The sequence below is a fragment of the Bacillus sp. AFS059628 genome (assembly GCF_002571225.1).
Taxonomy (GTDB): Bacteria; Bacillota; Bacilli; order Bacillales; family Bacillaceae_G; genus Bacillus_A.
The window spans coordinates 1-57,100 of record NZ_NVEC01000096.1 but is presented as its reverse complement, the minus strand read 5'-3'; the positions used below and the strand labels follow the sequence as shown (position 1 = coordinate 57,100).

General features: G+C 35.1%; 67 protein-coding genes, 2 pseudogenes and 1 other annotated feature (1 of these 70 cut by a window edge). Of the genes and pseudogenes, 49 read left to right on the top strand and 20 right to left on the bottom strand.

Annotated elements, in window-relative coordinates; translation table 11 throughout:
* Positions 1-328: the 5' portion of an acetoin utilization protein acetyltransferase AcuA gene (acuA, locus tag COL05_RS27015; RefSeq protein ID WP_000581384.1), read on the bottom strand. 305 nt of this gene lie to the left of the window's left edge; 328 of the gene's 633 nt are visible here — the first part of the coding sequence; it begins with the start codon at positions 326-328; the stop codon falls past the left edge of the window.
* Positions 329-504: 176 nt separating this feature from the next.
* Between acuA and acsA the strand changes: the two genes are divergently transcribed.
* The 6 genes from acsA to tyrS all read left to right on the top strand — a co-directional run bounded on the left by acsA (position 505) and on the right by tyrS (position 5,777).
* Positions 505-2,223 (top strand): acetate--CoA ligase, encoded by a 1,719-nt coding sequence (gene acsA, locus COL05_RS27010; protein WP_098670827.1) that lies wholly within the window; start codon positions 505-507, stop codon positions 2,221-2,223.
* Between the two features lie 89 nt (positions 2,224-2,312).
* Entirely contained in the window at positions 2,313-2,870 is a 558-nt protein-coding gene (locus tag COL05_RS27005) for a maltose acetyltransferase domain-containing protein (protein WP_098670826.1), read from the top strand.
* A gap of 66 nt (positions 2,871-2,936) precedes the next feature.
* Positions 2,937-3,392: a hypothetical protein gene (locus COL05_RS27000; protein ID WP_098670825.1), complete on the top strand. Its 456-nt coding sequence runs from the start codon at positions 2,937-2,939 to the stop codon at positions 3,390-3,392.
* Positions 3,373-3,918 carry an RNA polymerase sigma factor gene (locus tag COL05_RS26995; protein WP_000057187.1) on the top strand — a complete coding sequence of 182 codons (546 nt, stop codon included), beginning with the start codon at positions 3,373-3,375 and terminating at the stop codon, positions 3,916-3,918. The genes COL05_RS27000 and COL05_RS26995 overlap by 20 nt, the downstream gene beginning before the upstream one ends.
* Positions 3,899-4,144 (top strand): hypothetical protein, encoded by a 246-nt coding sequence (locus COL05_RS26990; protein WP_098670824.1) that lies wholly within the window; start codon positions 3,899-3,901, stop codon positions 4,142-4,144. The genes COL05_RS26995 and COL05_RS26990 overlap by 20 nt, the downstream gene beginning before the upstream one ends.
* Before the next feature lie 77 nt (positions 4,145-4,221).
* Positions 4,222-4,450: a binding site (T-box leader), on the top strand.
* Positions 4,451-4,520: 70 nt separating this feature from the next.
* Positions 4,521-5,777 carry a tyrosine--tRNA ligase gene (gene tyrS / locus COL05_RS26985; RefSeq protein ID WP_098670823.1) on the top strand — a complete coding sequence of 419 codons (1,257 nt, stop codon included), beginning with the start codon at positions 4,521-4,523 and terminating at the stop codon, positions 5,775-5,777.
* A gap of 77 nt (positions 5,778-5,854) precedes the next feature.
* Here the strand turns inward: tyrS and COL05_RS26980 are convergent, their stop codons facing one another.
* Positions 5,855-6,157 carry a YjdJ family protein gene (locus tag COL05_RS26980; protein WP_098670822.1) on the bottom strand — a complete coding sequence of 101 codons (303 nt, stop codon included), beginning with the start codon at positions 6,155-6,157 and terminating at the stop codon, positions 5,855-5,857.
* 150 nt (positions 6,158-6,307) lie between these two features.
* On the opposite strand from COL05_RS26980, the gene COL05_RS26975 reads away from it, so the two are divergent.
* On the top strand, positions 6,308-6,436 hold the full coding sequence (locus tag COL05_RS26975; RefSeq protein ID WP_000050944.1) for a hypothetical protein: 129 nt from the start codon (positions 6,308-6,310) through the stop codon (positions 6,434-6,436).
* Between the two features lie 117 nt (positions 6,437-6,553).
* Here the strand turns inward: COL05_RS26975 and COL05_RS26970 are convergent, their stop codons facing one another.
* Complete coding sequence (locus COL05_RS26970) at positions 6,554-7,729, bottom strand: site-specific integrase (protein ID WP_098670821.1); 1,176 nt, start codon at positions 7,727-7,729, stop codon at positions 6,554-6,556.
* Positions 7,730-7,788: 59 nt separating this feature from the next.
* Entirely contained in the window at positions 7,789-8,337 is a 549-nt protein-coding gene (locus COL05_RS26965) for a helix-turn-helix domain-containing protein (protein ID WP_098670820.1), read from the bottom strand.
* A 132-nt stretch (positions 8,338-8,469) separates the two neighbouring features.
* On the opposite strand from COL05_RS26965, the gene COL05_RS26960 reads away from it, so the two are divergent.
* From COL05_RS26960 to COL05_RS26920, 10 genes are all read left to right on the top strand, one after another.
* A complete protein-coding gene (locus tag COL05_RS26960) occupies positions 8,470-8,739 on the top strand; it encodes a helix-turn-helix domain-containing protein (RefSeq protein ID WP_098670819.1) in 270 nt (89 codons plus the stop codon).
* Entirely contained in the window at positions 8,702-8,992 is a 291-nt protein-coding gene (locus COL05_RS26955; RefSeq protein ID WP_257152602.1) for a hypothetical protein, read from the top strand. Before COL05_RS26960 ends, COL05_RS26955 begins: the two co-directional genes overlap by 38 nt.
* Before the next feature lie 107 nt (positions 8,993-9,099).
* Positions 9,100-9,246: a hypothetical protein gene (locus COL05_RS31560; protein ID WP_179098830.1), complete on the top strand. Its 147-nt coding sequence runs from the start codon at positions 9,100-9,102 to the stop codon at positions 9,244-9,246.
* 46 nt (positions 9,247-9,292) lie between these two features.
* Positions 9,293-11,731 (top strand): DUF927 domain-containing protein, encoded by a 2,439-nt coding sequence (locus COL05_RS26950; protein ID WP_098670818.1) that lies wholly within the window; start codon positions 9,293-9,295, stop codon positions 11,729-11,731.
* Positions 11,732-12,114: 383 nt separating this feature from the next.
* Entirely contained in the window at positions 12,115-12,342 is a 228-nt protein-coding gene (locus COL05_RS26945; protein WP_048375994.1) for a hypothetical protein, read from the top strand.
* An 11-nt stretch (positions 12,343-12,353) separates the two neighbouring features.
* Positions 12,354-12,743, top strand: a complete 390-nt coding sequence (locus COL05_RS26940; RefSeq protein WP_098670817.1) for a transcriptional regulator — start codon at positions 12,354-12,356, stop codon at positions 12,741-12,743.
* A gap of 419 nt (positions 12,744-13,162) precedes the next feature.
* Complete coding sequence (locus tag COL05_RS26935) at positions 13,163-13,612, top strand: terminase gpP N-terminus-related DNA-binding protein (protein ID WP_098670816.1); 450 nt, start codon at positions 13,163-13,165, stop codon at positions 13,610-13,612.
* 29 nt (positions 13,613-13,641) lie between these two features.
* Positions 13,642-14,124: a DNA repair protein Rad50 gene (locus COL05_RS26930; RefSeq protein ID WP_098670815.1), complete on the top strand. Its 483-nt coding sequence runs from the start codon at positions 13,642-13,644 to the stop codon at positions 14,122-14,124.
* On the top strand, positions 14,124-14,615 hold the full coding sequence (locus COL05_RS26925; RefSeq protein ID WP_098670814.1) for a hypothetical protein: 492 nt from the start codon (positions 14,124-14,126) through the stop codon (positions 14,613-14,615). Before COL05_RS26930 ends, COL05_RS26925 begins: the two co-directional genes overlap by 1 nt.
* A 382-nt stretch (positions 14,616-14,997) precedes the next feature.
* Positions 14,998-16,038, top strand: a complete 1,041-nt coding sequence (locus tag COL05_RS26920; protein ID WP_180233483.1) for a beta family protein — start codon at positions 14,998-15,000, stop codon at positions 16,036-16,038.
* Here the strand turns inward: COL05_RS26920 and COL05_RS26915 are convergent.
* Positions 16,014-16,886: a sce7726 family protein gene (locus COL05_RS26915; protein WP_098670812.1), complete on the bottom strand. Its 873-nt coding sequence runs from the start codon at positions 16,884-16,886 to the stop codon at positions 16,014-16,016. The genes COL05_RS26920 and COL05_RS26915 overlap by 25 nt on opposite strands.
* 549 nt (positions 16,887-17,435) lie before the next feature.
* Here COL05_RS26915 and COL05_RS26910 point away from each other — a divergent pair.
* From COL05_RS26910 to COL05_RS26895, 3 genes are all read left to right on the top strand, one after another.
* A complete protein-coding gene (locus COL05_RS26910; protein WP_098670811.1) occupies positions 17,436-17,924 on the top strand; it encodes a hypothetical protein in 489 nt (162 codons plus the stop codon).
* Positions 17,921-19,006 carry a serine/threonine-protein kinase gene (locus tag COL05_RS26905; protein ID WP_098670810.1) on the top strand — a complete coding sequence of 362 codons (1,086 nt, stop codon included), beginning with the start codon at positions 17,921-17,923 and terminating at the stop codon, positions 19,004-19,006. The genes COL05_RS26910 and COL05_RS26905 overlap by 4 nt, the downstream gene beginning before the upstream one ends.
* Positions 19,007-19,338: 332 nt before the next feature.
* A complete protein-coding gene (locus COL05_RS26895) occupies positions 19,339-19,881 on the top strand; it encodes a hypothetical protein (RefSeq protein WP_098670809.1) in 543 nt (180 codons plus the stop codon).
* A gap of 258 nt (positions 19,882-20,139) precedes the next feature.
* On the opposite strand, the gene COL05_RS26890 is transcribed toward COL05_RS26895, so the two are convergent.
* Positions 20,140-21,051: a hypothetical protein gene (locus COL05_RS26890; protein WP_098670808.1), complete on the bottom strand. Its 912-nt coding sequence runs from the start codon at positions 21,049-21,051 to the stop codon at positions 20,140-20,142.
* Between the two features lie 320 nt (positions 21,052-21,371).
* Here COL05_RS26890 and COL05_RS26885 point away from each other — a divergent pair, with 320 nt between their 5' ends.
* Positions 21,372-21,551 (top strand): hypothetical protein, encoded by a 180-nt coding sequence (locus tag COL05_RS26885; protein ID WP_098670807.1) that lies wholly within the window; start codon positions 21,372-21,374, stop codon positions 21,549-21,551.
* 142 nt (positions 21,552-21,693) lie between these two features.
* Here the strand turns inward: COL05_RS26885 and COL05_RS26880 are convergent, their stop codons facing one another.
* Together COL05_RS26880 and rpsD are read right to left on the bottom strand one after the other, a co-directional pair.
* Positions 21,694-22,125 carry a GNAT family N-acetyltransferase gene (locus tag COL05_RS26880; RefSeq protein WP_098670806.1) on the bottom strand — a complete coding sequence of 144 codons (432 nt, stop codon included), beginning with the start codon at positions 22,123-22,125 and terminating at the stop codon, positions 21,694-21,696.
* A 244-nt stretch (positions 22,126-22,369) separates the two neighbouring features.
* Positions 22,370-22,972, bottom strand: a complete 603-nt coding sequence (rpsD, locus tag COL05_RS26875; RefSeq protein ID WP_000135312.1) for a 30S ribosomal protein S4 — start codon at positions 22,970-22,972, stop codon at positions 22,370-22,372.
* A 399-nt stretch (positions 22,973-23,371) separates the two neighbouring features.
* Between rpsD and megL the strand changes: the two genes are divergently transcribed.
* The gene (megL, locus tag COL05_RS26865) at positions 23,372-24,550 is read left to right on the top strand and encodes a methionine gamma-lyase (protein ID WP_098670805.1); all 1,179 of its coding nucleotides are present in this window, start codon (positions 23,372-23,374) and stop codon (positions 24,548-24,550) included.
* Positions 24,551-24,612: 62 nt separating this feature from the next.
* Here megL and COL05_RS26860 read toward each other — a convergent pair whose 3' ends face one another.
* Complete coding sequence (locus COL05_RS26860) at positions 24,613-25,092, bottom strand: GAF domain-containing protein (protein ID WP_098670804.1); 480 nt, start codon at positions 25,090-25,092, stop codon at positions 24,613-24,615.
* A gap of 147 nt (positions 25,093-25,239) precedes the next feature.
* On the opposite strand from COL05_RS26860, the gene refZ reads away from it, so the two are divergent.
* Positions 25,240-25,878 (top strand): forespore capture DNA-binding protein RefZ, encoded by a 639-nt coding sequence (gene refZ / locus COL05_RS26855; protein ID WP_098670803.1) that lies wholly within the window; start codon positions 25,240-25,242, stop codon positions 25,876-25,878.
* Positions 25,879-25,889: 11 nt separating this feature from the next.
* Here refZ and COL05_RS26850 read toward each other — a convergent pair whose 3' ends face one another.
* Complete coding sequence (locus COL05_RS26850; RefSeq protein WP_098670802.1) at positions 25,890-26,834, bottom strand: DMT family transporter; 945 nt, start codon at positions 26,832-26,834, stop codon at positions 25,890-25,892.
* A 124-nt stretch (positions 26,835-26,958) separates the two neighbouring features.
* On the opposite strand from COL05_RS26850, the gene COL05_RS26845 reads away from it, so the two are divergent.
* From COL05_RS26845 to COL05_RS26810, 8 genes are all read left to right on the top strand, one after another.
* A complete protein-coding gene (locus tag COL05_RS26845; protein WP_098670801.1) occupies positions 26,959-27,801 on the top strand; it encodes a LysR family transcriptional regulator in 843 nt (280 codons plus the stop codon).
* Positions 27,802-28,008: 207 nt separating this feature from the next.
* Entirely contained in the window at positions 28,009-29,721 is a 1,713-nt protein-coding gene (gene ezrA / locus COL05_RS26840; protein WP_098670800.1) for a septation ring formation regulator EzrA, read from the top strand.
* Positions 29,722-29,889: 168 nt separating this feature from the next.
* Positions 29,890-31,032, top strand: a complete 1,143-nt coding sequence (locus tag COL05_RS26835; protein WP_000638965.1) for a cysteine desulfurase family protein — start codon at positions 29,890-29,892, stop codon at positions 31,030-31,032.
* A 6-nt stretch (positions 31,033-31,038) separates the two neighbouring features.
* Positions 31,039-32,253, top strand: coding sequence for a tRNA uracil 4-sulfurtransferase ThiI (thiI, locus tag COL05_RS26830; protein WP_098670799.1), 1,215 nt, complete (start codon positions 31,039-31,041; stop codon positions 32,251-32,253).
* Between the two features lie 80 nt (positions 32,254-32,333).
* Positions 32,334-32,531 (top strand): alpha/beta-type small acid-soluble spore protein, encoded by a 198-nt coding sequence (locus COL05_RS26825; protein WP_000091640.1) that lies wholly within the window; start codon positions 32,334-32,336, stop codon positions 32,529-32,531.
* Positions 32,532-32,706: 175 nt separating this feature from the next.
* Positions 32,707-34,293: an acyl-CoA synthetase MbcS gene (mbcS, locus tag COL05_RS26820; RefSeq protein WP_098670798.1), complete on the top strand. Its 1,587-nt coding sequence runs from the start codon at positions 32,707-32,709 to the stop codon at positions 34,291-34,293.
* A 91-nt stretch (positions 34,294-34,384) separates the two neighbouring features.
* Positions 34,385-34,816, top strand: a complete 432-nt coding sequence (locus COL05_RS26815; protein ID WP_098670797.1) for a VOC family protein — start codon at positions 34,385-34,387, stop codon at positions 34,814-34,816.
* Between the two features lie 69 nt (positions 34,817-34,885).
* The gene (locus COL05_RS26810; RefSeq protein WP_098670796.1) at positions 34,886-36,454 is read left to right on the top strand and encodes an amidohydrolase; all 1,569 of its coding nucleotides are present in this window, start codon (positions 34,886-34,888) and stop codon (positions 36,452-36,454) included.
* A 117-nt stretch (positions 36,455-36,571) separates the two neighbouring features.
* Here COL05_RS26810 and COL05_RS26805 read toward each other — a convergent pair whose 3' ends face one another.
* A complete protein-coding gene (locus COL05_RS26805; RefSeq protein ID WP_098670795.1) occupies positions 36,572-37,375 on the bottom strand; it encodes an NAD kinase in 804 nt (267 codons plus the stop codon).
* 205 nt (positions 37,376-37,580) lie between these two features.
* On the opposite strand from COL05_RS26805, the gene COL05_RS26800 reads away from it, so the two are divergent.
* The 5 genes from COL05_RS26800 (at position 37,581) to ackA (ending at position 41,939) form a co-directional block, all read left to right on the top strand.
* The gene (locus tag COL05_RS26800; protein ID WP_098670794.1) at positions 37,581-38,219 is read left to right on the top strand and encodes a DUF2953 domain-containing protein; all 639 of its coding nucleotides are present in this window, start codon (positions 37,581-37,583) and stop codon (positions 38,217-38,219) included.
* A gap of 13 nt (positions 38,220-38,232) precedes the next feature.
* Positions 38,233-38,628 (top strand): GerW family sporulation protein, encoded by a 396-nt coding sequence (ytfJ, locus tag COL05_RS26795; RefSeq protein ID WP_000350002.1) that lies wholly within the window; start codon positions 38,233-38,235, stop codon positions 38,626-38,628.
* A gap of 134 nt (positions 38,629-38,762) precedes the next feature.
* Entirely contained in the window at positions 38,763-39,263 is a 501-nt protein-coding gene (tpx, locus tag COL05_RS26790) for a thiol peroxidase (RefSeq protein WP_000024525.1), read from the top strand.
* A gap of 196 nt (positions 39,264-39,459) precedes the next feature.
* A complete protein-coding gene (locus COL05_RS26785) occupies positions 39,460-40,446 on the top strand; it encodes a class I SAM-dependent methyltransferase (RefSeq protein ID WP_142337680.1) in 987 nt (328 codons plus the stop codon).
* Between the two features lie 299 nt (positions 40,447-40,745).
* A complete protein-coding gene (ackA, locus tag COL05_RS26780) occupies positions 40,746-41,939 on the top strand; it encodes an acetate kinase (protein WP_098670792.1) in 1,194 nt (397 codons plus the stop codon).
* A gap of 23 nt (positions 41,940-41,962) precedes the next feature.
* On the opposite strand, the gene COL05_RS26775 is transcribed toward ackA, so the two are convergent.
* A complete protein-coding gene (locus COL05_RS26775; protein WP_098670791.1) occupies positions 41,963-42,397 on the bottom strand; it encodes an NUDIX hydrolase in 435 nt (144 codons plus the stop codon).
* A gap of 71 nt (positions 42,398-42,468) precedes the next feature.
* Positions 42,469-43,104, bottom strand: coding sequence for a DUF1796 family putative cysteine peptidase (locus COL05_RS26770; RefSeq protein WP_098670790.1), 636 nt, complete (start codon positions 43,102-43,104; stop codon positions 42,469-42,471).
* A gap of 137 nt (positions 43,105-43,241) precedes the next feature.
* Here COL05_RS26770 and COL05_RS26765 point away from each other — a divergent pair, with 137 nt between their 5' ends.
* On the top strand, positions 43,242-44,075 hold the full coding sequence (locus tag COL05_RS26765; protein ID WP_098670789.1) for an EcsC family protein: 834 nt from the start codon (positions 43,242-43,244) through the stop codon (positions 44,073-44,075).
* A gap of 30 nt (positions 44,076-44,105) precedes the next feature.
* Here COL05_RS26765 and COL05_RS26760 read toward each other — a convergent pair whose 3' ends face one another.
* Positions 44,106-44,768, bottom strand: a complete 663-nt coding sequence (locus COL05_RS26760) for a YitT family protein (protein WP_001244531.1) — start codon at positions 44,766-44,768, stop codon at positions 44,106-44,108.
* Between the two features lie 850 nt (positions 44,769-45,618).
* Between COL05_RS26760 and COL05_RS26750 the strand changes: the two genes are divergently transcribed.
* Positions 45,619-45,813: a hypothetical protein gene (locus COL05_RS26750; protein WP_000910292.1), complete on the top strand. Its 195-nt coding sequence runs from the start codon at positions 45,619-45,621 to the stop codon at positions 45,811-45,813.
* A 28-nt stretch (positions 45,814-45,841) separates the two neighbouring features.
* Here COL05_RS26750 and COL05_RS26745 read toward each other — a convergent pair whose 3' ends face one another.
* On the bottom strand, positions 45,842-46,159 hold the full coding sequence (locus tag COL05_RS26745) for a radical SAM protein (RefSeq protein ID WP_098670851.1): 318 nt from the start codon (positions 46,157-46,159) through the stop codon (positions 45,842-45,844).
* 166 nt (positions 46,160-46,325) lie between these two features.
* Here COL05_RS26745 and COL05_RS26740 point away from each other — a divergent pair, with 166 nt between their 5' ends.
* Together COL05_RS26740 and argH are read left to right on the top strand one after the other, a co-directional pair.
* Positions 46,326-47,531, top strand: a complete 1,206-nt coding sequence (locus tag COL05_RS26740; protein ID WP_000412329.1) for an argininosuccinate synthase — start codon at positions 46,326-46,328, stop codon at positions 47,529-47,531.
* A complete protein-coding gene (gene argH, locus COL05_RS26735) occupies positions 47,528-48,916 on the top strand; it encodes an argininosuccinate lyase (RefSeq protein ID WP_098670788.1) in 1,389 nt (462 codons plus the stop codon). Before COL05_RS26740 ends, argH begins: the two co-directional genes overlap by 4 nt.
* Positions 48,917-48,982: 66 nt before the next feature.
* Here the strand turns inward: argH and COL05_RS26730 are convergent, their stop codons facing one another.
* Positions 48,983-49,168, bottom strand: a complete 186-nt coding sequence (locus tag COL05_RS26730) for a ProA domain protein (protein WP_139365286.1) — start codon at positions 49,166-49,168, stop codon at positions 48,983-48,985.
* Positions 49,169-49,263: 95 nt separating this feature from the next.
* Here COL05_RS26730 and COL05_RS26725 point away from each other — a divergent pair, with 95 nt between their 5' ends.
* Positions 49,264-49,959 carry a hypothetical protein gene (locus tag COL05_RS26725; protein WP_098670787.1) on the top strand — a complete coding sequence of 232 codons (696 nt, stop codon included), beginning with the start codon at positions 49,264-49,266 and terminating at the stop codon, positions 49,957-49,959.
* A gap of 41 nt (positions 49,960-50,000) precedes the next feature.
* Here the strand turns inward: COL05_RS26725 and COL05_RS26720 are convergent, their stop codons facing one another.
* A complete protein-coding gene (locus COL05_RS26720) occupies positions 50,001-50,459 on the bottom strand; it encodes a universal stress protein (protein ID WP_098670786.1) in 459 nt (152 codons plus the stop codon).
* 148 nt (positions 50,460-50,607) lie between these two features.
* On the opposite strand from COL05_RS26720, the gene COL05_RS26715 reads away from it, so the two are divergent.
* Together COL05_RS26715 and ald are read left to right on the top strand one after the other, a co-directional pair.
* Positions 50,608-51,399, top strand: a complete 792-nt coding sequence (locus tag COL05_RS26715) for an SDR family oxidoreductase (protein ID WP_098670850.1) — start codon at positions 50,608-50,610, stop codon at positions 51,397-51,399.
* Between the two features lie 213 nt (positions 51,400-51,612).
* Positions 51,613-52,746, top strand: coding sequence for an alanine dehydrogenase (gene ald, locus COL05_RS26710; protein ID WP_016718657.1), 1,134 nt, complete (start codon positions 51,613-51,615; stop codon positions 52,744-52,746).
* A 51-nt stretch (positions 52,747-52,797) separates the two neighbouring features.
* Here ald and COL05_RS26705 read toward each other — a convergent pair whose 3' ends face one another.
* Together COL05_RS26705 and COL05_RS26700 are read right to left on the bottom strand one after the other, a co-directional pair.
* Positions 52,798-53,223: a hypothetical protein gene (locus COL05_RS26705; RefSeq protein WP_098670785.1), complete on the bottom strand. Its 426-nt coding sequence runs from the start codon at positions 53,221-53,223 to the stop codon at positions 52,798-52,800.
* The gene (locus COL05_RS26700) at positions 53,220-53,483 is read right to left on the bottom strand and encodes a helix-turn-helix transcriptional regulator (protein ID WP_098670784.1); all 264 of its coding nucleotides are present in this window, start codon (positions 53,481-53,483) and stop codon (positions 53,220-53,222) included. The genes COL05_RS26705 and COL05_RS26700 overlap by 4 nt, the downstream gene beginning before the upstream one ends.
* 130 nt (positions 53,484-53,613) lie before the next feature.
* On the opposite strand from COL05_RS26700, the gene COL05_RS26695 reads away from it, so the two are divergent.
* From COL05_RS26695 to COL05_RS26670, 6 genes and pseudogenes are all read left to right on the top strand, one after another.
* Positions 53,614-54,042 carry a hypothetical protein gene (locus COL05_RS26695; protein WP_098670783.1) on the top strand — a complete coding sequence of 143 codons (429 nt, stop codon included), beginning with the start codon at positions 53,614-53,616 and terminating at the stop codon, positions 54,040-54,042.
* A 44-nt stretch (positions 54,043-54,086) separates the two neighbouring features.
* Positions 54,087-54,419 carry a cupin domain-containing protein gene (locus tag COL05_RS26690; protein WP_098670782.1) on the top strand — a complete coding sequence of 111 codons (333 nt, stop codon included), beginning with the start codon at positions 54,087-54,089 and terminating at the stop codon, positions 54,417-54,419.
* A pseudogene (locus COL05_RS26685) lies at positions 54,416-55,203 on the top strand (GNAT family N-acetyltransferase). Before COL05_RS26690 ends, COL05_RS26685 begins: the two are co-directional and overlap by 4 nt.
* A gap of 2 nt (positions 55,204-55,205) precedes the next feature.
* Complete coding sequence (locus tag COL05_RS26680) at positions 55,206-55,550, top strand: DUF6176 family protein (RefSeq protein ID WP_098670781.1); 345 nt, start codon at positions 55,206-55,208, stop codon at positions 55,548-55,550.
* An 86-nt stretch (positions 55,551-55,636) separates the two neighbouring features.
* Positions 55,637-55,827, top strand: a pseudogene (locus COL05_RS26675) (anti sigma factor C-terminal domain-containing protein); the annotation flags it as partial.
* Positions 55,828-55,890: 63 nt separating this feature from the next.
* Entirely contained in the window at positions 55,891-56,097 is a 207-nt protein-coding gene (locus COL05_RS26670; RefSeq protein WP_001248905.1) for a hypothetical protein, read from the top strand.
* 14 nt (positions 56,098-56,111) lie between these two features.
* Here COL05_RS26670 and COL05_RS26665 read toward each other — a convergent pair whose 3' ends face one another.
* Entirely contained in the window at positions 56,112-56,939 is an 828-nt protein-coding gene (locus COL05_RS26665) for a DUF2785 domain-containing protein (protein WP_098670780.1), read from the bottom strand.
* Positions 56,940-57,100: the final 161 nt, after the last annotated feature.

The window sequence follows — 57,100 nt, the reverse complement described above, 5'->3', positions numbered from 1 at the left end:
AACCGCGGAAGGCAGGGACAACTTCAATCGCCCCGAGTTCAATTAAGTTTTCCATCTTTCCTTCTGACCATCGTTCAAGTGGATCAGGATACAAGTATGTAACATATCCAACAATTGTTTGGTCATGTCTAGCAATAATGAGACGAGCTTCTGGCAATTTAGAAATTTCGACAATTGCTTTATATTGCTGCTCGGCAGGACGAAACGCAATTAAGTCTGGATGAAATTCATACATTTCTAAGTTATGTGTAGAGACAGGCCCTTCAATAATTAAAGTGCCTTTCGCTGTTTTTAAGTTTCTAGCATTATATATTTTTTTATGAATCAATGTATTGCTCACCACCTTGAGGGTTTGTGAATCTATTAATATCGTACTTTATAATATATGCGATGTGAATCGAAATTTGTCATTAAAAATTTGTCTAAAAATCAACAAATATACTGAAAATTTTAAATAATGTTATTATAATAGATAATAGAATACATAGGAGGGGGATGTAAAGTATGAAAGTAGAAACGCTTCCTGTCATTAAAGGAAAAAATAATTTGCCGAATTATGATGAGGCATACGCGAATTTTAACTGGGAAGAGGTTAATAAAAACTTTACTTGGAATGAAACAGGCCGAGTAAATATGGCGTATGAGGCAATTGATAAGCATGCGAAATCCGATCGAAAGAATAAAGTAGCCCTTTATTATCAAGATGGATCGCGAAAAGAGAAGTATACATTTAAGGAAATGAAGGATTTTTCTAATAAAGCAGGAAACGTCCTGAAAAATTATGGTGATGTAGAAAAAGGCGATCGCGTTTTTATTTTTATGCCGCGTTCCCCAGAGTTATATTTCGCACTTTTAGGTGCAGTGAAATTAGGGGCAATCGTTGGTCCGCTATTTGAAGCATTTATGGAAGGCGCAGTTCGCGACCGTTTAGAAGATAGCGAAGCGAAGGTGTTAATTACAACGCCTGAATTGTTAGAGCGCGTACCATTAAATGATTTACCAGCTTTGAAGACAGTCTTCCTTGTTGGAGATCATGTAGAAGAAGGCGGTAAAACAGTAGCGTTCAATCCTTTATTTGAACAAGCTTCAAAAGAATTACATATTGAATGGTTAGGCCGTGAAGACGGTTTGATTCTACATTATACGTCTGGTTCTACTGGTAAGCCAAAAGGTGTTCTTCATGCGCAGAACGCAATGGTTCAACACTATCAAACGGCGAAGTGGGTATTAGATTTAAAAGAAGACGATGTATATTGGTGCACAGCTGACCCGGGTTGGGTAACTGGAACAGCTTACGGTATTTTCGCACCGTGGTTAGTCGGTGCATCAAATGTTATTTTAGGTGGTCGTTTTAGTCCAGAAGCGTGGTATGAAGCGCTGCAAGATTACGGTGTAACAGTTTGGTACAGTGCACCAACGGCGTTCCGTATGTTAATGGGGGCTGGACAAGACGCAATTAAAAAATATGATTTATCACAAGTGCGCCACGTATTAAGCGTTGGTGAACCGTTAAATCCAGAAGTAATTCGCTGGGGTATGAACGCATTTGGACTTCGCATTCATGATACGTGGTGGATGACAGAAACAGGTGGACAAGTTATTTGTAACTACCCTTGTATGGAAATCCGTCCAGGTTCAATGGGGAAACCAATTCCAGGCGTGAAAGCAGCGATTGTTGATAATGAAGGAAATGAAGTGCCTCCTTACACAATGGGTAACTTAGCAATTGGTAAAGGTTGGCCAGCGATGATGCGTGGAATCTGGAATAACAAGCAAAAGTATGAATCTTACTTTATGCCAGGAGATTGGTACGTATCAGGTGACTCTGCTTATATGGATGAAGATGGATACTTCTGGTTCCAAGGACGTATTGATGATGTAATTATGACATCAGGCGAGCGCGTTGGTCCGTTTGAAGTAGAAAGTAAATTAATCGAGCATGCTGCTGTTGCGGAAGCTGGTGTAATTGGTATCCCGGATCCAGTGCGCGGAGAAATCATTAAAGCATTTATCGCGCTTCGAGCAGGATACGAACCATCTGAAGAATTAAAAGAAGAAATTCGTCAATTTGTAAAGAAAGGCCTCGCAGCTCATGCAGCGCCAAGACAAATTGAATTTAGAGATAAATTACCGAAAACGAGAAGTGGTAAAATTATGCGCCGCGTATTAAAAGCGTGGGAGTTAAACTTACCAACAGGTGACTTATCAACGATGGAAGATTAAGAGAGAAAGGTCTGAACAAGTAATATGTTCAGACCTTTCTTTTTTGTGATATCATGAACTTATATATATAAGTTAAAGGGGATAATAAAATGAAAACAGAAAAAGAAAAGATGATACTAGGCGAAATGTACATACCAGCTGATCCAGTTTTAGTACAAGAGAGGGAGCAAGCTCGTATATTAACGAGAAAATTAAATGAAACGTCAGAAGTACAATTAAAAGAGCGTAGCGAAATCGTAAAAGAATTATTTGGAACGACTGGAGATAACATTCATCTTGAATCTTCTTTTAGATGTGATTATGGCTATAACATTCACGTTGGCGAAAATTTTTACGCGAACTTTGACTGTACCATTTTAGATGTATGTCCAGTAACAATCGGAGTGAACTGTATGTTAGCTCCAGGTGTTCACATTTATACAGCAACACACCCGCTTAATCCGGTAGAGCGCATAAGCGGATCAGAATACGGAAAACCAGTTACAATTGGTGATAACGTATGGATTGGCGGAAGAGCTATTATTAATCCAGGTGTAACGATTGGAGACAATGCGGTGATCGCATCTGGCGCCGTTGTAACGAAAGATGTGCCTGATAATGTAGTAGTTGGCGGAAATCCCGCGAAGATTATTAAAAAAATAAAATAATATTTGAACGAAGTGCCTTCCTCGTCTGTATACACTTATGAAAGAATAGATGAGGGAGGCTTTTTTATGTCTAATAAATTACTTCTTATTTTTGCTTTACTTGGAATTATAGTCGTATTTTCTTGTGGTCTTTTCTTACCGATACCAATTGGATATAGAGTATCAATGCTTACAGCTGGAGTTATAATGAGTGTTGTGTTTTCAATTATTATTCCGTTTGATAGAAAACACATAGTACGAAAAAAAGGGAATAAAATCGATTTTACAAAAACAAAAGTTTATTTTCGCTGGAATGTATTTGATACGATTTCTGTTTGTCTGGCATTGTATGCATGCATATGTGTGCAGGTTTTAATTTTTTTAGTTCCAATGGGATTTACAATTCAAAATCCATATGTTCAATTTTTTACAAATCAATCGCAGTTGTGGGTTTTTATTGCAATTGCATATTTGATTTCCCGTATTTCATTAACGTTAAAAGGAATAAAGGAGATCAAAAATCATGGCGCAGATTGGGATTGAGGAGGAGCTCATGCTTGCGTATCAAAGTGGAGATAAGCAGGCTGGGGAAAAACTATATGTTTTAATCAAACCAGCGCTATACACATTTTTATATCGATTTAATCGAGATGAACAATTAAGCATCGATCTTGTGCAAGATACGTTTTTGACGTTAGAGCGTAAGAAACATATGTATGAACTTGAAAAAGGAAAAATAAAAACGTATTTATTTCAAATTGGTTATCGTCTAATGATTAATAAATTAAATAGAAGAAAAAAGTGGCGTACGCTTTTGCCATTTTTAGTGCCAATTCAGGAAAAAGAATTTTCTCACGAAGATCGGCTCACAGTAAGAGAGGCAATTTTGAAAGTTCCGGAAGAGCAGCGAGCTGTCCTTATTCTTTCTTATTATCATGATATGCAGCAAAAAGAAATTGCAGAGATATTAAACATTCCAATTGGAACAGTGAAGTCGAGACTTCATAACGGGATAAAGAAATTGAAACAATTGCTGGAGGTGGATGAAATTGAGCGAAAATCCCTTTAAGAGTGAATATAAATTAAGACAGCATTTAGATAGTGACTATGTAGAAGTACCGGACTTTCCAAAAACGGTAAGTCGCTTCGATCGATTAATCGGATTTCTTGGTTCTCCAGCGAAAGATCCTGTGGAGGCTACGATTGGGAATGATTTATCGGTTGTATTTCACGTATCGTTATTAGTTGGGGTTCCGGTGATTTCTCTTATTACGATACTCTTTGCGACGTTGTAAAGGATTGGGAAGAAGAGAAACTCGACCTCTATTTGACACGCCTATATAAATGATGGTATAAAGAAAAGTATATGAATAATTGAGCGTGGAAAGGGAGAAGTAGTGATCATTTCCCTGTTTTAGAGAGCTGATGGCCGGTGAAAATCAGCACATAGATGATCGCGAATTACGCCCCTAGAGCATCTTTTTTCGATTGAATGGTATTCAAAAGGGAAAAGACGGTGCTAAGCCGTTATGTAAATAAGGTGGTAGGCTTTTTTGGCCTGCAACTAGGGTGGTAACGCGATAATCAAAATCGTCCCTTATTTGAAGGGGCGATTTTTTTATGTTTTCAACCTTCACGCCAGTAATGAACTTAAAGGAGAGTATGTAGGATATGGGTATTTTACAAGATCTTGAATTTCGCGGTCTAATTAATCAGCAAACAGATGCTGAGGGACTTGAGCAATTATTAGAAAAAGAAAGCGTTAAATTATACTGTGGTTTCGACCCGACAGCGGATAGCTTACACATCGGTCATATGTTACCAGTGTTAATGTTACGTCGTTTCCAATTAGCTGGTCACCAACCGATTGCACTTGTTGGCGGTGGTACTGGTATGATCGGTGACCCAAGTGGTAAAAAAGCGGAGCGTACATTGAATACGAAAGATACAGTTGCTTACTACACAGAAAGCATTAAAAACCAACTTTCAAACTTCTTAGAGTTTGAAAACGTGGACAACCCAGCAACAATGGCTAACAACTATGACTGGCTTGGTAACTTAGATGTTATTTCATTCTTACGCGATATCGGTAAAAACTTCGGTTTAAATTATATGTTAGCAAAAGATACAGTAGCATCTCGTTTGGAAACTGGTATTTCATTCACTGAGTTTAGTTACATGATTTTACAATCATACGACTTCTTAAACTTATACCAACAACATAATTGCCGTCTGCAAATCGGTGGTAGTGACCAATGGGGTAACATTACAGCTGGTCTTGAATTAATCCGTAAATCAGAAGAAGATGCGAAAGCATTCGGTTTAACAATTCCACTAGTTACGAAATCTGACGGTACGAAGTTTGGTAAAACAGAAGGCGGCGCAATTTGGTTAGACCCAGAGAAAACAACTCCTTACGAATTCTACCAATTCTGGATTAACACAGATGACCGCGACGTTGTTAAATACTTAAAATACTTCACATTCTTATCTCATGAAGAAATTCTTGAACTTGAGAAGCAAGTAGCTGAAGCACCAGAAAAACGTGCAGCACAAAAAGCATTAGGTGCAGAAATGACAAAACTTGTTCACGGCGAAGAAGCATTAGAGCAAGCGATTAAAATTTCAGCTGCATTATTCAGCGGTTCTGTAGCAGAACTGACTGCAAGCGAAATCGAGCAAGGTTTCAAAGACGTACCATCTGTAGAACGTACTGCAGATGATACAGTATTAATCGACTTACTAGTAGAAAGCAAAATCTCTCCATCAAAACGTCAAGCACGTGAAGATGTAACGAATGGCGCAATTTACGTAAACGGTGAGCGTACACAAGCATTAGACTATGTTGTAACAGAAAACGACCGCATCGAAGGTAAATTCACAATCATTCGTCGCGGTAAAAAGAAATATTTCTTAATTCGTTACTAATTAGAAACGAATATAAACAAATAGTACCCTGAATTATAGGCTGAAAAGTTTATGATTCGGGGTTTTTATGTATGAATTTAGTTTACCTTACGAGTTCTTGTAAATAGAATATGAAGAATTAATACGAGCATATAAAGTAAGCTAATGAGCATAACAATAAATGCTGTTGGATAAAATTTTGCTGCATATATAAAGAAATCGATTTGATAAATATCTTCGTAATTTGAAACGGTGCCTTTAAAGTAATTCGTAAACTTAGCGCTATATTTCCATTCATCAGGATTATCTATTAAATTATTCCCCTGATACCAATTAATAAGTGCGGAAGTAATAAACAACATACATGCACTACCTAATTGAACCATTTGGTTTATTGTCAAAATGAATCAACCTCCTATTTACTGGTTATTATAGCGTTCATTCGTATTCCTGTAACCTTTTTGTTGTAATCTCCTTTTCGAGTTCATACGGAAATCACATGTAAGCGGTATGATAAAGGTATAACAACTAGAAAGGAGTGGTAAAACGAAATGTCACTAGAAGCGCTCATTATTTTTTCTTTGCTAAACGCGGGTCAGCTTGCAGAGAATTCGAAGGTGGATGTACATAAAGAGCAGAAAGATGCTTATGTATATGTTCAGAAAGAGGAAAATAAATAATTTTATTTTATATATAACGAAAAAAGCCAATCCACAGGATTGGCTTTTTGTCATTAACGAGAGTAGAACTCCTTAGTATTAAAACCCCTTATATTATCAAGGTTTCGAGGTATGATTTTAAAAATCCCCCCCAAAAGTTCCCCCAGCTGTAAGTAAACTTGTACTAAATGCAGCGACTGACTCTTCTTCTAATTCCTTAAATGAATGACCATATATATCAAAAATCATCTGCGGTGTATTACCTAAACGATCAGCAATAACTTTTACTGGTATCCGCTGGCTAATTAATAATGTCGCATGTGTGTGTCTTAAACCATGTGGAGTGATTTTTTTCAAAGTTGTATGTTTTAATATGCGTTGAAAACTATACATTAAAGGGTTATCTGTTATAGGTGTTCCAGATTGATAAGATATGAAAATAAAATCATCGTCGTTTAAGTGCAGGCCGAAAGAGAGCTTTGTTTTTTTACACCATGTTCTATAGGCCTTCAATTGATTAATGAGAGTATCATCAATTAAAATCGTACGGAAGCTATTTTTAGTTTTGGGTGTGCGTGTTCCCTTGTTATCACGAGTGCGTTCTACAGTTAGAGTTTTTTCTTCGAAATTAATGTTTTTCCACTGTAACCCGAGTGCCTCACCTTTTCTTAATCCAGTGAAAGCAAGTAACAAAATTATGCTATAGTTTGTGATGTTTTCGTGCTTTTTAGCAGCTGCTATGAATTCATTTAACTCTTCAGCTGTGAAGAAGTTTTCTACTGTCTTTTCTTCATTTGGTATTGTAATTTTATTAAATCTATTACGAGGAATAAGTTCATCATCCACAGCTGCATTGATTGCAATTTTAAAAAGTCTGTGAAAAAGTTGAACGGTACTAGGTTTATATCTCTTTAATAGTTCATTGATATAAACACGCTTGTAAGTTGATTTATCTAACTCAGATAATTTATATTTACCGAGCAGTGGTTTCATTTGATATTTAATAGCATTTTCTCGTTGTGAACATGAAGAGATCTTCCATTCATTTTTGTGAGTTTCATACCATATATCTAACCATTCTGAAATAGTTAAATTGGAGTTTTTAACCTGTTTAACTTCACCATTTAAGATACTTGTCTTAACTTCAAGTAACCCTCGGTAAGCTTCATTTTCAGATTTATAACCCTGTTTGTATTTTTCTCGCCTTTTTCCTAATGAATCATAGTATCTATGTCTAAAACACCATAGTTTTACACCTTTGGTATTGAAATAATAGTATAATTCAGGATCTTTCTTTGTTTTATATAGTTTCATTATTTATCTACCCTTTCGTGCGTGAGCAAACGCTATTAAAAGGGAAAGGATACTTATAATTATTTAATTATGAAGTTTTCAATAAACTTTAAGATATCTTTTTTATTCTCATTAGTTAAGGTTTTTTTGTCATAGCAAATGTCTACATCCATCTGAAGTAGATAATGTAAATCAAATAGATGTTCTTTTGTAGTAGGAATCTGACTTTCTACTCCGTCTTCTTCATCTATAATATTTATGAATTTGGGTACAAATGAAGTTATAGGTATTGTCTTTGAAGAATTAAAAGGATCATTAAAAATATTACCAGGTATTTTATGAATAGCTTCTTTTATCTGCTCTTCTTTTTCTTCATTTGTTAAAGTTTCATCATTTTCGATAAGTGGATAGTTAATATAACCAGCTAGATAGGAGAGATAATTAAAATGAATATCTAACCCTTCAGCTATTTTCTCTAATATTTCTGCTGATGGTTTTTTATGACTACCTGTCTCTAATTGAGATAAATAAGGATGCGATATACCAGTCAATTCTGCTGCTTTTCTTAATGAAAGTTTTTTGTCCGTGCGAACTTTTCGTATATATTCACCTAATTCTATTTTAATCACCTTCTTTTATTTATTTGTCTAAATTTTACTTTAGGGTGGTAGTTATGTCAAACAAATTTAAAATAATGGTTGACGATACCAAACGGTAGATTGTATACTATGACCAAGCAAAGAAAAAGTTGGTGAGCAAAAATGATTGAAATAAAATTGAAAGATGAAATAACAACTAGGCTTTTAATCGCCAAAACAGGTAAAAGCTTAAGAAGTTTTTCTAAAGAAAATGGTTTCTCTCATGCTTATTTAAGCCAAATTTTAAAAGGGGATTGTAATCCATCACCAGTAATAGCGACAAAAATTTCTAAAGGTTTGAATCTCAAAATAGAAGATATTTTTTTTGTTAAAGTGGTTGGTGACAGCAAACAAAGTGAAAGGGAGATTCAATATGGAATTAGCAACAATTAATGTCGATGTTGACCAAAAGCAGTTGCGTGATTACATCCAAAAGAAAATTGATGAGAGTATCCATCAAACCTTTTTTACAATTGATATTAATAAAATGGCTGAATTAACATGCATTTCTAAATCAAGTCTTGAACTTGATATACTCCAAGATCCGAGAGTCAAACAATTCGAACGTCGTAAACCCGGTGGAAAAAGATACTGGTTTTATGAGCCGACGATGGAAGCAATTAAACAGATTATGGATTCTTGGTAGAAGTAGAAAATTAAATCAAAAGCGTGAGCAAACGTGAAAATTAGAAGTTTTATCAAATTTAAAAATAAGTAATTTTTTTGATATTCAAAGGGTTGAGGTGAATACATGTGGGCGAAGTATCAGTTAATAAATTAATGTCAGCTGCTGAAATACGTGAAGACAAGTTACATATCATCTTAGAAAAAGCGGAGAACGGTGATTCAAAAGCAATCAAAGTTTTAGAAGAAATTAATCGAATATTAAAGCAAGTATGATATTTACTTTTAAAAACATTATTAAGAGAAAAGGAGGTGCTCATTTTTGAAAGTTACCATGCCGCACTATATAACAATAATTGATGAAATGTTACCTGGAGCAAAAATTATCAAGTTAACTGGATATGCAAATGGAAATCAGGGGTATCAAAAAGCGAAAACGCCAGTATGTAAGTGGAAAGATAGCCAGGGATTAGATGATTTAGAAATAAATAAATGGATAAACCAAGGCGGATGGATTGGAGCAGTTATTCCCCAGGAGCGGATTATCATAGATGTGGATGACCAGGTTCAAGGAGAACTTGTGAAAGATTTGCTTGAAGGAGAAAACAGGCATCACCATTCGATTAAAACACCAAACGGATGGCAGTTCGTTTTTGCAGCTAAAGAGAAAAGGACACAAGACATTAAACAGATTACGAAATATTTCTCTCAAATAGGTGTAGTTATTGATACCCGTACAGCTGGAGCAGGATATATTGTTTTTCCTACAAACAACACAGAAGGACGCTATATAGCAAATAATAGCATAGATCAGCTGGACGAATTACCACACTATTTAATACCTGTTAGAAATACAGATAAATCTAAAGATTATATGTTTCCAGTACCTATAGAAAGCTCAGGTAGCAGAAATGACACAATGTATAAGTTTGCTACGCATTTAAAAGCGTGGAATGTTTCTAACGAGGAAATAATGCAGGCAATGGAGCTTATATATGAGTATTTTCTTTTAGATAAAACTGATTTTCCTTATAACGAATTAAAGAGCCTTACGCAGTCAGCTATTCAATGGAAACCAGACCAGACAAAAAGACAGCATACATCTGACAGTAATTTTGAAACACATGCCGAAGGTAAAGACGAAAATAAAATCATTCCTAAGCCTTTTAAAGTGGGAAATAAAGGTACACTTTTTGAGACGAGAGAGGATAAGGATGGAAATGAGATAACAAAACTCGTATCTCGCAAAACACCATATATTACAAAGGAATTCCACAACATAGAGCGTCCACAAGTACTTTATGAAATTGAATGGAAGGAAAGTAATAGAACTGTAAGTGAAGTTGTGCCAGCTTCTACTATTGCTGTTAGAAAAGAATTATTAGAGCTAAGTGATAAAGGCTTTTCCGTTAATGATAATAACGTTAAAAAAATCATTACTTATTTTGACCAATATCTATTGATTAATAATATAGAACAAAATTATGCGGTAGAGCGTTTAGGGCATATAAAGGATACTTTTATCCATCCTTTAGTTACTAAAGATGTTGAAATTATGGCGATAGATCATGGTGAGAAACAATTACTTGAAGCCTTTGAGGTGAAAGGAACAAGTGATACTTGGAAAAAAGAAGTGTTTGAACGAATTAAACAGAATCCCAAGGCAGTATTTTTTGTTCTTTCTAGTTTTGCGAGTGTCATTATAAAGGATTTACGCTTGCAACCTTTCATTGTTGATTTAAGCGGAACCACCTCACAGGGGAAAACTACTACATTAAAAGTAGCCGCAAGTGTTTGGGGTAATGAAAGCTTAATGAGTGAATGGAATGCTACAAAAGTATCTATTGAGAGAAAATCAGCATATTTAAACAGTTTTCCTTTATTAATGGATGATACACGAAAAGCCGATGAACGTATTTTAAAAGATGTTATTTATTCTTTCAGTGGAGGACGTTCAAAAGGAAGAGGAAGTTTAAAAGGAAGTCAGCGGGAGTATACTTGGCATAATATTTTACTAAGTACAGGTGAAGTTTCTCTAAATGAGTACGCTAAAAATCAAGGTGGAGCGGCTGCAAGGATTATCCCATTAATTGACGAGCCATTAAAGAAAGATCATAGCAATATCATGGGACTTTATGAAGCAATGGAAAACAATTATGGAGCGATAGGAATAGAGTTCTTAAAAGTTTGGTTGAAACATAAGAAGGAGCTTACTCCAGAGTATCACAAGTTTAGAAAACACTATGTAGATAAAGCGAAAGGTAATGAAGTATTAAGCCGATTAGCTGGATATTATGCAGCAGTTCATTTTACAGGCAGTATATTGAAAAACAAAATGGACTTTGATATTGATCTAAAAGCCATTTCCTCATTATTTGATGATATAGCAGAAGAAAATAAATCCATTGATAAGCCACTTCAATTTTTAGAAGAGATACTTACGGATTTGGATAGTAGTAGACAAAATATATTTTATGATTATATGCCTAAAATTATTAAAGCAATCTATAAAGATAAACAAAGACAGTTGTTTTTGACCCCAGCTTATACTACCGATTTCTTAGGTGTTGAAGAAAAGCAAGTAAGGCGTGAATGGTTAAAGAGAGGCATGACAATTCCAGTTGAAAAAGGAAGTAAAGTAGTTGATTACAAACTTGTAAGCCATAAGGGAAAGAAATTTAATGGTATACCGTTAAATATGGAACTTGTAGGAGAACTAGGATTTGACTTTTATGAAGCTAATATAGATTTTTCAGATTAGTAGTAATAAGAGTAATAGGGAATTACTTTATTTAAAATTTCTTATTACTGTTTAAAACCCTTATAAATCAAGGGGTGAATCAGTAAAAGTAATAAAAGTAATAAGAGTAATAAGGATTTTGATATATACATGTATTTAAAAAAAGAAAATAAAACCAGTTTATATATGTAAGTGTTTTGATTTTAAAAATGTATTACTTTTATTACTGATAAGTCAAATCCCTTGTGGGAGTAAGGGGAAATAAGGTAATACGTCCAAAACCTTATTATTACTCGTACTACTGATATTTTATAGAAAAGGCAATAAAGCTTAGAGCCGTAAGCATTTCAAGGTTTTAGCAAAAAGTAATAAACATGTATTACTAAAAAAATGGAGGTAAGTAAATGGCAACTAAAAAAGCTCCAATTGTATTAGCGATTGAACGTGATGAAAAAGGAAATCTTAGTACATGGTGTCAATACTGTAGAAAGTTTCATCATCACGGAACAGGTGAAGGACACAGGGATGCACATTGTTTTGAGGAAGATAGCCCATATATTCGTACAGGCTATGTCCTTAAGAAGATGAAGTTATCGGGTAAAGAGGTTGTTACAAAGAGTGAGCCTAAGTAGGTGATACGTAATTGGTTTGCCTTAAAGATTATCAAATGTTAGAAGAAGAGATCACTTATTTGGAATACAAGTTAAATAGAATACATGCTGAATTAAAACGTCAGAGCAAATGGGGTAAAGATATATTATTAATTAATACAGGCAATGAAGAAACAGAAAAGATAATGGATCAACTTAAGAAGAAACTCACATTTAAGAAAAAACAATTGCAACGGCTCGATGACATATTAAGTAATTTCAAAAACTTAGAACAACAGATACTTAAGCTGAAATATATTGATGGAATGACGTTAGAAGGCATAGGATTCAAATTAAATTACAGTACGCATTATATTAAAGTGAAACATGCTGAGATTATGAGAAGAATCAAGTTTGCAGAGAGATTAAAGGCAGGAGGATAAAGAACTTTGGAAGGAAAATAAAATATTTTAAAAGCTATTTAATTAATTAAACAAGAATTGAATTGTTCATTTGTAAACAAAAATTAAAAATAAATTTTTCTATAACACCCCCCCCATCTAAATATAGAAACAATTTTGCTGGGGGACCGAGCAACGCGGGGGGGAGATTTGTCTTTTTATTTTTTGCTTTTCGCGCGTGAAAAATAGAGAAAAGGCCAAAAAAAGATGCTTTCCTATTTTTTGAGGAAAACATTTATGTTTTTAATCGGTAAATTAAATTGTTACTTATGAACCTATAAACCGCATGAAATCAACGTTTGTTTCGTTGGATTTAGATTATCGCAACTCAAATATAAACGTCAAATAGTGATTTTTATTTAAAAAAATAATAAAACAAGTGATGAAAGGGTGATGAAAGTATGATTTCAAATGAAGACAAAAAACAAACAGCTTATGAAATGTATAAAAGCGGAAAGTACTCATTTAAAGAAATCGCAGCAGAATTAGAAGTCAAAGAGAGTACGCTAAACAATTGGCGTCACCGTTACAAGTGGGTAGAACTATCGGCAAATGTAGATCGTCAAAAGCTTTATGATTTATTGATGGCTAAATTGAAAGATAAAGGTCTAGAAACCGAAATGCAATTCGTAGACATGGTGAATACGTACATGAAATTTTTCGATATCAAAAACAAATTGATTGAAGATATTGAAGAACGCGGCGTATCTGTAATGGGTGTAACGGGATCAGTCAAAAAGAATGATTCTATTTCAGAATTAACAAAAGTTATCACGTCTATGTCAAAGTTGTTGGAGTTTTTAGGTATCGACATTGAAGAAGCTGAAGACGATGAAGAACTTTATATATAAATAATAATATAACAGGAGGTCATGAAAACATGGCACATTTAGAGAATAGTTTAAAATTGAAAGAATTATTTTATCAACAAATCAAAACAGAAGAAAGAAGCCTTCCGGTCCTGGAAAAGCTAAAATTAGCGGAAGAGTGTCAAAGAAACGTTACGTCACGTGATGAATATGACCACATTACAAAGATTGTTGAAGAACTAAAAAAAGAATATGCAGCCGAAAGGAAATTCGGTTACACACCAACGGTTATTTTTAGCGAAGAAGAAAAAGCCCAGGCGGCGAAAGTGATTAAGAAAGATATCAAAGAAATGGACAAACGTTATATCGAGTTACGCAAACGAAAAGATGACTTAGAAATGTCTATTGCTGATGAAGTTGCCGCTATTAATGTAGAACTAAATGAAATGCATGAAGCTCACAGAAAGTTAATGCATTGTAACGAGACTTACGGAGGATATTACTGTGAACTATATGAAATGGTTACATCTACGAAATCGGAGGTATTACGATAATGATTACAATATATGAAAAAATTCTATCGGCACGAGAAAGAAAACATGCTTATCATACTTATGATATTGAACTAACGCCGCTAACAGATGCAGGGAAAGTATTATTCGGTCGTATGGACTTATTAAAGGAAGAAAGGGACGAACAACTTAAAAACTGGTTAAAGAACGCTTTATCACGTAACAAAAGCAACTTCAAACCTAATGACAAATATACTTTTTACTATGATGATCCGAACGAATCAGAAGATCAGCGAGTAAATGAAGTGTTACGTTATGTAGAAAACAAGATTTATAGAAAGTGGGAAACAAGTACAAAATGGGGTAATTTAAAATCTCCTAAACTTGGAGTCGACTATTCAGTGAACATTGGAAAAAGAGTTGACATGATCGACGCGCCGCAAAGGTCAGGTTCGAGACAAAAACCGTTAAAAAATCCAGCGATTGATGCAGAAGGAAAAGAAGTAACCGATACATTAGTTACTGAAGGTTAACGCTTGAAAAAAATTCAGATGGATTAGAAATTGAAATTATGAGAGAAATGTATACGAATGTTAATGAAGTAGGATTGAAATTATACAACCTTCTTGATGGGTGATTAATTTATCTAGAGGGTAGAACCGACTGTGTATCGTTTGTAGATTGAATAAGATAGTTATAAATATATTATTCTAACAGAATTAAAATTATTAAAGAACACTGATTAATTAAAATTATGCAGTGTTCTTTTTTATTAAAATAGAATCAGTTCATCCAGCTGAGGAAGGAATATGAAGAAAATAATGAAAAAATAAAAAGTTGTAATATATTAGAATATTATGTAGAATTTTTCTAAGGGGCTTTGTAATTATTTGTAATAAAGGGGAGGGAAAGCGATTGGATTTTAAATATGTACCTACTTTTAGGTACAGAAGCCAAGAAAGAAAAGCTCTTAATTCAACATCTATTAGCAATAAAATTTTACCGTTAATTGAAATTGTTACTGAAAAACCTACACAAAGGAGTAAAAAGGATTCTATAGAACAATTATTAACGGATTTAAAAGATACAAATACAAGTGTGATGATAGACATACCTATGTACATTAGATTACGGAATAATACTATAGGTAATGTTCGAAGATACTTGACACCAGTTTTAGCAAACCCCCAAACTAGAATTGATATTCTAACAGATAGTAGACTTGTAGATAGTGATAAAGTTATCCCTGTGATAACTTATAATCCAAACGATACATACATACCTAACTATCTTGCGCTTCAAAATCAACAACTAAGAAAATATTATAATCAACTTGCTTATAGGATTTACCCAAATGAATTTAGCAATGCTATGAAGGAATTAGTCAACATTGTTACAGAAAGGGATATTATAATACTCGATTTAGATGAAACTCCGCACACGCACCCTGCAAATGATAATTTGTATAAAAGTGTACAACAGTTAAGTTCATCAAAAAAATGTAAGAGTGTAATACTAAGATCGGCTATTCCAAGAACTGTTTCAAATGTGAGTTTAAATCACAATGCTATTATTCAAGAGGCTGATAATAGTTTGTTAACTGCTTATAGTTCACTTGGTTTTTCAGCATTTGGGGATTATTGTGGAGTTAAAAAAGATGAATTAACTGATGGTGGGATAATAAGCCCTGGTTATATTAAGTATTCATGGGACGATAATTCTTATTATGGATTTAAAGGTATAAAAGAACAGGCAGATACTTTCGAAAGTATGGTAGCTCCATCCATAGTTTCTTCTCAAGTATGGAGTAGTTTTACGAAAGTGCACAAAGATAATTGTCGAGGATGTAAAAGTATAGATGGAATATACAATAAAATTAAAAAAGGTAAAAGCCAACCTGAGTGGAAAGGTTTCGCATGTGGCCATTACCTTTATACTATGGAGGAATTTTTATAATATACCCAGTAAGGATCAGCTTGTGTTGAGAAAAAAGACTGAATATCCACTGGCATAATTTTTTCAAAGTGATTACAAAGGTAGCCCCAATTTTTATTATATCTTTTTTTTAATACCTTCTTATAGAGGGTATTAATTTTTTTATAATTTACTTTCTCGACAATTATTTCTTCTTTTACCTTTTTATTAGAAACAATATTGTCAATTTTACTTGCTTTTATAATCCAATCTAACTCTTTATTTGTTAAAGTTGAAAGTTGTGCTTCTGGTTTCATATTGTCACTTTTTAACGCCTTTTTTCGGAAACTAAATTTACAAACACCATGTTTTAAATTATAGGTAATTATTCCGCAATGCTGCGGGACTAAGTCAGTGACCTTTTTTAAATGTGAAGGATGAATAATGACATAAACATACTCAAATACCTTTGAATAGTCTGTAATTTGTTTATGTAATTTATCCAATGTGTCTAGTTCTGTCTTTATTTCATATGCAATAGACTTACCATTAATCCTTCCGATATCTAACCTACTTGAATTTATTTTTAATTCAAATACAGTAATTTCATTAAGGCGATTAAGGTGATTTTTAATAAAATTGTATTTTATGGTAATTTCACCAGGGAAGTATTTCATAACCAACTCATTTATAATAGCGTGACCAACTACTGTTCGTTTAAAGGGTTTTATTTTATCAAATACGTCATTTGGAATTATTTCTTGTATGTTAGTCCAAATTTTAGAATCGAAGTCAAAAGGGTTATATGATGAGTAAAGGAGTCGAGAGACTCTCTCTAGTTCATGTTGAGGTAAATTCTCTTCTATAATTGTTAAACATTTACGTAGCACCTTTCTATCCTCCTTTTCTAAAAGCCTTTCTCATTATAAATTCATTTATGTATTTTTTCTATAAAAAAGTTTTATTAACCTTTAATTTTATGCTTTAAATTACTCTATGTTATATAAAATAGATGTGATATTAATAAGTCGGCTTAATAGTTAAATTATACCAATTAAATGTGGAGACTGTAAATATTGCGTTTTATAAATTGATTAAAGGTATTAACATACGACAAAACGAACTTATCCATATTCAATAAAAAGCTTACTTAGTCGTATAATCAGTAAGCTTTTTTGTGTAGTATATGTTTATTTATTACATAAAGGTGTAAAAGAAGGGACACTTGCTAAATTTAGAAGTGATAATTCTAATGTTTTTATTCACTTAAAAAATCAATAATGCCATGTTTAATGTGCGTTTTACAGTATTGACCAATTAAGGCGTTCTCTGTTGAGAGCGTCTTTTTTATTTAGTAAGTTGATACAATCCTTCCAACATTTACTTGCTGTACTTTTGTGTGTTAGATTAAATTTAGATAATAAAAAGGGAGAGAGAGTATGGAACGAGCGATTGGAATTAGAGTAAGTCCTACAGAAGTTTATTATACTATTTTGCAGATGGATGAGCAGGGGGCGGTTGATTATGTCAATGAATCTCTTATTATTCCTAAAGCATTAGACATTCCAAGGAAATTATCATATATAAGGACAAGTCTATTTTCATTAATATGTGAATATGGAATTACAAAGGCGGGTTTACGAATAGCAGAAGGAATCTCGCAAAATAAAGATCCTTTCCGAGTAAATATTGAAGGGGTTATTCAAGAGTTATTGGCTAATAGTACTGTAAGCTACTATTTTACAGGAAGATTAGATACAATTGGAAGTAAGTTAGGGAAGCATAAATCTCTTATAAAAGAATGTCGAGATGCAAAAAAAAATGAATTTAATATTCCTGGGTGGGAAAAATTTCATGCGAATCATCGAGAGAGCTTTCTTGTAGGATATGCCACTATTTATAAAGAAGATGGGGCGGGAGACGAGTGATTGTTTTAGAACACATAAAAGCGAATTTATCATTAGAAAAAATTAAATCTATAGGAGGAGAGGGTAGAAATTCTGAAGTCTATATTATAAAAGATCCACAATTAAACGCTCTATTAGTCGCAAAAGAAATAAAAAAAGAGTCTCTTGATGTGGAGGAAATAAAAACTTATTTTCTTGAAGCGCAATTGTTAAATGATGCTAGTCATCCTCATGTAATGCCCGTTCGTTATGCGGCAGAAGATGAGGAGAAAATATATATTACTATGCCTTATTATGAAAAGGGGTCTATTAATAGTTTATTGAACGAGAGAATGCTAACTGTGAGAGAGATAATAAAATACTCACTTGATTTTTTAAGTGGGTTATTATTTATTCACATTAAAGGCATGCTTCATTTAGATATAAAGCCAACTAACATAATAATTAATGATTCAGATAGGGCAATAATAACTGATTTTGGCTTGTCAAGGTACTTAAATGAATACGGTTTAGCGGAGCAAGGATTCGGTTATAATAAGCATGTTTCTCCGCAGTATTTTGAGACTTCTTCAAGAACTATTCAAGACGATATCTATCAAGCAGGCGTAACGCTATATCGTATGTGTAACGGTAATGAAGAATTTGAGAGACAATTTAATAATTATTGTACGGATGATGGTATTGACTACCCTCGTTTAAGAGAAGGGCTATTTAATGAAGAGTTTCCAAATAGAGAAGTGTACTTACCACATATTCCTAAAAAAATAAGAAACATAATTTCAAAAAGTATGTGTGCGGATGCTTCACAAAGGTATTCCAATGTATTAGATATGATCAATGACTTGAGTCGGATTGACGAAAAGTTAGATTGGGAGTATAATTATAATACAGAAGAGAACATTCGTTCTTGGTTTTTGGATACGGAAAATAATCAGTACACCCTGAGCTTATGTGAAAATAACGGAGGGTATTTAACTAATGGTTTGAAATTGTTTAAGAAGAGTGGAAAGACAAATCGGGTTTCAGAGTGGAACAATGTATATACTTCATTAGAAGAAGCGTATAAGGGCATTGAAAAGCTTTTAAACAAATTGAAAAATTGACGTATAATGTAAGGAGAGGGTGATCGAGATGTTGTTTAGGGAATCAAATCAATTGTCTAGAAGATTTTTAGCAAATAAACATCAAAGCGACTCCATACACCAGCGTTTAATTTTAAATAATTCTACTGACTTACGCAATAACATTCAAATCAAGGATTTACAAAATGGTTTTATGCGGATTAGTCCACTAGATGAGTCAAAAAAATATAGTGAAAAGTAATTAGTTAAGTACTTTTTATTTACTATTTAACAGATTAAGGCCATACCTAGGTATGGCTTTTTATTTTACAAGAAGCATCTTTTGAATTGAATAAAGAAGGAGAGATAATACTTTGGATAAACTTATAAAAGAAATTATGAACAGTTTAGATAATAAAAATTATTTATCTGCTTTAGCTTTAACACTTACACTACCTGATATTTGTGGAAAGATTGCATATTCTGAAACTAAGGGAGTAGGGAAAAGATATGCTCAATGGTATAACGAGTATATACATAAATTCGAAAATCCTGATGGAATTGAAAATGTAGATAGATTTGATGGTGATGCAGTTTATAAGTTGCGTTGTAATTTTCTTCATGATGGATCTAGTGATATTAGAGAGTATATGAGAGAGAAGTATAATCAGACAGAATCTAAGGATTTTGTTTTCGAGTTAACAGATACTATAACTTCCTACAGCAAGTCTTGGGAAAACAATGAAGATGATTGTAGTATAAGAATTAAAATAGGAGTAATCGACTTTTGTCGTAAAATGTGTTTAGTCGCTGAGAATTTTTATAATAAAAACTCGAAACAAGATATTTTCAATAATATTATTATATCTGATGATTTATATAAGGTTTTGCGGCTTAATGTTTCAAATGAAGAGTAGGAATACAAATAATAGTTACATAAGGCTATGTTTAAATAACGTGGCTTTTTATTATGTAATAAAGGGTGATTACAATTATCCTGTTTTATACTATGCTGTAGCTTTTAAAGGGATTAGTATAACTCAAAGCGAACTTATCCAAATTCAAAAAAGCTTACTGAGTATGCGATTCAGTAAGCTTTTTTATTAGGTAGAGCAGCTGGAAAATAGAGTGCTTAAATATTCATTAACCTACATGTAGGCTGATTTTTAATTTTATCAAAGTTCTTCGTCTTCTTTAAATATAACCAACTGATTTTTATGATATAATGACGCGCGAATATTTAAATATTTATTGCTGATTTTACTCTGGCTTGCTGTGCATAATGCACACACTACAATATGCTGACCTGGTTCAAAAGTAATAGAAGGTATATCGCTTTCATTGCACAAAATAGAAACAGAAGGGATTTGTTCCACATCTTTTTCTGTTTTACCAAATTTGAGATTTACAGCATAACGATCTCCTTGTTTAAGAGGTCTTATGTCTCTTACTACACCTTCAATGCAAATAGGATGTCTTTTAGTCTTAAGAGTTTGCAAATAGTTATAAGCATCTAGGTACTTTTCTTGATCATAATAGAAATTGGACCATTTGATTTTCTTTCCGTACATTTGAATTTCGATGATGGATTCTAATTCATTTGAATTGTCATCTTCTACCGCTTTTCGTAGTTCAAGAACTTTTATCATTGTTGCTAAATAGGAACTTAGTTTCCCTTTGGAAACATACTTCCTATCTTTTTTTGGAGCTGCAGTTCCGTCATTATTAGTGAAATTATTACTTTGCTTACCTAAATCCCTTAATGGTTCATGAATCATTGTTAATCGGAAGGTGAATTTATTTTTCTTTATATTTTCTAAAATTTTATCATCGGAGTCCTTAGCTATTTCAGTAACTTGTCCTAATGTATTATATTTGCACCCTTCCCTATGTTCTAACCTTGGTTTTCTTGTGAAATGAGTTGGAACTGGACTTTCAACTCTTTTATAACTATTTTTATGAGCCACGCCTATCCTACAAATATGACATTCTAATCCAACTTTTAATTCTTGATGCTGTTCGACATATTTAGCTGTTACATCCTCTTGTTTGATTGTTGAGTAAGCTTTTTTCATTTTTACTGCCATTTTTCATCCTCCTAACAAATAAAATTTACCGACAAAATAATGTAAAGTTATATATAATATTTTAACATTATTAAGATATAGGGTGTTTAAGTTTGGAAATTGATATTTTACATGGGAGAATGAAAAATACATAATATTTGAAGGTAATATTTGGAGTTGAGTTATAAATTTAAGAGATAAACGGAGAGTTTCCTTAGATATGAGTAGATTCTTTTTTATTTAATTTTAGCGGATTATGATAGAAAAGTTGTTCTGAAAGATGGTAAATTACGAACCATACTAACTTACAAAGGAAATAAAAAGAAAAAAGGCAAAAAATCATGAATGAAAGGGAAAATTGTAATGAATATATTACCTGGTGTGCTTCTTTTTTAGAAACGTCAAATGAAGCAGAAAAAACATATTATCAAAATATATCTTACAGAAATCAGCGCTCTATATGGGGGTTAATTGATAAATATATTGAAGAAGAAAATAAATTAATTGAAGAATTAATGTAGTCACATTCGACCAAGTGTGCTCTTTATTATGTATTAGATGTATATGGGATTGAACGTGGAAAGAACCGAGAATATTAGATAATTAGCCAAGTAAAAAAAATGAACGATTACGAAAATATTCGTTCATTTTTTATCCTATTTTTTACGTTAAATGTAGTTCATAATCTCCGTTAATAGTGTTTGGTTTTCCAAACATTTCTTCGTACAGACTAACATGTTTTGAAAATCCATTTTTTAATGCAAAGTGGTAACCTTCTTTAGTTACGACTTGCTGTAATACTAATCGTTCAAAGCCTTGTTCTTTAGCGAATGTCTTAAACCATTCAATAATAATACTCCCCTTACCTTGATTGCTTGGGGTAATACTTATAGCGGTGATCGCCAAGTATGAATTGGTGGAAAATTCACTTCTAAGGTTAATGGTGACCTTATGTTCTTTAGAAGAAATATTTAAAGCATACTTAGAAACCCCTTCCATGAACATTATTTCATCTTGTACCAATTCGTCTAATAACATTTTTAATTTTTGAAAGTCTTGTACATGAAGAGGGATCTTGGTGAATTTTTCTTTCAAAACAATTAACTCCTTTTAATTTGATTAGAATAAATATCATTATATCTGAAATTGTAAGAGTGTGTGGGGAAATTAGCATTTGCTCACGCTTTTTTTATTTCAAAAGTCCCCCCAAAAACCTCCCCCAACTAATTAATTTTATTTAAGTTATTTTACAAACCATAAGAACAGTAAAAAACCCTAGAAAAGGCGTTATAATAACGTTTCTAGGGTTTTTAATACTAGTATCTACAAAGCGATTGAATTAACGAGAGTAGAACTCTACGATTAATGCTTCGTTGATTTCAGCTGGTAACTCAGAACGCTCAGCGTGACGAGTGTAAGTAGCTTCTAATTTGTCAGCATCGAAAGTTAAGTATTCTGGTACGAAGTTGTTAACTTCGATCGCTTCTTTAACAACAACAAGGTTGTTAGATTTTTCGCGAACGCTGATAGTTTGACCAGGTTTTACACGGTAAGATGGGATATCTACGCGAGCGCCATCAACCATGATGTGACCGTGGTTTACTAATTGGCGAGCTGCACGACGAGTGCGAGCTAAGCCCATACGGTAAACTAAGTTGTCAAGACGAGCTTCAAGAAGGATCATGAAGTTTTCGCCGTGCTTACCAGGCATTTTACCTGCTTGGTCAAATGTGCGACGGAATTGACGCTCAGTCATGCCGTACATGTGACGAAGTTTTTGTTTCTCTTGTAATTGTAAACCGTATTCTGAAAGTTTCTTACGTTGGTTAGGACCGTGAGGACCTGGTGCGTAAGGGCGTTTTTCTAATTCTTTTCCTGTGCCGCTTAGAGAGATTCCAAGACGACGAGACAGTTTCCAAGCTGGACCTGTATAACGAGCCATAATTGACTCCTCCTTTAAAATGTTTTTATTTACGTAAAATAAAAACAGACGTAATCGATATTTACGGGCATTTTGTTTTCATGTACCTTCGCTCCAGCAGCAGGGAGTTACGAGATACACCTCCGTAGAGGAACAAAATACAAACGATAAACTCACATTACAAGGCTGCCTTTTTATTTTACACAAACGCTATTATATCTTTTACCCAGAGTTTCGTCAAGCGAGTACGTTTTTGTTTTATGCATATAAATTTTGGAAATGAACAAGAAGGAATTTAAAACGATATAAAAGAAGTGATAGAAACACAAATAAAACGCTTACATAAAATGTAGTAAAAAATGTTCATTAATTTTTTGTTGATGAATATGCGGCAGTAAAAACATAAAAGGGGATGTTTTTATGAAAAAGAAGCATATGGAGACAGCGTTAATTCATCACGGGTATACATCAGAGGAACATAAAGGAAGTTTAACACCACCTTTATTTCAAACATCTACATTTACATTTGAGACTGCGCAGCAAGGAGAGGCGAGTTTTGCGGGAGTGGATCCATCTTATATTTACTCAAGACTTGGAAATCCAACTGTAAAGTTATTTGAAGAACGTATGGCGGTGTTAGAAGGAGGAGAAGAAGCACTTGCTTTCGGATCCGGTATGGCAGCTATTTCTGCAACGTTAATTGGCTTTCTAAAAGCTGGAGATCATATTATTTGTTCAAATGGATTATATGGGTGCACGTACGGATTTTTAGAAGTGTTAGAAGAGAAATTTATGATTACGCATTCGTTTTGTGATATGGAGACAGAGGCTGATATTGAAAATAAGATTCGCCCAAACACAAAGCTTATTTTCGTTGAAACACCGATTAATCCAACGATGAAATTAATTGATTTAAAACAAGTCATTCGGGTTGCGAAGCGAAATGGTTTACTTGTCATTATTGATAATACGTTTTGTTCACCTTATTTACAAAGACCACTTGAGCTTGGTTGTGACGCAGTTGTGCATAGCGCGACGAAATATATTGGCGGTCACGGCGATGTTGTGGCGGGTGTAACGATTTGTAAAACGAAAGCATTGGCTGAAAAAATTCGCCCGATGCGAAAAGATATCGGGGGTATTATGGCGCCGTTTGATGCATGGTTATTGTTACGCGGATTAAAGACGCTAGCGGTAAGGATGGACCGTCATTGTGATAATGCAGAAAAAATTGTATCGTTCCTAAAAAATCATGATGCGGTAGAAGGTGTTTGGTATCCAGAAGGGGAGTTAGCATCTCGCCAAATGAAACGGGGCGGCGGCGTAATTTCTTTCTCAATTAAAGGCGGGAAAGAAGAGACGCAAGCGTTTATTAATGACCTTCACTTTATTACAATTGCGGTAAGTTTAGGAGATACAGAAACGTTAATTCAGCATCCGGCAACGATGACGCATGCTGCGATTCCAGCTGAGTTAAGACAAGAAATGGGTATTTATGATAATTTAATACGTTTATCAGTCGGTTTAGAATCGTGGGAGGATATCGTTTCTGATTTAGAACAAGCGTTAAAGAAAATATCTACTGTTAGTAATCAATAAAAAAAGAGCTAGCTATCGGTTTCGTACGTGATGTACGCAATTGATAACTGGCTCTTTTTCTTCTACATATGTTTTAGGAGTGTTTCCACAAACTTTTCTAAATAGCGCTGATCTACTTCATCGAAGCGATTTTTTTCGGGACTATCAATATCAAGTACACCAATGACAGTTCCTTCTTTCACGATTGGTACGACGATTTCTGAATTTGAAGCGCTGTCGCAAGCGATATGTCCTGGGAATTGATGAACGTCTGCTACAAGCTGTGTTGTTTTCGTTTCAGCTGCAACGCCGCAAACGCCTCGTCCAAATGGAATGCGTACGCAAGCAGGCATTCCTTGGAATGGTCCAAGAACAAGCTGATTTCCTTCTGTTACGTAAAAGCCAACCCAATTCACACGATCTAAAAATTGGTTTAATAATGCGGACGCATTTGATAAGTTTGCGACTACGTTTAATTCGCCAGTTAATAATGCATCCAGTTGTTTAATTACTGTCTCATATTGCTGCACGCGAGATCCTGCATAACTTTCCTTAGTAAACATGGAAACAGCTCCTTTTTTATCGAGATGTGTAAAATATTAGCAAAATACGATGTATTTCACATGACTTTGTCGATAGAAAATTAAAGGAATTTGTCTTAAAAGTCAAGAAATTTAAACTATAGCTGTTCAGTGAGAGGAAGTGAGCGCATGAAACAGACGAAACAAAAAGTAATTGATGCGGCAATATCGTTGTTTAATACGAAAGGTTATGATGGAACGTCGGTGCGAGACATTGCAAAGCGAGCGGATGTGAATGTAGCGAATATTTCATATTATTTTGCTGGAAAGCAAGGCCTATTAGAGCAGCTTATTACTAATTTTTTAGAAGGGTATATTCATGTGATTGAAACGTCCTTTGAACAGAGAGAATATTTGTCGGCTAAAGATGTGATGGTGCAAATGGTGCGCGGGATTTTACGATATCAATTTGAAAATAGGGAACTGACACGTTTCTTTTATCGAGAGCTGTCGCTTGATACGACATTAATTCGCGAAGTGATGACTGTTTATTTTTCTAAAGAAAGATATTATATAGAACAAATCATAAAGCAAGGACAAATGAAACGAGAGTTTAAGAAGGTATCTTTTACAATGTTTATGACACAATTAAAAGGCATGATGAATATGCCGTTTTTATATCCACAATATATATCAGAAGTGCTGCATTCTTTTCCGTCTGAGACATTTTTCATAGAAATGTACACGAAGGAAATTGAACAATGGATGGAACAAACATTATGTATAACGAATATGTACCAAGAATGGCCAAGAGCTGTTCATATGTGAGAAATCCCCACCTAACGAACTGAGGTGGGGATTTCTGTGCTTTCTTTTCTTTGCCATACATTGTTGCATAATAGTGCGATAATTGTTAATGAGGCTCCGGTAATTTCAACTTTGTCGACTGTATAACCTCGAAAGATGGAACCGATAAGTGCAAGTACAGGAACTAGATTCATAAATAATATGCCGTTAATAGATGAAATGTAGCGATTTCCTGTGTTCCAGCAAAATACAGCGATAACACCTGCAATAATCGACATATACAAGAGTTCAAAACGAACGTTCATAATTGTACGTAGTGACGGTACAGTAATGACTTTTGTGTAAGTGAAGAAAGTGACGAGAACGATGAGTGAAATCGAGCCGAATAAACAAGTTAACGTCGTGTATCTAAGTGGTGACCAAGAGTGAAAACGAGCACCGCCGTTCGTGTAAATGACCCAGCAAGTCACGCCGCATAGCATAAGTATATTTGTTGTGAGGTGACTGGCAGCTCCAAATAATAAGTGAATATTTCCCTTTGAAATAACAAGCATAACACCGAGCAGTGCAACGAACATACAAAGGAATGTATAGTTTTGTGGGCGTTTGTTTTTCGTTATCCACTGCAATAATAAAGCGATGAGTGGCATAAGAGATTGAATCATCGCGGCATGGATGGCTCCAGCAGGTCCGGCAAGTTGTTGACCGTAAAAAATGAGAAAACCATATCCAGCGAAACCGACAGTTCCGTAAAAGAATAAAGAAAGTGTTCTTTTCTCTAAGCGGAGTGAAGTTTTCCCTTCAGTGATGAGTAGCAAAATAAGAAAAATAATAGCTGCTGATCCGTATCGGATAGTTGTGAAAAAGAACGGATCGATAAACTGCAGGGCATTTGCCATGACAGGAAACATGAACCCCCAAGAAGTGACGGCAAGTAGGCATAGGAGGGAGCCAAGTAGCATTTGTTTTTTATCCAAGAGTATCTTTCCCCTTTACACTTCGTTATAGTAAGTTGATGAAATAAGTATAAAGAGTAATTGTTTATAGAAGGAAATATCGATTTTTTATGACAGTTATAACTTTTTGTTAGAGGTGTGTACGATGGATTTAGAGGCAGTACGATCGTTTATTGAAGTAAAGAATACGCGAAGCTTATCCAAGGCGAGTAGGCTTTTACATATTTCTCAACCGGCGCTTAGTAAGCAAATTCAAAGATTAGAAGCGGATTTAGAGGTTACTTTACTGAAGCGTTCCGCGCAAGGAGTGGAGTTAACGGAGGCTGGGGAGTTATTTATAAAAAGAATGTTACCGATTTTAGAACACATATATGAAGTGAAAGAAGAAATGAAAAATTTTCAAGAAAAGCGGAAAATTTCTATAGGCATATTGCCGAGTTTAGCAGCACATTATATATCGAAATGTAATGATGTGTTAGGTGAAGGATTCGAAGTAGAATGGAAAATTGAGCATACGAAAGTATTAATGGGACTCTTTAAAGATCGAAAGATTGAAGCAATGTTCATCGATTCGGTAGTAGAAGGCGCTGCGTGTATAAAAGAAATACGAGAAGAAAAAATTGTTTGTGTCGTTTCAAATGATCATCTTTATAAAGAGAAAACAGTAATCCGAATGGAAGATTTGCAAAATGAAAAGTTAATCGTATATCCAGAAATTTGTGATGTAAGAAAAATGATTACGAATATGTTTCAAGGGATAGGTGCGAAACCAGTCATTGCATTTGAAACTTCTTATGCAGAACCGATGCTTGCGATGGTCGGTGCTGGACTTGGTATCACGTTACTTCCAGAAATGTCAGTAGAGCAAGCGGTAAGCCAAGGAAATGTGCATGCGATTTCTGTTGAGCCGCCACTTGTGCGCAAAATTTATTTCGCATCTCATATGGAAGAAGGCCATTTAGTGCATTCATTTGATGATGAGAGGTAATCCAAACGGAATATTGAGAAAGATTACAATTGCATTGAAAGAAACATGAAATTTTAAAAAAAACTAGGTCAAAAACAAACCATTACATGGTATGATTAGTACATTGTTAGTTGTTAAATATAGGGGGATTCCCTTTTTATACATAATGCCTTCCATTTCATAAACGGAACGGACAAAAAAAGAGATATAACTAGGAGGCTTTTTTGCATGGATTCTATCCTGACGATCGTTATCATTGTAGTAAGCTCTATTCTAGTGCTGCTCATGATAGAGCTTGTGATAAGAAATCGTTCATATAAAGATATTGAAGCACTTGAGCAGTGGAAACAAGAGATAAAAGATAAACCTGTGGCAGATGAACTAAAGCGGGTAAAAGATCTAAATATGACGGGTCAAACAGAAGAACTGTTTGGTAAATGGCGTGAAGAATGGGATGAGATTGTATCAACAACCCTTCCGAAAGCTGACAAAGATTTAGCGCAAGCGCGAAAATTCGCCTCGCAATTCTCCTTCCGAAAAGCAAAGCATGCGATGAATGAAACCATAAGTGGTTTAGATGACGCTGATAATCGTATTACAGACATTTTAAATGAATTACAGCAATTGTTAGAAAGCCATGAAAAAAATAGCTCAGAAATTGAAGGGTTACGTGATACATATCGTAGTATGAAGAAGAGTGTTCTTGCTCATAGACATATGTATGGAGCAGCGGAGCAGAAAATTGAAGAGATGCTAGACGCTGAGTCTGAGAAATTCAAAAGCTTTGAAGAAGCAACAAATAATGGTGACTATTTAAAAGCGAGAGAAATTGTTATTAGTTTGGAAGAAGGTTTAGCAGATTTAGAAATCATTATTCACCAAATTCCAGATTTATTGGTAGAGTGTCAAGCGACGTTACCAGTTCAGCTGGAAGATTTATTACACGGACATAATGATATGGTAAGACAAGGTTATGTATTAGAGTATTTGGAAATCCCTAAAGAAGTTCGCGATATGAAGAAACAACTACAAATATGTTTAATGGATATACAGGAGCTTCACATAACGGAAGCGGCTGAAAAAGTAGAAAGCTTAAAAACGATTTTAGATGGCTTCTATGATCAACTAGAACAAGAAGTACATGCGAGACATTATGTGGAGCAAAAAACACTTTCTGTTTATGAAGATTTAGAAGAAATTCGCACTGAAACGATTGAAACAAAAGCAGAAACACAGCTTGTGAAACAAAGTTACCAGTTACAAGATAAGGACATTGAGTCTCAAAAAGTAATTGAAAAGCAAATGCACATTTTAATGAAACGTTTTGAAATGTTGCAATTACGCGTTGCTGAACAAGATATTGCCTTCTCTATCATTCGTGAGGAACTAGAAGAGATTTATGAGCAATGTGAAACATTAAAAGTACTTCATGCAGAATATAAAGAAATGCTGCAAACGATGCGTAAAGAAGAATTTGAAGCGCGTGAGAAGTTACAAGAAATGCGAAATACTATTTTCGAAACGAAACGCTTTATGCAAAAGTCGAATTTGCCAGGTCTTCCAGAGAGTATTATGGAAGATTTAAAAAGAGGACAAATGGCAATGCAAGCTGTATATGAGCAATTAGAAGTGAAGCCGTTAAATATGAATGCTGTAAATAGCAGTTTAGAAGAAGCGTACAAAACTGTTAATGGTGTAGCTGAAATGACAGAAGAGTTAATTGGACAAGCGTATTTAGTTGAAAAATTAATTCAATATGGTAATCGTTACCGCAGTCATGATGAAAACCTTGCAGAGAGCTTAAATTACGCGGAGAAATTATTCCGTGAATATCAATACGATGCTGCTTTAGAGCAAGCGGCTTCTGTACTAGAGCAACTTGAGCCTGGCGTTGTTCAAAAAATAGCTGAATATGTAGACAATGAACAAACCCTTTCATAAGGGTTTGTTTTTTTGTGTAATTTTGCAGGCGATGTTGCTATAATGAATAGCGGAATACAGTAAGGTTATTCGTTTTAAAATATAACGGAACCTTTTAGTAGTCTTAGCGTAATGACACGTATTTGTGATATGATTATATGATGTGACAGCGCTGAAAGGGGAAGAACGATGATCTATTTTGATAATAGTGCGACGACAAAGCCATATCCAGAAGCTCTTCAATCGTACGTAACGGTTGCAGGGAAATATTTTGGGAATCCTTCTTCTATTCATTCGCTTGGAGGAGAGGCAGAGCGTCTATTAACACAATCAAGAACGATTGCAGCGCAGCTTCTTCACGTTAAACCTTCTGAGATTATTTTCACATCAGGTGGAACGGAAGGGAATAACCTTGCGATTAAAGGGATAGCGATGAGGAATCGTTCGCGCGGTAAACATATCATTACAACAAATATTGAACACGCGTCTGTGTTTGAAGCATATAAACAATTAGAAGATCTCGGTTTTGATGTAACATATTTACCGGTTAATGAGCATGGTGTTGTATCGGTAGAGGATGTAAAACGAGCACTTCGTGAAGATACGATTCTTGTGTCAATTATTCACGTAAACAACGAGACTGGAGCAATTCAGCCTGTTGCCGAAATTGGAACATTATTATCGAATTATCCGAAAATAAGATTCCATGTGGACCATGTGCAAGGGATAGGAAAAGTACCGCTTAATTTATATGCTTCTCATATTGATCTTTGCTCAATATCTGGACATAAATTCCACAGTGTAAAAGGAACGGGTCTTCTTTATGTACGTGATGGTGTAAGGTTAGATCCAATTTTATCAGGTGGTCAACAAGAGCTGAAGTATCGCTCTGGTACAGAAAACTTACCTGGTATTGTAGCGATGGTGAAAGCACTTCGCATGACGATGGAACAAGTGAAAGAAAAGGTAGCTCATTTGCAAAGTTTACAAGCAGAGCTTGTTCGTTTCTTTAAAGAGATGGAAGATGTAACGATTAATACGTCGCTTGCATACGCAGCACCGCACATTTTAAATGTATCATTTGTAGGTTTAAAACCAGAAGTGGTCGTTCATGCTTTAGAAGAACACGGTGTATATGTATCAACGAAGTCTGCTTGTTCTTCAAAAGCAAATGAAGTGAGCAGAGTGTTAGTGTCAATGGGAGTACCGCATGCGGCTGCTGCAAGTGCTATTCGCATTAGTTTGGCACCAGAAAACACGATGGAAGAAGTAAAACAATTTGAAGGTATTGTGAAAGAAACAATGCCAAAATTATATGAAGTGATGAGGTAAAGGAATATGATGACATATGAATATATTTTAGTTCGTTATGGAGAGATGACAACTAAAGGTAAGAACCGTTCTAAATTTGTAAGCACATTAAAAGATAATGTGAAGTTCAAACTGAAAAAATTCCCAAATATTAAAATCGATGCAACACATGACCGTATGTACATCCAATTAAATGGTGAAGACCATGAAGCGGTATCTGAAAGACTGGAAGATGTATTTGGTATTCATAAGTTTAACTTAGCGATGAAAGTACCATCAGAATTAGAAGATATTAAAAAAGGTGCATTAGCAGCTTTCTTACAAGTAAAAGGTGATGTAAAAACATTTAAAATTACTGTACACCGTTCTTATAAGCATTTCCCAATGAGAACGATGGAATTATTACCTGAGATTGGTGGACACATTCTAGAAAATACTGAAGATATTACAGTAGATGTTCATAATCCAGATGTAAATGTACGTGTAGAAATTCGCAGTGGTTACAGCTACATTATGTGCGACGAGCGTATGGGAGCTGGCGGTTTACCAGTTGGCGTTGGCGGAAAAGTAATGGTACTTCTTTCTGGTGGTATCGATAGCCCAGTAGCAGCGTACTTAACGATGAAACGCGGCGTATCAGTGGAAGCAGTTCACTTCCATAGCCCACCTTTCACAAGCGATCGCGCGAAACAAAAAGTAATCGATTTAGCACAAGAGCTAACGAAATACTGTAAACGTGTAACACTTCACCTTGTTCCATTTACAGAAGTGCAAAAAACGATCAATAAAGAAATTCCATCTAGCTATTCAATGACAGTTATGCGCCGTATGATGATGCGTATTACAGAGCGTATTGCAGAGGAGCGTAATGCACTTGCAATTACGACTGGTGAGAGTCTTGGACAAGTAGCAAGCCAAACGTTAGATAGTATGCATACAATTAACGAAGTAACAAATTATCCAGTTATTCGTCCGCTTATTACGATGGATAAATTAGAAATTATTAAAATTGCTGAAGAAATTGGCACATATGATATTTCAATTCGTCCGTACGAAGATTGCTGTACAGTATTCACACCAGCAAGCCCAGCGACGAAGCCGAAGCGTGAAAAAGCGAATCGTTTTGAAGCGAAATATGATTTTACACCATTAATCGATGAAGCTGTAGCGAACAAAGAAACAATGGTATTACAAACGGTAGAAGTAGTGGCGGAAGAAGAAAAATTCGAAGAACTTTTCTGAAACCATAAATTACCATATCTAAATCGTGTATGAAGTCATGTTATTTATCACACTCTATACTCACAAGGAGGTGATATAACATGTCACGTAGCACAAATAAATTAGCGGTTCCTGGTGCTGAATCAGCATTAGACCAAATGAAATACGAAATCGCTCAAGAGTTTGGTGTTCAACTTGGAGCAGATGCAACAGCTCGCGCTAACGGTTCTGTTGGTGGTGAAATCACTAAACGTTTAGTTTCACTAGCTGAGCAACAATTAGGCGGTTACCAAAAATAATCCCATATAAGATGGCTTAGAAAGAGCGGGTTCTCCCGCTCTTTCTTTTTGTTGTTTGCATCGGTATATATTCCTTTCGACATAGACATAAAAAATTTGTCAAAAGAAGAGGGTTCAAAATAGACAGAAAATTCTTTATTATATAAGGGAGGCATAAAGAAAAAGGAGGATGTTTATGAAAAGAGAGGAATTGTTGGCGCCACCGTCTTATAATTTAGTTTCTGAAATAGAGAAATATATAGGGGATAAAGATAAGCTTGCTTTAATTTGGCAAGATGATAAAGGGAATAGACGAGAAGTTACATACGCTGAGCTTATGCAAGGTGCGAATAAAATTGGAAACGCTTTTATAAAGAGTGGTCTGCAAAAAGGGGACAAGCTCCTCATTATGATGCCGCGCTTAATTGAAGCGTACATGACGTATATCGCTGCGATTAAAGCAGGATTTGTCGTAATTCCGAGTTCGGAAATGTTACGCAAAAAAGATATCGAATACCGCATTGGACATGGGGAAGTAAAAGCGATTGTAAGTTATGAACCGTACATTGGACAATTTGATGATATAGAAGCGATGGAGTCTCTTCAAAAATTCGTTCTGAGCGAGCAGTCAGTAGATGGATGGAATAATTTAAAAACAGCGTTAGAAACAGAAAGTGATATGTTGGAAATGGCGAAGACAGATAAAGAAGATATGGTCTTTTTATCTTACACGTCAGGGACGACAGGAAACCCAAAGGGTGTTGTTCATACTCATGCGTGGGCATACGCTCATTTACGTACGAGCGCTCCAAATTGGCTCGGAATAGAAGAGAATGATGTTGTGTGGGCGACGGCTAGTCCAGGCTGGCAAAAGTGGATTTGGAGCCCGTTTTTAGCAACTCTCGGATCAGGAGCAACAGGATTTGTATACAACGGTAAATTTGAACCGAAAACATATTTAAATTTATTAGACGATAATAAGGTGAATGTGCTTTGTTGTACGCCGACTGAGTATAGATTAATGGCAAAGGTAGAGAATTTAAGCCAGTACAATTTAGAAGCGTTACATAGCGCTGTATCAGCAGGTGAGCCGTTAAATAGAGAAGTCATTGAAACGTTCCAAAAGCACTTTCATATTACAGTCAGAGACGGCTATGGGCAAACGGAAAATACATTGCTTGTTGGTGTAATGAAAGGGATGGATATTAGACCAGGATCAATGGGAAAACCAACGCCAGGCAACCACGTTGATATCGTAAATGAAGAAGGTATTCCAGTTGCAGTGGGAGAAGTTGGTGATATCGCAGTTCACATTGAAACGCCAGCCCTCTTTAAACAATATTATAAAGACGATGAGCGCACAGCGATGCAATTCCGCAGTGATTATTATATTACTGGCGATAAAGCGAAGAAAGATGAAGACGGCTATTTCTGGTTTGAAGGGCGCGGTGATGATATTATTATTAGCTCTGGTTATACAATCGGGCCGTTTGAAGTAGAAGACGCGCTTGTAAAACATCCTTACGTAAGAGAGTGCGCAGTTGTCGCCAGCCCTGATGAAATTCGTGGAAGTGTCGTGAAGGCATTTATTGTATTAAGAGAGAATATAGAAAAGAACGAAGAAACATTAATCCCAATACTCCAACAACACGTCAAAGAACTTACTGCACCATATAAATACCCTCGCAAAATTGAATTTGTAGATGAACTACCAAAAACGATTTCTGGAAAAATTCGCCGTATTGAACTTAGAAAACAAGAGATGGAGATTCCGTCAAAATAATTTAGAAAATAGTTGAATGAACTGTAAACTATATGATATTATAAAAACGAACATAAGTTCGCGTTTATAAATTAAAAAAAGAGGTGTCCGTATGATTTTAGGTATTAATCCGTATTTAGTTTTAGATGGTAGTGGGCAAGAAGCTGTACAATTTTATAAAGAGGCGTTAGATGCAAAAGTAGAAGTCATGCAAACCTTCGGTGATATGCCTGAAAATCCAGAATACCCGATTCCAGCTGAAGCGAAAGAGCGCGTTTTACATGCTACTTTAAAAGTTGGTAATACGGACCTTATGATTTCTGATACATTCCCAGGTCAAGGGCATGCAATCGGATCTCAAGTAACAATCGCAATTCAAATTAATAATGCAGAAAAAGCGAAAGAAGTATTCGATAAGTTACAAGAAGGTGGAGAGGTTATTATGCCACTTCAAGAAACATTCTGGAGCCCAGCATACGGACAAGTAAAAGATAAATTTAATATTGAATGGCAAGTTACAACGTCTACTACTGAACAAAAGTAATGTTTAGAAAAGCACCATGTTTTGAAATGGTGCTTTTTTTTATACAATAATACAAAGGAGATGGGATATATGGGAGAAATTTGGTATGACGGCACCATTTACACGATGCGAGAAGAGAATGAAAAAGTAGAAGCAATTTATGTTGAAAACGGTATGATTGTTGATACTGGGAATAAGGAAGAGCTAGAAAGTCGATATTCAGAAGTGAAGTTGTACGACTTAGAAGGGAAAACAATGATTCCAGGTCTCGTTGATAGTCATATGCATCTTATTGGGCATGGAGAGAGGTTACTTCGTCTAGATTTATCAAATTGTATATCTTACAGTGAAGTACTGACTCTCGTGCGGAAACGAGTAGAAGAAGCACCAAAAGGTTCTTGGATTATTGGAGAAGGCTGGAATGAAAATAATTTTACAGATACAAAGCAAGTTCATGTACGTGATTTAGATGAAATCTCTAAAGAACATCCAATTTTATTAAAGCGAGTTTGTCGTCACGTTACATGGGTGAATTCATACATACTGCAAGAAGCAAACATAACAGAAATGACGCAAGACCCGAAAGGCGGGAAAATCGGTCGTGATTCATCAAATATGTTAACGGGACTTTTATATGAACAAGGGCAAGAATTAATTAAACATGTACAACCTGAAATTGATGAAGCTTATTTACAAAGGGCTTTGCAAACAGCGATTAAAGACTGTTGGCAATATGGCCTCGTTGGTGGGCATACGGAAGATTTAAATTATTACGGGGGCTTTAGAAAAACGCACAATGCGTTTTCTCATGTCATAAAGGATATGCCATTTAAAGCACATTTACTCGTTCACCATGAAGTAGCACATGAACGAAAAGAATATGAAAATGAACACTATATTGAATTTGGTGCGATGAAAATTTTTTCTGACGGTTCTTTTGGCGGAAGAACAGCTTTATTAAGTGAACCGTATGAAGATGCGCAGGAAACAAATGGAGTTGCAATCTTCTCGCGCAAAGAGCTTGCGGAGTTAGTGAAGAAAGCACGAGACTTACATATGCCAGTTGCGATTCATACAATCGGTGATTTATCTCTTGAATATGTCATTGATGCGCTTGAATTATATCCACCAGCAGAAGGATTACGCGACCGCATTATTCATTGTCAGCTAGCTCGTGAAGAGTTGATTGAGAGAATGAAACACTTGCCGGCTATTATCGATATTCAGCCCGTCTTTCTGTCATCGGACTTCCCGTCAGTCATTGAAAAACTAGGCGAGCATCGTCTTCGTTATGCATACGCGTGGAAGACGTTACTAGAAGCAGGATTACACTGCAACGGTGGGTCTGACGCACCCATTGAACAAGTGAATCCGTTTTTAGGCATATATAGCGCTGTTACACGTAGAAGTTTTATTGACGGTGTATGCTATATGCCAGAGGAAAGATTAACGGTATATGAGGCTGTCTCGTTATTTACGACAGGAAGTGCCTATGCAATCGGAAAAGAAGCGAAGCGAGGAAAAATCACAAAAGAATATGAGGCAGATTTTACGATAGTAGACCGCAATATTTTTGAGATAGAGGCGGAAGAAATAAGAGAAGTACAAGTAGCAATGACTGTAATTGATGGTCAGATTGTCTATAGGAAAGATGCGTAAAAATATATCAGCGATTATTAAAATATATCGACTTATCGACAAGAATAGTGACTGATAGCGAGAGAAATAAAAAACGGCCGAATTATGGAATGTCATAATTCGGCCGTTTTTTTCATGTTATAAAAACGTTCTCTGCACTTTTTCCCAGAAAGAATTGTTTTTCAATTTAACTGTTTTAATTTGTTTATCGCTTAAGCGTACAACAGCTTTTTCTACTTGTTTAATGCTAAGCGCTTCATTATCCATACCGATAACAGGATAATCGTTACCGTCTGGTCTTAGTTTTAAAGTTAGTGTACGTTCGTGATTTAAAATGAACGGTGAACCAAGTGTACGGTATGTGTTGTTATTTAATGATGCTAATTCGCTTACTTGGAAGCACGGAATAAGTGGATCGACAACTGCACCATGTAACGATTTATTATAAGCTGTACTTCCGGTTGGGGTAGAAACAACTAAACCGTCACCTCTAAATGTTTCGAAATATAAATCATCAACGTGAACATCTACAACGAACGTCTTAATAATGCTAGAACGTAATGAGAACTCATTTAAACAATGGAAAGATGTGCTACCATCCACATCTACTTCAATTGTTGGATATTTTCGCACTTCAATTTCATTTTTTGTAATTTCTTGAAGGGCTGTATCAACGTGATCAATATGGAAATCGCAGTAGAAAGAAGTTTCATCTTTCGTAGAAATCCCTGCGTATAAGCAATCTTCTCTAAAACCAGTTTTACGAACGGCTTGTAAGAAAGTTGCATCATCTCCAACACTGACGATAGCGTTTGCATTTTTTGGATGATCTAATATGGTAAATCCATTCTCTTCTAAAATACGATAGATTGGTTTCATTTTTTCAACGAGCGTTGCTTTGTCATCACCATAAAAGAAAAATAAATTGCGACGATCTGCCATTATGTATCCCTCCACTGCAGTTAAATTTTCTGTTCTTCGTACTACATATCATCCAAATACGTTCCCCGACGATATGTTCAAATAATATATTTCGATATAAAATGTCAAAATACCTTTTTATTTTTAGAAAAATTTTTATATTCAATCTTATGGGATTCTGTTTAATTATGAATAAACTTGTCGATAATGGGTACGGAGTGAAAGGATGATACGTATGAAGTGGTTCGTAATTGGAATAATAATTCTTCTCCTTTTTATTTTGCTTATACTATTGTCGAAAATAAAGCTTAAAGTGACATTTTTATATTCAGAAATGGAAAAGCAATGTTTGTTTCAAGTGAAAATATGGATGATTCGCTATACATTTGATGTATTGGAAAGAATTGAAAAGCAACAGAAGAAGACAGGGCAAAAGATTGAGAAAGCTGAAGAGGATGGCGGATTAGATAATAAAATTATAGCCCAACTGGATAGTATGGGGGAGCTGATAAAAAAACTGCAAGAAGTTCATACTATTGTTAAAGATTTTCTCAAACGAGTAAAAATCAATGGTTGGAGATGGCACACACAAATCGGAGCAGGTGATGCAGCTAGCACTGGAATTGTCACTGGATATGCATGGGGGACAAAAGGAATGGCTGCTGGAGTTGTAGGACAATATATGCATATTGTAGACGTACCAGAATTTGAAATTACTCCTGTTTTTCAAGGGAAAGGATTTGCATCAAGATGTGAGTTAACGGCATCTTTTCGCATATTTCGTGCCATAAGAACAGGGATTAAATTACTCGTATTTATGAGAAAACAAAGATCTGGTACGACTGAAAAATCTGTTCAAGCATAAGGGGGGATATAGAATGGACCATCCAATTCAAGGTTTAATGACAACCGCAATGCAGCATTTAAAACAAATGACTGATGTAAATACAATTGTAGGTGATCCAATTAAAGCTGCTGATGGAAGTGTAATTCTTACAGTTTCAAAAGTGAGCTTCGGATTTGCGGCTGGTGGAAGTGAATTTGGTAAAATAGAACATTCAGGCCGTCATCCATTTGGCGGGGGAAGTGGTGGAGGAGTTTCTATTAATCCTGTTGCTTTTCTTGTAATAAATGGAGAAGGTGTAAAAGTGTTGCATTTAGATAAGCAAACACACGTCATCGATAAAATAATTGAATTAGCGCCACAAGCTGTTGATAAAGTGAAAGAAATGATGGATAAACGAAAAGAGGACGATCCTGAATTTCAAATTTAACGAATAAAGAAGCTGATCAATGGATTAGCTTCTTTAATTTTTTTGTAAATAAAGCGATTTTATTTGCATTATCGATAGGGACAAACTATCATTTACATTGTACATATTTTGTTTAAATAAGGGAGGATTTTTAAGTGGCAAACGTAACTTTTAAAGGTAATCCAATGACTTTAGTTGGAACAGAAGTTAAAGTTGGCGATCAAGCGCCGAATTTCCAAGTATTAGCAAACGACTTATCTCCAGTAAGTTTAGAGACATACAAAGGCGAAGTAAAATTAATTAGTGTTGTACCTTCAATCGACACAGGTGTGTGTGATGCACAAACACGTCGTTTTAACCAAGATGCAGCAGGTATTGAAAACGCGAAAGTATTAACAATTAGCGCTGACTTACCATTCGCTCAAAAACGTTGGTGTGCAGCAAACGGTTTAGAAAATGTTGTTACACTTTCTGACCACCGCGACCTTTCATTCGGTGAAGCTTACGGCTTAGTAATGAAAGAGCTTCGTTTACTTGCTCGTGCGGTATTCGTAGTAGATAGCAATGACAAAGTAGTTTACGCAGAATACGTAAGCGAAGGTACAAGCCATCCAAACTATGAAGCAGCATTAGAAGCAGCTAAATCGGCAAAATAATGTGAAGGAAGATGACCTCTTTGTAAGAGGTCGTCTTCTCTCATATATTGCTATATGGAATCGATATACGAGAGAAGACGTTACATCATACATCACGAAAAAGGGAGCTCTTAAAAGGGGTCGCTTTTTCTTTTGGGAAAAAATCAGATTATGGTATGATATAAGTTATGTGTAAAAGAGAGAAGGAGGAATGTACGTGAGTCAGACAGTAGAAACATTATTTTCTATTTTTGATTCTTCTGCGGTAGTTTTACGTAAAGAATTAGATGTAACATATTTAGAGGCGCTTGTAGAAACAGGTGATAACTTGTTTGAAGGAGCGATTTTACAAGAGGAATTATCTGAATCAGCAATTGAAAGGCTGAATCGTGAATATAGTACGTTTAATGAAGAAACATATAAAGGTGAAGAAATTCGTAAAGCATTTCAGTTAGCCATCTTAAAAGGAATGAAAGAAGGCGTACAAGCGAATCACGAAATGACGCCTGATGCAGTTGGTATGTTTATGAGTTACCTATTCCATAAATTTATGAAGGGTCAAAATGAAATTACTGTGTTAGATCCTGCAATTGGAACGGGTAATTTAATGACGACAGTGTTCAATAGCGCTCAAGAAAACGTTACAGTGAGTGGATTTGGTGTAGAAGTGGATGAAGTGTTAATTAAACTTGCTTTAGTAAATGCGAATTTACAAAAGCATGCAATCGAATTCTTCCATCAAGATGGACTAGCACCACTTTATATCGATCCGGTTGATGCAGTCGTTTCAGATTTACCGATTGGTTATTATCCAAATGAAATCGGTGCAAGTGAATATAAGTTAAAAGCAGATGAAGGAATGTCATATGCCCACCACTTATTTATTGAACAAAGTGTGAAACACACGAAAGAAGGCGGGTACTTATTCTTCTTAGTACCGAACTTCATTTTTGAAAGTGATCAAGCACCAAAATTACATGCATTTATTAAAGAAACATGCTTTATTCAGGGGTTATTACAGCTACCTGTTTCCATGTTTAAAAACGAGAAAAATGCAAAAAGTATATTTGTTCTCCAAAAGAAAGGCCCTAGTGTAACGATGCCAAAACAGGCGTTATTAGTGGAATTACCTAAATTCTCTAACATGAAGGCGATGGAAGACATTATGGACCAATTAAATACTTGGTTTGCAACGCATAAATAAGGTTAGGTATATGTAACAGGGTTAGTGATTCATGTAGTACAGTTTTATATGATATGTCATATTTTTAAATATATACTAGATTAAACTGAATTTTTTTGAAATCTGTAATATATATTTTTTCTTGGTGTTACAATTTTTTCACTTGAAATATATGTCGTACGATGTTTAAATTAAAATCGTGAGTATAAAATTTGCTAAGAATGAAACGTTTTCATATTTAGTGAATTTGATCAGATAAAATCGAGCGGTTTGTGGAAACATCCACACAACTACCAAGAGAAAAAGGGGCGAAAGACTAGATGTCAAAAATCATCGCGATTAACGCAGGAAGCTCTTCCTTAAAATTCCAATTATTTGAAATGCCAAGTGAAACAGTATTAACAAAAGGTTTAGTAGAACGTATCGGTTTAGAAGATAGTATCTTCACTATTACTGTAGATGGCGAAAAACAAAAAGAAGTTACAAACATTCCAGATCACGCAGTAGCAGTTAATATGCTTCTTAAAAAATTAACTGAAAACGGAATCGTTAAATCTCTAGATGAGATTGGCGGTATCGGTCACCGTGTTGTTCACGGCGGCGAAAAATTTGCTGACTCTGTTTTAATTACTGATGAAGTATTAGCTGATATCGAAGAATTAAGCGATTTAGCACCACTTCATAACCCAGCAAACGTTGTTGGTATTAAAGCATTCCAAGAAGTATTACCAAACGTACCAGCAGTAGCAGTATTCGATACAGCATTCCACCAAACAATGCCGGAATCTGCATTCCTATACAGCTTACCATATGAGTACTATGAAAAGTTCGGCATCCGTAAATACGGTTTCCACGGAACTTCTCATAAATATGTAACTGAGCGTGCGGCTGAACTATTAGGTCGTCCACTTGAAAGCTTAAGCTTACTTTCTTGTCACTTAGGTAACGGTGCAAGTATCGCAGCAGTAGAAGGCGGTAAATCTATCGATACTTCTATGGGCTTCACTCCACTTGCTGGTGTAACAATGGGTACACGTTCTGGTAACCTTGACCCTGCGTTAATTCCATACATCATGGAAAAAACAGGTCAAACAGTAGAAGAAGTGGTTAACGTATTAAACAAGAAGAGTGGTATGTTAGGTCTTACTGGTTTCTCTAGTGACCTACGTGACATCATTGCGAAAGAAGAAGAAGGCGATCACCGTGCGAAAGTAGCACTTGATGTATTCGTAAGCCGTATCCACAAATACATCGGTTCTTACACTGCTCGTATGAAAGGTGTAGACGCAATCATCTTCACAGCTGGTGTAGGTGAAAACAGTGCAATTATTCGTGAGCGCGTATTAGAAGGCCTTGAGTACATGGGCGTATACTTCGATGCAAAACGCAATAACGTATTCGGTGAGGAAGCATTCATCAACTTCCCACACTCTCCAGTAAAAATTATTGTAATTCCAACTGACGAAGAAGTTATGATTGCTCGTGACGTACTACGTCTTGGAAACATTGGTTAATATATGAAAAGCAAGACGAGATCCTATAGGATTTCGTCTTTTTTCTTTTGGATATAGTTTAAAATTCCATCTGGATATAGTACTTTCTTCCCTTGAATGAATGCAGTAATGGGAATCCATTTCGCATACGATATTATTTGCTCATCTTGTATATTCATTTTTTCCATTTCATATAGTGATGTGTCTAATAAGCGTAGAGAATATAGTTGGATGATTTCATGACCAATTTCTCCGTCAAGATGAAAGATATTTTCTAAGCAACCTAAATAATTGATGATTTCCACTTCTGTATGAAGCTCTTCTTTATATTCACGAATAACGGTATGTGCTGATTTTTCACCAAGTTCAATTGAACCGCCAACAGGTCGATAATATGTTTCATCTCCTGTACGATATTCTTGTACGAGAAGGCGACCGTCATGTATAGCAAGACCAAAAGCTTTTGCACGTGGATACATATACAACCACTCCTTATGTATTTTGTATAAGGATGATTATAATGCAGTGTGTGATAAAAAGTGTCATGTATTTAAGAATGTGGTTTAATCGTAATCCCATCGAATAAGTCTCCCCAAAATGCTTCATTGTACTGAAATACATCCATAATAGGACATTTTATAACACAAATATTTTGTAATCCCCAATCTTCTTCCGTAACAGTTGGTACATCTTCAGGAATGAGTAATAGGACGGAGAATGTATGTGTAACGATTTGAGATAAAATGTGTTCCAAGGAACGTGCTTCTTCGTATGTTCCTCCAGTGCGAATAAACAATATGGATTGTGCTGTGTCAATTGTAGTTAGAAAACGATGAATTCGATGCTCATAGTTTAACTTAATTTCTGTATAAGAAGGCCAAGAAGTTGGTGTATTTACATCTGTTTTAAAGTCGTGGCAAGAGTCGATTTCATATAGGTTGTCACGGAGTCTTAATTTCGCACCATCATCCCAAAATGAGATGAAGGATAAGTTTTCGAACTGTAAAAAACGGTCAAATCGATTTTGTAATAATACATTCACTTTTTCTAATGAAGGGCTTAGCATAAAATCGATAACGCCAAAAAATGGTGATAATTCGAATTGATATAATGCCCAAGCAGGCCAGCAGTTTTGTCCTAAGCTGAATACTGCGTTATATTCTTTTTTTATATTGGATAAATTCATGTGATTCATCTCATCCTTTTTGTTAATATTTTATGCTACTCAAAAATGGTATGTGAATAAAGATAGACAAGCATATTTGCAAAGAATAAGCAGAAATATGTTACAATAGAAAAAAATCGAACGAGGTGGTTGTTACGATGCGATCGAAGCGAGAACAAGCCATTTTAGACAATATAAAAGAATGGGAATCGCAATTAGTTGAGCAAGAAGCGACTGATTTTCAAAAAATGTTTGATAAATGGGTACATGCTACAATTGCGAAACTACCTGAGAAAAAACGAAAAGATTTCTTTACGAAAGCAGACGGATGGCTCTTTCATTTGCATGCATTGATTCAAAGTTCACAATCGCAGTTAGAGGCGCGTAATCGTATTTTAGGAACGTCGAGATTATTTGATGAATCGATTGAGCAACTAGAGGACCTAAAAGAATTATCTATTGATCAATTAACATACATAGCAGAGCAGCAAACAGCACGACATCGTTTATATTCATTCGTACAAGGCGGAGCGACGGGTGCTGGAGGTTTATTATTATTAACAGCTGATTTCCCGGTTATGATTGCGTTAAATGTGAAGGCTGTCCAACTTATTGCAACATCATTTGGGCATGATGTGAACAAGCCTTATGAAATGATGCTTGCGTTAAAGGTATTTCATGCGTCATTACTACCAGGAAGACTTCAGCAATACGCATGGTACAATTTACTGCAAGAGCTAGAGCAAGAAGATTCGTTCTTCTACGAAGGAGACGAAGCAGTGTTGCAACCAGCTTCTACTGAAGTTGTGTTAAAACAAATTTTAAAAACATTTTCGATTTACGCTCTTCGTCGTAAATTATTCCAAGGTATTCCGGTAATTGGAATGGCAATCGGATCTACAGTAAATTATCGTTTAACAAGAAACGTTACTGAATTTGCAAATAGATTTTATCAAGTGCGCCACATAGTTGAGAAGGAAAAAAGAGCGTAAAAAAAGCGAGAGGCCGAAGCCTTTCGCTTTTTAATTTGTTGCATGCTTTTTGGACATTGGAATAGATACTGGTTGCTTTTCTTCTGCTTTTTCTGTTTTTGGATAATAAATTAAATCCAATGTTTTTGCCTGTACGGCAATCGAAAGAATAGTAAAAGCGATTTCTGTCCAATTTAAATAATATAATGAAAGCGCAAGAACAATCGCGTCAAAGACGAAGAAAATTTGCCCAATTGTAAAACGTGTTTTTTTACTTAATACAATTGTTAAAATATCGTCTCCACCGGTTGCACCGCCAAATCGCAATATAAAACCGAGTCCAATACCAGCTAACGCACCGCCAACTACTGCAGCTATAAATAAATTGTTTGATAAATCGACCGTAAATGGAGAATAATTTTCCATAAGAGAATAAAATACTCCGAATGAAATTGAACCTAAGAATGAATAGCCAACCATTTTTCTACCTAACAATGAAGCACATAGTAAAATAATTGGGATATCCATCATTACAGTTGAAATAGATGGTGAAATATCATAAAAATTTTGGATGAATAGTGCGATACCTACAAATCCACCTTCTGTTAAGTGGTTTTGGAAGTGAATGTGATATAGCGCTGCTGCTAAAATAAATGAACCGATTAAAACCATAAAAACTTCTTTAATAATTTGTCGACTTTGGATGTTCCTCATCGTTATTCCTTCTTTCCGTAGTTAGTAGTCCTTTTTGTGTTGTAAACTAACTACGAGCTCACATGTAGCTTCAGTTAGTTTACGAAAAAACTAACTACGCTATATGTCGCTGAAGAAATAACGAATAATCCTCTCGTCCATCAATTCTCCCTACTTTCGTTTTAGTTTAAGTCTTAAAACGACTAAACAAAACGTGGAGTAGGATTCTTCATTTAGCAATCCTGCTCTTCTTTGTTTTGTTTAGCTAGTAACAATTAAGCCCTAAACAAAACGCTATGTGTAAGAAGAGTCTTTTTTTTGCCAAATTATCCTTCGGGCAATCATAATTTCCCCACTCTCGTATTTTTTTCGCTAGACTAAAGTATCTGAGCTGAAAAATACGCTACGTGTATGATTCGTCAATACGATGCCACATGCTCCTTCGAGCGATCATGATATCAAAATCCCTTCCTTCAAGATTTATATTATTATATCATACTTTCAAAAAATGTATGCGGATGGAAACCGACAATAAACGGAGGAAATCTACAAAAATTGTTATGTTTAAATATTTTTGTAGAAAAGCCTAAGTTATTTTGCAGAATTGAACAGTTTTTTAGTTTGTCCAATAAGTAAGAAAAGAAGAGTTTTTATTCAGTTGTATTCTTATCATCACTTTTATCTTTAAAAAACGCATCCCAGCTAATCACACTTAAAAAAGTTAAAGCGATAATAACGAAAGCACGCATAAGTTTGAACCTCCTTTTGTACATAGTATATGAATCGTTCACTTTGGAATGTGTCATTTTTTTACAAGTCTTAACTATTATGAGAGTATATTAATATAGATAGATAAAAGGGAAATGAGAATATGCTAAAAGACATGTTTAAAAGAAAAGAATTAACATGTGTTTCATGTCAGAAAAAGATTCAATATGAAGAAGAGCTTGTTGCTTTTGTAAAGTTGCCGAAAGAAAGGAGTATATTAGTTGGTCCATTTGATGTGTGTTTGGCAAAAACAGCACAAGAAATATATTGTAAATCGTGTTACGACAAAAAAGCATGACCCAAATTAATTGAGGGGCATGCTTTTTTCATTGGTGTGCCTTCCCCTCAGATACATGTTGAGTGAGTCGATACCAAAGCCAAAGGTCATTAATGATGGAAGCAAGATCGGCAATTTCTGAATTCAGCTTGCAAGAAATTTCGAAGTCTTCTTCGTTATTTAAATGATGCTGTTTTGCATTAATAGAGTGCTCGAGTTCTTTTATTCGATCCGGAATCTTTCCTCGAACTTGTTCCCATTTCAATAAAATAGCATGCTGCATTTTTTCGGGGATATCTTCCCAATCTTCTTGTAAATGAGGAATTTCAATTCCTAGATGATCATCGTATAAGAAATACTTTTCCATAAGTTCACCCCCGTTTTCCTGCTTATATTTTACATAAAAACAGAAAGAAGTTCGACGAAATTGTTTGAAAAAATTTGAAAATGACTCTTGATACATTTTGTAAAAGGTGTTAAAGTGTGAATTATTATAAAAGAAAATGAATATTTATTCTTTAGGGGGATGCAAAATGGAGAAAAAGAAAGTTGTATTAGCATATTCTGGAGGTCTTGATACTTCCGTTGCAATTAAATGGTTACAAGAGAAGAATTATGATATTATCGCGCTTTGTTTAGACTTAGGGGAAGGTAAAGACTTAGCATTTGTAAAAGAAAAGGCACTTTCAGTAGGTGCAATTAAATCATATATGATTGATGTTCAAGAAGAATTTGCAAATGAATATGCATTGATGGCGATGCAAGCGCACACGTTATACGAAGGGAAATACCCTCTCGTTTCAGCGTTATCACGTCCGCTTATCGCGAAGAAATTAGTAGAGATTGCAGAACAAGAAGGAGCGACTGCAGTTGCACACGGATGTACAGGGAAAGGGAATGATCAAGTTCGTTTTGAAGTTTCTATTCAAGCGTTAAATCCTTACTTAGAAGTGATTGCGCCTGTACGTGAATGGAAATGGTCACGTGAAGAAGAAATTGCATATGCAAAAGAAAACAATGTACCAATTCCGATTAATTTAGATAGCCCATTTTCAATCGATCAAAACTTATGGGGACGCAGCAATGAATGTGGCATTTTAGAAGATCCATGGGCAGCGCCGCCAGAAGATGCATATGAGATGACATTGGCATTAGAAGATACACCGAATAAACCCGAGTTTGTAGAAATCGGGTTTGAAGCAGGCGTACCGACTACTTTAAATGGTACTGCCTATCCACTTTCAGAACTTATTAAAACGTTAAACGCACTTGCTGGGAAACATGGCGTTGGACGTATCGATCACGTTGAAAATCGTCTTGTTGGTATTAAATCACGTGAAGTATACGAATGCCCAGCAGCAATGACATTAATTACGGCGCATAAGGAACTGGAAGATTTAACACTCGTAAAAGAAGTAGCGCATTTTAAACCGATGATTGAGCAAAAAATAACAGAACTTATTTATAACGGTTTATGGTTCTCACCTTTAAAACAAGCGCTTAACGCTTTCTTACAAGAAACGCAAAAGAATGTAACAGGTACAGTGCGAGTGAAATTATTTAAAGGCCATGCGATTGTAGAAGGACGCAAATCTGAGTACTCTTTATACGATGAAAAACTAGCAACATATACTGCCCAGGACGAGTTTAATCATGATGCAGCAGTTGGATTCATTTCATTATTCGGTTTACCAACGAAAGTATACAGCCAAGTGAATCAAAAGAAGGTGGAAGCGTGAGCAAACTTTGGGGCGGACGTTTTACAGAAGAAGCGGAAGCATGGGTTGAAGAGTTCGGAGCATCCATCTCCTTTGATCAACAGTTAGTAAATCAAGATATAAACGGAAGTATTGCACACGTAACGATGCTAGCAAAGCAAGGCATCGTTACGAAAGAAGAAGCCGAAAAAATAAAGATAGGTCTTCAATATTTATTAGAAGAAGCGAAACAAAATAAATTGCATTTTTCAGTTGAAGCGGAAGACATTCATTTAAATATCGAAAAGATGTTAATTGAAAAAATCGGTGAAGTAGGAGGGAAACTTCATACTGGCCGAAGCCGTAACGATCAAGTAGCGACTGACATGCATTTATATTTGAAAGAAAAAGTAGAACATATTATAAAAGCTACAAAACAATTGCAAACTGTTCTTGTTCATCAAGCGGAAAATAATATTGAAACGATTATGCCTGGCTATACGCATTTGCAGCGTGCGCAGCCGATTTCATTTGCACATCATATTCTCGCTTACTTTTGGATGTTAGAGCGCGATATGAACCGTTATGAAGATTCGTTAAAGCGTATTAACATTTCCCCATTAGGAGCAGGAGCGTTAGCTGGGACAACATTCCCGATTGACCGAGAATATAGCGCGGAGCTTCTTGGATTTAATGGAATCTATGAAAATAGCTTAGATGCAGTAAGTGATCGTGATTTCATACTGGAGTTCCTAAGTAACTCATCTATGCTCATGATGCACTTATCACGCTTTTGTGAAGAACTTATTTTATGGAGTAGCCAAGAGTTTCAATTTATTGAAATGAGCGACCAATACGCAACGGGAAGCAGCATTATGCCGCAAAAGAAAAATCCAGATATGGCGGAACTAATCCGCGGTAAAACAGGCAGAGTGTACGGTAATTTATTTAGTTTACTTACAGTTATGAAAGGATTACCGCTCGCTTACAATAAAGACTTGCAAGAAGATAAAGAAGGAATGTTTGATACAGTAAAAACAGTAGAAGGCTGCCTTCATATTATGGCGGGCATGTTAGAGACAATGACTGTAAACAAAGAAAAAATGGGGAAAGCTGTAACGCAAGATTTCTCTAACGCAACAGAAATTGCCGATTACTTAGCAAACAAAGGACTACCATTCCGTCAAGCTCATGAAATTGTTGGGAAGCTAGTGCTACACTGCACACAAAAAGGAATTTATTTAGTAGATGTACCACTTGAAACGTATAAAGAGATGAGTTCGTTATTTGAAGAAGATTTGTATGAAGTTCTTTCATCATATGCCGCTGTAAAGCGCCGTAATAGTGCTGGCGGGACTGGGTTTGAACAGATTGAAAAGGCTTTGGAGAAAGCGAAGGGATTAGTTGGAGAGTTTGTTGGAAGTTGATTGATAAGAAAGAAGGTACGCTAACCTTAGTAGAGGAAAGCGTGCCTTCTTTGTGATTTTTACAGCTTAAAATGAATCATACTTATGTCGATCTTCCGTAATTCGAATATATTCAATATCCATTAAATCTCGTAGTAATGCACCATTACTTAGTTCCACACCATGTTTCTCTTTGAAATGTGTACGAATTGTATCTAACATTTCAATTTCTTTTCCATTCACATCTAAAATAATACGTTCAGAATCATCCATATAGCATCCTCCTTTTTTAAACATATATATTTTGTCCGTCTATTTCTAAAAAATGTATGTTAATGTAATGTTAGGAAATAAGAAAGGAATGGAAAATGAGACGTATTTATTTTATAGGGTTAATTTTGTATACGTTGGTTGTAGTACATGTTGCATTCCCAAGCGTATTTTCATTTAAAGATGTAGAAACAGTACACGTTGGGATATTTATCTTTACTCTATTTATAGTAGATTGCTGTATTTCAATATGGCTTTCGAAAAGAAAACATGTACAAGATAAAAATGAAATGGAACGAAAAAAGAGAAAACGTTCATTTTGGATGACGACGTATTGTTTTACTTTAGCGATTGCTGCTACTTTTTTTAGTGAGAATATCCCATTAGAAAGATTAAATATTGGATTTGGAGCGTTCGTATTTGCATATTATTTTTTCATGCATTTTCTTCCTTATATGAAAGAAAAGCGAGGAGAAGAGGAAAATCCACTTGTAGAAGAAGCGAGAGAACGAGAGCATAAGAGAATAGAAGAAGACATAAAGAAACTCGGAGAACAAAAATGGTATTTAAAATCTAAAATCATATATGTTCTTTGCTTTATCACACCGCCAATCGGTTATTTGTATGTGTTCTTACTTCGGAAACAAATGACAGAAGATGCAAAGCAAACTTATTTAACGGTAGCGACGATTATGATGGCATTATGGTCTTTGAAGTTTTTACCGCCTTATGTATTAGCAATTACTGTTGTTATTGTGGCTTGTCTTGTGTTTATAGTAAAATATGTGAAATGAAAAACACCAAGTCCATGTGGACTTGGTGTTTTATTTATAAATTAAAGCTCACCTTGCTCCTCATCACCACGAACAACAAGGACATCGCATTTCGCATAGCGAATAATATGTTCAGAGACGCTACCAATTAGGAAACGTTCAACAGCATTTAAACCAGTTGCACCACACATAATTAAATCTATTTTATGATTTGGAGCAATTTCTTTTGAAATTTTAGATTTAGGGTTACCAAATTCTAATACAGTCTCAATTTTTTCAAGGCCAGCTTCAAGCGCAGTTTTTTTGTAGTCTTCTAATAAGTCTTCTGCAAATAGATTTGCTCGTTCAGCAATTGCACGGCTATAAGCTTCTACTGCTGAGTATGCTTTTACATCAACGATATGAGCAATTGTTAATGTTGCATTGTTGCGTTTTGCGACTTGAATTGCTTTTTTAAAGGCTTTTTCTGCTTCTTTAGAACCATCCACCGCGATTAAAATATTTGTATATGTATTATTCATAGTAAATTTCCTCCCAATCATTTTTATTACCTTTTACAACTTTATTATAAAACAAATTTTGGTAATGTGCTTATCGGAAACGTTACAGAATTTTGAAAACTCTGTTTCAATTCATTTTAGTTGTAATTGGTGCGAGAACTTGTTACATATGAAGTATAGCAATTTAAAAGGAGGCATGTTTGTGAGACACGCGCTCATTACAGCCGGTACGAAAGGTTTAGGAAAGCAAGTAACAGAAAAGTTATTGGCTAAAGGTTATTCAGTAACAGTAACATATCATAGCGATATAACGGCTATGGAAAAGATGAAAGAAACATATAAAAATATGGAAGAGCGTCTACAATTCGTGCAAGCGGATGTCACGAAAAAAGAAGATTTACATAAAATGGTAGAAGAAGCGATAAGCCGTTTTGGCAAAATTGACTTTTTAATTAATAATGCTGGTCCATATGTATTTGAACGTAAAAAGTTAGTCGATTATGAAGAAGACGAATGGAATGAAATGATTCAGGGTAATTTAACAGCGGTGTTTCATTTGTTGAAACTTGTCGTTCCGGTTATGAGAAAACAGAACTTTGGCCGTATTATTAATTACGGATTCCAAGGGGCAGATAGCGCACCGGGATGGATTTATCGTTCAGCTTTTGCAGCAGCGAAAGTAGGACTTGTTTCATTAACGAAAACAGTGGCTTATGAAGAAGCAGAATATGGTATTACTGCAAACATGGTATGTCCTGGTGATATTATTGGTGATATGAAAGAAGCGACAATTCAAGAAGCACGTCAGTTGAAAGAACATAACACACCAATTGGTAGATCTGGAACAGGTGAAGATATCGCAAGAACGATTGCGTTTTTATGTGAGGACGATTCCGATATGATTACCGGTACAATTATTGAAGTGACTGGTGCAGTTGATGTTATTCATAGACATCGATAGAGAAAAATAAAGTGAAGTTTCGAATAATTGAACAGTTTATCCTGTATGCAAAGAGGTGCGGATAATACTGTCCTTTCATGTAAGATTAAATCTATCGGAAAACTTGTATTATTTTTTGTCAAATATTGAGATATTATGTTAAAATATAAGAGCGTAGAAAGCGCTTTAAAAAATGATTCAGGGGTCATTTCATAACTCAAGGGGGAACTAATCATGCGTATCGGTATTCCAACAGAAATTAAAAACAATGAAAACCGCGTGGCAATGACGCCAGCGGGAGCAGTACATTTAGTACAAAATGGTCATGAAGTTTTTGTTCAAAAAGGAGCAGGTTTAGGATCTGGCTTTACAGATGAAGAATACGTACAAGCTGGTGCAAAGCTTGTTGAAACTGCTGAAGAAGCATGGAATCAAGATATGGTTATGAAGGTAAAAGAGCCAGTAGCAAGTGAATACGGCTATTTCCGTGAAGGTTTAATTTTATTCACATACTTACACTTAGCTCCAGAACCAGAATTAACGAAAGCATTAATTGATAACAAAGTTGTATCAATTGCATACGAAACAGTACAATTAGACAATCGTTCATTACCATTACTTGCACCTATGAGTGAAGTAGCAGGTCGTATGTCTGCACAAATCGGTGCACAATTCCTTGAGAAAAACAAAGGCGGTAAAGGTATTTTACTTGCAGGCGTTCCAGGGGTAAAACGCGGCAAAGTAACAATTATCGGCGGTGGTCAAGCTGGTACAAACGCAGCGAAGATTGCAGTAGGTTTAGGTGCAGATGTAACAATCATCGACTTAAGTGCAGAACGTCTTCGTCAATTAGATGACATTTTCGGTAACCAAGTAAAAACGTTAATGTCTAATCCATACAACATTGCAGAAGCTGTAAAAGAATCTGACCTTGTTATTGGTGCGGTATTAATTCCAGGTGCAAAAGCACCAAAACTTGTAACAGAAGAAATGATTCAATCAATGGAACCAGGTTCTGTCGTTGTAGATATCGCAATTGACCAAGGTGGTATTTTCGAAACAACTGACCGTATTACAACTCATGACAACCCAACTTACGAAAAACATGGAGTTGTTCATTATGCAGTTGCTAATATGCCAGGTGCGGTTCCACGTACATCAACTCTTGCCTTAACAAACGTAACAGTACCATATGCAGTACAAATTGCGAACAAAGGCTACAAAGAAGCTTGCCTAGGCAATACTGCATTATTAAAAGGTATTAACACATTAGATGGATATGTAACATTCGAAGCAGTTGCAGAAGCGCACGGCTTGCAATACGCTGATGCGAAAGAGCTTCTTGAAAAAGCTCCTGCTTTATCATAATAGAAATACATGTAAGCCCCTCCTTTTGTAAGGAGGGGCTTTTTATTTGAGTTAATTGTCTAGTTTCTTTACGATTCTCAATCCGAACATCATTGTAAAGAAAAGAATGCCGAATAAATAATACAAGGCATACTCAACTCGTATCATCGAATTTTTGTCAGTGATATATAAAATAAATAGTATCGCAGAACCGATTAAATGAGAGAGACCGAAAATTTGCGCCATAAGTTTTAAACTCATCTTCTCGATTCTTTCATCCATTTCAGGTAATGGATATTTTTCGGGATCGTTCTTTTTTTTCTTAAAGAATATCCGTTTCACTACGAATAGTATCAAGGCTAAGAGTATGTATACACCAGCGAATAGAAGGACAGAACTAATTTTTTCTTCAGCATTACTATTGAAATAAAGAAAAGTTGAACCTAACAATAAAATGGTAAGATGCGAAATGAACTTTTGATTAGAAGTATTTTTCATTTTTTTTCCTCCCCAGTTTTATCTAATTGAAATAAATCTTCTACTTTACAGTTGAAAAACTCACATAATTTCAATGCTAATTCTAAACTTGGGTTGTATTTATTCTTCTCGATAGCGATGAGGGATTGTCTAGTGATTTGAACAGAGGAAGCTAATTGTTCTTGGGTGATGTCTCTAACGACGCGGAATTGTTTTACTTTATTTTTAATCAAATATACAAAGTCTCCTTTTTGTAAATTTGTTACATTTATTTTATCCATTTTTAGGTAATAAGTAAATTGAACTTTACAAAAAGTAAATAAAACTTTACGTGAAATATAGCTTGTTATAATGTTATTTTTTGTGATAATTTGGAATTAAATGAAAAAGGAAGACGGAAGAGGAGATTCAATGGGGAGCAAAAAAAGGAAGAAAAAGCAAGCTAAAAGACAAAAGTATATAAAGAAAAAACAGGAACAGAACATACCTCTTTCGAAAAAAATAGTCATTATGATAGAGAAAACATTTCGGTATATTTGTATGGTTCTGTATGTGATTTTGTGTATGTATTCATTTGGGGTGTTTTACAGTTTTGAGATAACTCCCAATATTATTGAGAGCATTTTAGAATTTACACTTGTCGTAATAGAATTAGCCTTATTCGTTATACTCTTTGCTACAGTATGGCCTAGTCATGAAAGTAAGAAAGATACGCAAAGAAAAATGAGTAAAAAATCTTCATATGCTTCAAGCTCATCAAGTGGATTCGGTGACTACAGTAGCAACGATTGTAGCAGCTCAAGTGATGGTGGAGGAGATTGCGGAGGTGGTGGAGACTAAGTTAGTTTTTCAGAAGAACGACTAATGAAAGGGTGGGACGAAATATGGAAACTGTGAATTTGATAGAATTAACAAAGGACATTCAAGATCAACATAAAAACTTCGTCGTTTCAAATGTAAATAATCATTGCTTACGAATCGCTGTATTTACTGGTGAATATGATTGGCACTATCATTCTAATTCGGATGAATTATTCATTGTACTAGAGGGAGAATTACTTATCGATTTTGAAGATGGAGAAACAGCGGTTTTAAAGCCGAATGATTCTATTTTAATTCCAGCATGCACGATTCATAGAACGAGAGCATTAAAGAGAACAGTAAATCTTTGTTTTGAAAATATAGAAGCTGATACGATTAAAGTGGAGCAATTATGAAAAAATTATCTGTAGACGAGTATAGAAAAATCCTTCCGATTTTAGAAAGTAATACAACAACAACGACGTTTGCTTATGCGGTATGTGATCAAATGATAGATGGTGAAGTTTTTACAAACGAGAAGTTAACGGCAGGATTAATTATTACAGCTAACGGTATCTATTATTTATTTGGTGATACGGATGATCACAATTATAACGAAGATTTATTTGTATATTTAAAAATGGCTATTGAAAAACAGAGAAGAGATTTACATTGTTCACTTCGAGTGAAGAGTGGGAAATGATGATAGAAGAACATTTTAGTAATGTACTTCGGAACATTCCGCGAATGAAATTTCAAAGCATAACCTTTGAAGAGAAAAAACAAGATTGTAACAAAAATACATATGAAGTGAAGCGTATTGATAGAAAAGATATAGCACAAAGCAATGAGTTTACAGAGGAATATTATAAAGAATATTGGGGATCAAAAGAAACGTTTTTGAACGGTGGTTTTGGATTTTGTATAGAACAAGATGGGATGATTGTAGCTGAATGTGTTTCGATATTTAATGGGAATGGATTTGCTGAAATTGATATTGTGACGCATGCAGCATATCAAGGAAAAGGATTAGCACAAGCTGTTGCAACACGATTTATTGAACATTGCATGCAAAATGATATTACACCGTGCTGGGATTGTTATGTAGACAATATTCCTTCGCAAAATTTAGCTAGTAAATTACGTTTTTATAATCCAATAGAATATAGATTGTTTGTGCGTAAGAAAACGGGGGAATAAAAATGAATGTGGAGTTAACGAGATTCAAAGTGAAACAAGGTAAAAGTCATCGTGTAGATGAATGGATGCAGCTTCTTAATGACAATATGAAAGAAGTGCTTTTGACATTAAACGACGAGAAAATGTATGTAGAGACAATTTTCCGGGAAATAAGAGATGGAGAAGAATACTTATATTGGTATTCTGTGCAAGGAGAAGGCGGGGCTCTTGTCGAAAATTCTCATCATGAAATTGATAAAAAGCACTTGGAATTTTGGCATGAATGTATTGATGAAGAAGCACCATCTGTTGATATGAAAACGGAAGTTGTTATGATTCAAGATGTTGTGAAGGACGCAATGAAATAATAGAATATTATTTTTGAGAGAAGCACATCAAGGTAGGTGTGCTTTTTATCTTGAAAAAAATTTTGAAGAAAAGCTGTATTTAGATATCTTTAAGTGAAAATAACGGGGGATATTAAAAAAATTTAGGGGAAACTATAACAAGGTGAAAAACTTTAAACCAAAAGATCTACCCATATACGGTGTAGTTGTAACAGGTAAAACAGAGGATTTACAAAGTTTACAAGGAGCACAATATATTAAGGCTGCTGTTAGAGGTGTAACAGTTGAGAAATATTAATTACAGTCTATTAATGTGAATAATCAGAAAATTTATGGTATACTATGTGAAAAGGAGGTTTATATGAGGCAAATACATGGAGCAATTTATATTTACATAACAATGTTTTTCGTGGCGATATCCTATGGATTAGGGCACGTGTATTCGCATCCTATACTAACTTTTTTAAGCGGAGCATGTATGGCGTTTGCGCTTCTTGTCCATCTTTTCTCAGTTTGGATCGTGAAATTTCAATTAAATATTAGTGAAATAGAAGAAGGCACTTTTTAAGTGGCCTTCTTTTTTTAATAATATTTTGGAAGTTCTCGTAGCGATTTTTCAATTTCGCATTCTGTTTCTTTACATATAGACATTGTACGTAATCTGAAAAATAAGCTACGCAAGAAAGATTTTATATTTCCGTATAGGTACTCGTACGATTCAATATGTAATGTTTGTTTTTGGACGGATAATTGGGCTAATAAGTCATGAAGGGCTAATATGAGTACCTCTTCTTTTAGACCGTTTTGTAGCATTGAAACAATCGGATACACGAGGCGCTCGTCTTCTTCATATTTGTAACAAATAGAATGGACACAAACCTTGTTTAATAAAGTTTGTAATATTTCTTCGTAATATAAAGTTTCCAGTTTAGGGCTATTCACAAGCGCTTCAAATGTATCAGAAGCGTGAGCGATACTATGTGCCCAGCCGCGGTCCTGCACATATCCACGGAAATCATGCTCGTTGTTCATATATAGAATTAATTGATCTTTTACAGTTAAAATATCATTCTGCGATAAGAAATTATATTTTGTATCAGCATCAATAATGAGCGCGATTAATAATGTTGTAAAGGCGCGGGTAAATACAGCATCTTCGTCATTCGAATGAATCTTATACAATAAATATTTGTCACTGATACTTTCTAATAATAGTTTCTGTAAGTGTGTGTGTGAAATATAGTCCTTCTTGATTAGATGATAAAAAGTAGAGTAGATAAGTTTATCCCTTAAATAGCTATCAGTATCCCCGATATGCTCCAGCATACTGGAACTTAAAGAATCGATATTGAGGACATTATTGATTACGTAATTATTATTACGAATTTCTTCTAACTGTTGTTGTAACATATAAACCTCATATTTTAGAAAATTCTGTATTTTAATAGTATAATAAGAGGAAGAAATAGACAATAAATAAATGCTTTTGAATGGAGGGGCATGATGAAGAGAGCATTAGTCTTTTTTATCCCGCATTTAACGGGCAGTAAGACCCCCACCTCAAAATTCAG

Bases quoted from the DNA above. Each gene is read 5' to 3' on its own strand.
- acsA (WP_098670827.1), top strand. From the start codon at position 505: ATGAAAGTAGAAACGCTTCCTGTCATTAAAGGAAAAAATAATTTGCCG.
- COL05_RS27005 (WP_098670826.1), top strand. From the start codon at position 2,313: ATGAAAACAGAAAAAGAAAAGATGATACTAGGCGAAATGTACATACCA.
- COL05_RS27000 (WP_098670825.1), top strand. From the start codon at position 2,937: ATGTCTAATAAATTACTTCTTATTTTTGCTTTACTTGGAATTATAGTC.
- COL05_RS26995 (WP_000057187.1), top strand. From the start codon at position 3,373: ATGGCGCAGATTGGGATTGAGGAGGAGCTCATGCTTGCGTATCAAAGT.
- tyrS (WP_098670823.1), top strand. From the start codon at position 4,521: ATGGGTATTTTACAAGATCTTGAATTTCGCGGTCTAATTAATCAGCAA.
- COL05_RS26975 (WP_000050944.1), top strand. From the start codon at position 6,308: ATGTCACTAGAAGCGCTCATTATTTTTTCTTTGCTAAACGCGGGTCAG.
- COL05_RS26970 (WP_098670821.1), bottom strand. From the start codon at position 7,729: ATGAAACTATATAAAACAAAGAAAGATCCTGAATTATACTATTATTTC.
- COL05_RS26960 (WP_098670819.1), top strand. From the start codon at position 8,470: ATGATTGAAATAAAATTGAAAGATGAAATAACAACTAGGCTTTTAATC.
- COL05_RS26945 (WP_048375994.1), top strand. From the start codon at position 12,115: ATGGCAACTAAAAAAGCTCCAATTGTATTAGCGATTGAACGTGATGAA.
- COL05_RS26935 (WP_098670816.1), top strand. From the start codon at position 13,163: ATGATTTCAAATGAAGACAAAAAACAAACAGCTTATGAAATGTATAAA.
- COL05_RS26930 (WP_098670815.1), top strand. From the start codon at position 13,642: ATGGCACATTTAGAGAATAGTTTAAAATTGAAAGAATTATTTTATCAA.
- COL05_RS26925 (WP_098670814.1), top strand. From the start codon at position 14,124: ATGATTACAATATATGAAAAAATTCTATCGGCACGAGAAAGAAAACAT.
- COL05_RS26910 (WP_098670811.1), top strand. From the start codon at position 17,436: ATGGAACGAGCGATTGGAATTAGAGTAAGTCCTACAGAAGTTTATTAT.
- COL05_RS26890 (WP_098670808.1), bottom strand. From the start codon at position 21,051: ATGGCAGTAAAAATGAAAAAAGCTTACTCAACAATCAAACAAGAGGAT.
- COL05_RS26885 (WP_098670807.1), top strand. From the start codon at position 21,372: ATGAATGAAAGGGAAAATTGTAATGAATATATTACCTGGTGTGCTTCT.
- rpsD (WP_000135312.1), bottom strand. From the start codon at position 22,972: ATGGCTCGTTATACAGGTCCAGCTTGGAAACTGTCTCGTCGTCTTGGA.
- megL (WP_098670805.1), top strand. From the start codon at position 23,372: ATGAAAAAGAAGCATATGGAGACAGCGTTAATTCATCACGGGTATACA.
- COL05_RS26860 (WP_098670804.1), bottom strand. From the start codon at position 25,092: ATGTTTACTAAGGAAAGTTATGCAGGATCTCGCGTGCAGCAATATGAG.
- refZ (WP_098670803.1), top strand. From the start codon at position 25,240: ATGAAACAGACGAAACAAAAAGTAATTGATGCGGCAATATCGTTGTTT.
- COL05_RS26845 (WP_098670801.1), top strand. From the start codon at position 26,959: ATGGATTTAGAGGCAGTACGATCGTTTATTGAAGTAAAGAATACGCGA.
- ezrA (WP_098670800.1), top strand. From the start codon at position 28,009: ATGGATTCTATCCTGACGATCGTTATCATTGTAGTAAGCTCTATTCTA.
- COL05_RS26835 (WP_000638965.1), top strand. From the start codon at position 29,890: ATGATCTATTTTGATAATAGTGCGACGACAAAGCCATATCCAGAAGCT.
- thiI (WP_098670799.1), top strand. From the start codon at position 31,039: ATGATGACATATGAATATATTTTAGTTCGTTATGGAGAGATGACAACT.
- COL05_RS26825 (WP_000091640.1), top strand. From the start codon at position 32,334: ATGTCACGTAGCACAAATAAATTAGCGGTTCCTGGTGCTGAATCAGCA.
- mbcS (WP_098670798.1), top strand. From the start codon at position 32,707: ATGAAAAGAGAGGAATTGTTGGCGCCACCGTCTTATAATTTAGTTTCT.
- COL05_RS26815 (WP_098670797.1), top strand. From the start codon at position 34,385: ATGATTTTAGGTATTAATCCGTATTTAGTTTTAGATGGTAGTGGGCAA.
- COL05_RS26810 (WP_098670796.1), top strand. From the start codon at position 34,886: ATGGGAGAAATTTGGTATGACGGCACCATTTACACGATGCGAGAAGAG.
- COL05_RS26805 (WP_098670795.1), bottom strand. From the start codon at position 37,375: ATGGCAGATCGTCGCAATTTATTTTTCTTTTATGGTGATGACAAAGCA.
- COL05_RS26800 (WP_098670794.1), top strand. From the start codon at position 37,581: ATGATACGTATGAAGTGGTTCGTAATTGGAATAATAATTCTTCTCCTT.
- ytfJ (WP_000350002.1), top strand. From the start codon at position 38,233: ATGGACCATCCAATTCAAGGTTTAATGACAACCGCAATGCAGCATTTA.
- ackA (WP_098670792.1), top strand. From the start codon at position 40,746: ATGTCAAAAATCATCGCGATTAACGCAGGAAGCTCTTCCTTAAAATTC.
- COL05_RS26775 (WP_098670791.1), bottom strand. From the start codon at position 42,397: ATGTATCCACGTGCAAAAGCTTTTGGTCTTGCTATACATGACGGTCGC.
- COL05_RS26770 (WP_098670790.1), bottom strand. From the start codon at position 43,104: ATGAATTTATCCAATATAAAAAAAGAATATAACGCAGTATTCAGCTTA.
- COL05_RS26765 (WP_098670789.1), top strand. From the start codon at position 43,242: ATGCGATCGAAGCGAGAACAAGCCATTTTAGACAATATAAAAGAATGG.
- COL05_RS26760 (WP_001244531.1), bottom strand. From the start codon at position 44,768: ATGAGGAACATCCAAAGTCGACAAATTATTAAAGAAGTTTTTATGGTT.
- COL05_RS26750 (WP_000910292.1), top strand. From the start codon at position 45,619: ATGCTAAAAGACATGTTTAAAAGAAAAGAATTAACATGTGTTTCATGT.
- COL05_RS26745 (WP_098670851.1), bottom strand. From the start codon at position 46,159: ATGGAAAAGTATTTCTTATACGATGATCATCTAGGAATTGAAATTCCT.
- COL05_RS26740 (WP_000412329.1), top strand. From the start codon at position 46,326: ATGGAGAAAAAGAAAGTTGTATTAGCATATTCTGGAGGTCTTGATACT.
- COL05_RS26730 (WP_139365286.1), bottom strand. From the start codon at position 49,168: ATGGATGATTCTGAACGTATTATTTTAGATGTGAATGGAAAAGAAATT.
- COL05_RS26725 (WP_098670787.1), top strand. From the start codon at position 49,264: ATGAGACGTATTTATTTTATAGGGTTAATTTTGTATACGTTGGTTGTA.
- COL05_RS26720 (WP_098670786.1), bottom strand. From the start codon at position 50,459: ATGAATAATACATATACAAATATTTTAATCGCGGTGGATGGTTCTAAA.
- COL05_RS26715 (WP_098670850.1), top strand. From the start codon at position 50,608: ATGAAGTATAGCAATTTAAAAGGAGGCATGTTTGTGAGACACGCGCTC.
- ald (WP_016718657.1), top strand. From the start codon at position 51,613: ATGCGTATCGGTATTCCAACAGAAATTAAAAACAATGAAAACCGCGTG.
- COL05_RS26705 (WP_098670785.1), bottom strand. From the start codon at position 53,223: ATGAAAAATACTTCTAATCAAAAGTTCATTTCGCATCTTACCATTTTA.
- COL05_RS26700 (WP_098670784.1), bottom strand. From the start codon at position 53,483: ATGGATAAAATAAATGTAACAAATTTACAAAAAGGAGACTTTGTATAT.
- COL05_RS26695 (WP_098670783.1), top strand. From the start codon at position 53,614: ATGGGGAGCAAAAAAAGGAAGAAAAAGCAAGCTAAAAGACAAAAGTAT.
- COL05_RS26690 (WP_098670782.1), top strand. From the start codon at position 54,087: ATGGAAACTGTGAATTTGATAGAATTAACAAAGGACATTCAAGATCAA.
- COL05_RS26680 (WP_098670781.1), top strand. From the start codon at position 55,206: ATGAATGTGGAGTTAACGAGATTCAAAGTGAAACAAGGTAAAAGTCAT.
- COL05_RS26670 (WP_001248905.1), top strand. From the start codon at position 55,891: ATGAGGCAAATACATGGAGCAATTTATATTTACATAACAATGTTTTTC.
- COL05_RS26665 (WP_098670780.1), bottom strand. From the start codon at position 56,939: ATGTTACAACAACAGTTAGAAGAAATTCGTAATAATAATTACGTAATC.